Source organism: Herbidospora mongoliensis (genome assembly GCF_001570545.1).
Lineage (GTDB): Bacteria > Actinomycetota > Actinomycetes > Streptosporangiales > Streptosporangiaceae > Herbidospora > Herbidospora mongoliensis.
On the sequence record NZ_BBXD01000016.1, the window covers coordinates 337734 to 394235 of the forward strand.

The window sequence follows — 56502 nt, forward strand, 5'->3', positions numbered from 1 at the left end:
CGGTGATCGTGATCGAAGAGGTGGCGCGGGTCTGCGCGTCGACCTCGCTGATCCCGGCGGTGAACAAGCTCGGCACGGTCCCGCTGCTGCTCTCCGCCTCCTCAGAGCTCAAGGCGGCATACCTGCCCGCCGTGGCGCGGGGCGAGGGCATGTTCTCCTACGCCCTCTCCGAGGCCGAGGCGGGCTCCGACGCCGCCGCGATGCGCACCCGCGCGGTGGCCGACGGCGATTCCTACGTGCTCAACGGCACGAAGATGTGGATCACCAACGCCGGGGTGTCCGAGTTCTACACCGTCATGGCGGTGACCGACCCCTCGGCCGGCGCGCGCGGCATCTCCGCTTTCGTCGTGGAGAAGGCCGACAAGGGGGTGTCCTTCGGGCCGAAGGAGAGGAAGCTCGGCATCAGGGCCTCGCCGACCCGCACGGTGATCCTGGAGGACGTGCGCATCCCGGCGTCCCGGATGATCGGCGCGCCCGGCACCGGCTTCAAGACCGCCCTGGCGACCCTCGACCACACGCGGATCACCATCGCCGCGCAGGCGCTCGGGATCGCCCAGGGTGCGCTCGACTTCGCCGTCGGCTACGTCAAGGAGCGCAAGCAGTTCGGGAAGGCGATCGGCGACTTCCAGGGCGTCCAGTTCATGATCGCCGACATGGCGATGAAGCTGGAGGCGGCCCGGCAGCTGACCTACGCGGCGGCGGCCAAGTCGGAGCGGGCCATGCACGGCACCCCGGTGAAGGACCTGACCTTCTTCTCCTCCGCCGCCAAGACCGCTGCCTCCGACGCGGCGATGGAGATCACTACCGAGGCGGTGCAGCTGCTGGGCGGCTACGGCTACACGCGTGACTACCCGGTGGAGCGGATGATGCGCGACGCCAAGATCACCCAGATCTACGAGGGGACAAACCAGATCCAGCGGATGGTGATGGCTCGTCAGATCCTCAAGTAGTACCTGAACAGCGAAAACCCCGCCCAGGATGTCTCTGCGGCGGGGTTTCGCGGTTCGGCTCAGGGGGCTTAAACGATCACTGTTCCGTCCCTGTTCCGTGAGAGATGAGACGCGGGCGGAACAGCCGGTCGTCGATCGCTTTGCGCGCTCGGTCGTGGGAGCCGGGCATCAGGTGAGCGTAGACACGGAGGGTGAAGCCGGGGTTTGCGTGGCCGAGGTACTCGGCGAGTTCCTTGACGGAGACCGCGCCGACGAGCATCACGCTCGCGTAGTAGTGGCGGAGTTGGTGAAGGCCCTCTTTGCGTGATGTCGTGAAACGCGTCCGGCTGTTGGCGTCCTTTGCCGGCGCGGGGATGACACCCACAGCCACCAAGGCGGGTTTCCAGATCAGTTCGCTGTAGACCCGAGCTCTGATGAACCGGTCGTCGGTCCACTGGACGAGCAGATTGTGGGTCTGCACCTTGCCGTTGAGCTTCTCCCAGGGCGGAGAGCAGGTCAGCGGCGGGAAGGCCGCCACATGACGTCTGATCGCTTCGGCGGTCCATTCCGGCAGGGGAACGACGCGCTCACGGTCGTTCTTCGGCAAGGCGAAAATGTGTTCGCTGCCCAGCTTCTTGATCTGTCGCCGGACATGGAGCACGCCCGCCACCTTGCTGACGCTGAGATCGCCTTGGCGTATCGCATTGAGCACAGTCGACGGCATCGATTCATTGTCGACCCGAATATATACGCCGGTTTCTGGGAGGGAGCCGTTGAGGAATGCTTGTAGCGCGTCAATTTCTTCGTTTTCGCAGGTCCAGCGATGCTCTGGCTTATCTTCGAAGTTGTATCCGCCTCGCGTTTGGCGGGATGCGAATTGCTCAACGGTAAAGCTCAATTTTTTTAGTTCGCCAGTTTCCTTGTCGCCCCTCCCGATGATTTTGGCTGCTTTCCATGCCCGGGGGCATTTTTTGACTTCCAGGGTCTCGGAAAAGAGGAGATTCGGGTGGTCGATGTCGTTGTTGATGCGAACTCGGAAGGCTCTTTCGGCCTCCTCTTGATCCAAGCCGCAAGAGTATAGATGTGGTGTGCGTCAGCGTACAAATCGTTTTAAATTGCATAAACGGGTACCAGTCGGGTGTCGAGTAGATGGTTAGTTCGGCCGCCAGTGGCAGATCTGCTTGGAGGCGGGCCTCGCGCCTATGCGTTTGTAGAACCGTCGTGCCGCCATGTTGGCTTCGCCTACGGCGAGTGTGTGGAGCAGACTGCGAAGGTAACGGCTTCGCCGGGGGGCATCTCGGATAGTCGGTGTGGCGGCGCTCGCTCGGCAATAGGGCAGGCGGGGACGTCGCTCATCAGAACCTCTGATGGTGTGCGGGCGTGGGTCAAGTCAGGAAGGTGTGCGCCAGGCCGATGGCGGCGCCGACGGCGATGTACCAGGCGTTGTTGAGCTTGGTCTTCCATAGCAGCCCCAGGGTGACCAGTGCGATCGCGGCGGTCAGGGGATCGATGATGGCGGTCTGTCCGAGCTGGAAGGACACCCCGGCCATGAGGGCCAGCGCGGCGACGTTGAGGCCGTCCAGCAGAGCGGAGGTCCACGCACTGGAGCGGAGTTTGTCGGTGAGTTTGGTGAGCAACGCGACGAAGACGAAGGACGGCAGGAAGATCGCGACGGTGGCCAGGAATGCGCCCATGGGGCCCGCGACGACGTAGCCGATAAATGTGGCCGTGGTGAACACGGGGCCGGGGGTGACCTGGCCGCTGGACACGGCGTCGATGAGTTGTTGACTGGTGATCCAGCCGAGCCGGTCGACGAAGTCACCGCGCAGGAAGGCCAGCAGCACGTAGCCGCTGCCGTACAGGACGGATCCGATCTTCAGCGTGGTGAGGAATAGTTGGGTGAGCTGACCGCCGGTCGGATCAGGGAAGACCGGCGTGCCCATGCTGAGCAGAGGCAGCGCCACCAGCCCATGTGCGGCGTCTCGGCGTCGCTGCCGCACCATATGGGCTCCCGCTGACAGCAGCGCACCCGCGGCCAGCACGAGTAGTTCGTTGATCCCGAGCAGATAGGCCGAGAGAGCGGCGAGGCCCAGCACGGCGAGCCACCAGCTCTTGATCACCGTGCGAAGCAGACCGACGAGCGCGTGCGCGATGATCGCGATCACTGCTGGGACGATCCCGTACAAGATGCCCGCGACGGCGGGCGTCGCCTCGTAGGTGACATAAGCCCATGCCAGCACGGTGACGATCAGCGCTGCGGGGACGATGAAGCAGACACCGGCGGCCAGCAGGCCGCGCCAGCGGGCGCGGTCATAGCCCAGGTGGATGGCCAGCTCGGTGGAGTTGGGGCCGGGGATGAGATTGGTCGCGCCCATGAGGTCGACGAAACGCTCGTCGCTGACCCACCCGCGGCGGCGCACCAGTTCATCGCGCATCATCGCGGTGTGCGCGGCAGGACCGCCGAAGGCGATGGTGCCGAGCTTGAGGAACAGCAGCGCCACCTCCAGAGATGCACGCCAGGAAGTACCCGTCCTGCCCTCCTGGCGTGCATCTGGGTCTTCGGCTTGGGCACTGGTGAAGTGATCGTCTCCCATCGTCACCCCTCTGCTACTCAGCGCGCAGCTTGTCGGGAGGTATGCAAGATCTAAGACCGAAAGCCTGAACGTGGTTCATCACCTGGCACTGGGCTTCGCCTTTGGCCTTGGGCGCAGCTTCGCATCGTGCAGCTACCCGAATGTCATTGTGCCGCTTGCGTCCGCGAAGCTCCTCCAATGCGGTCCCGGCTGCAAGATCACGGGTAATGATCGCGCCCTTGCCGTCAAGGGCTCGTACGTTTACGGCCGCACTCGCAAGGTTGCCGTCCTCACAGCAGAGATCTGGACGATGGCGTAGCGCGATCCCGTGACTAGTCTTCGGGACGCCTCGCCAAGAGCCCCAAGGTGGGTGGCTTGCGCCCTACAGATCATCTACATTGACGAAAGTAAAAATAGATATATGCCGATCTGACAGTGAGGGATTCTGGGTGTTAGCCGACTCGTTCGGGCGAGTGGCGACCGACTTCCGTGTGTCGCTCACCGATCGCTGCAACCTTCGCTGCACCTACTGCATGCCCCCCGAGGGGCTCGAATGGCTCGCCACGCCGGAGCTCCTAACGGTTGAGGAGATCGTTCGGCTCGTGCGTATCGGAGTCGAGGTGCTGGGGATCCGTGAGGTGCGCTACACAGGCGGGGAACCGCTGCTCCGGCGCGAGCTCGTAGAGATCGTCAAGCGCACGTCCGCCTTCGGCGTTGAGATCTCGCTGACCACCAACGGCATCGGGCTTTCCCGCCTGGCCCAATCGCTGGCCGACGCTGGACTCGCCCGCGTCAACGTCTCCCTCGACACCTTGGATCGCGAGACATTCATCAAGCTCGCCCACCGCGACCGACTGGTCGATGTCCTAGACGGACTTTCCGCAGCTGCCCGAGCAGGGATAACGCCAATCAAGGTGAACTCCGTGCTCATGCGCGGGGTGAACGATCACGAGGCGGTGCCGTTGTTGCGGTACTGCCTGGACAGGAACTACGAGCTCCGCTTCATCGAACAGATGCCCCTCGATGCTCAGCACGGATGGACTCGCGAGGAGATGGTCACGGCGGACGAGACGCTCGCCCGTCTCGGTTCGGAGTTCTCCCTGTCGGAGTCCGACCCGCGAGATCGAGGCTCGGCGCCGGCGGAGCAGTTCCTCGTCGACGGAGGCCCGGCCAGCGTGGGCGTGATCGGGTCAGTTAGTCGGCCGTTCTGCGGCACCTGTGATCGCGTGCGGTTGACGGCCGACGGCCAGATCCGCAACTGCCTGTTCGCGATGGGGGAGACCGACCTTCGAAGCGCTCTCCGCGCCGGAGCCACCGACGCTGAGTTAGCTGATTTGTGGATCACGGCTGTACGCGGCAAACGGCCTGGCCACGGCATCGATGATCCGACGTTCCTTCAGCCTGCCCGCCCGATGTCCGCGATCGGCGGCTGATCTCTGTGGACGCGATCCGATTGCTCGCGATCCGGGACGTCCCGTTGTCCGTCGACGAGGTCTTCGCCTCCGTATCGGATCATGCGGCTTGGAGGAACCGCTCTGTTCGTGGGGACCGTCCGGAGTGAAGACGAAGGCAGGTCCGTGACGGAGTTGTCGTACTCGGCACATCCAACCGCTGAGGAACAACTGCGACGCGTGGCGGAGCAGGTCGCCGCCGACTTCTCGTTGATCGCTCTGTCGGCGGTCCACCGTGTCGGTGACTTGGCCCTTGGCGAGATCGCGGTGATCGTGGCGGTGGCGAGCGCGCATCGTCAGGAGGCGTTCGCCGCCTCCCGGCGGCTCATCGATGACCTGAAGCACGAGGTGCCTATCTGGAAGCACCAGCGATTCACCGACGGTGAAGTCGAGTGGGTAGGCACCTGCTGACGTCACGGCTCCAGCTGACGGGAGCGGTGCCTTTCAAGTGCGGGCGCCGATCGAGGGCTCCGACGTTCGATCAGGATGACGTCACGCCAGACCCCGCGGTGGCAGCCGACGCGTTCTCTCGTGCCCAGACGGCGGAAGCCGACCGACTCGTGAAGGGTCAGGCTGGCGGTGTTCTCTGGAAACACGCCTGACTGCACCGTCCAATATCCGAGATCTTCGCTGGCGGTGAGAAGCGTCCTCAGCAACGCCCTGCCGATGCCCAGTCCTTGACGTCCGGGATGCACGTAGACGCTGTGTTCCACGACGCCGGAGTACACCGGCCGGGATGACGTTGCGGAGACGGCGATCCAGCCGGTCACCTCGTCCGTCACGGCATCGGCGGCGACGTACCTCAGAACCGGCAGCCGGGAGGTGCTGAACTGCTCCCACGGCGGTGCGCTGGTCTCGAAGCTGGCGTTGCCGCTGTCCAGACCGGCCTGGTAGATGCTGAGGATCTGGCCAGAGTCGCGGTCCTGCATCGGGCGGATATGCATGCCGGCACCGATCCATGGCTTATGGGCAGTGGCCCGGCCCGGGGTGAACTCAAGGTCGATGAAGCCCGCCTTGTGGAGTTCATGCGCCGAAGGGATGTCGGTGGTTATCACGAGCTGGCCGCCAGGAGGCAAGGCGTGGAACGCGTCGTGGACGGCGGTCATGAGCAGCCAGATGTGTCAGGTGCCGGACGATTGCCCATCACAATGTCCGCCGCCATCGGGAAGCAGTTCAGCCAGCGCTCATTGATCCGATACAGGCGGGTGGTGCCTTGCGGTTCGACCACGACGAAACGTACTTCGGAGAGCAGCCTCAGATGGTGGGACACCGTCGGTTGCCCCACCCCCGATGCGGCTACGACCTCATTAACCGTCATGGGCCCATGGCGCCGGGCGAGGAGAGACACGATCTGAAGGCGCGTCGGATCAGACAGCACCTTGAACCAGGTCGCGTACTCCTCGGCCTCGGCTCGCGATAGTTGATCTGCGTTCTCTTCCATCGAACATCGACGATATTCGATTGAGTGGTGCTCTGAAAGGGTCAGTCGGCCGCGGGCAGAAGCTCTGCGATGAGCTTTTCGACGCGGGTACGGATCTCGTCGCGGATTTCTCGTACGGCTTCGATGCCCTTCCCGCTCGGGTCGTCGAGCGACCAGTCCTCGTAGCGTTTGCCGGGGAAGATGGGGCAGACGTCGCCGCAGCCCATGGTGATGACGGCGTCGGAGGCCTCCACGGAGTCGACCGTGAGGATCTTGGGCTGCTGGTTGGAGATGTCGATGCCGACCTCACGCATCGCCTCGACCGCGACGGAATTGATGCTGTCGGCGGGGGCTGATCCGGCCGACCTGACCTCGATCCGGTCACCGGCTAGGTAGGTCAGCCATCCGGCGGCCATCTGGGAACGTCCGGCGTTGTGTACACACACGAAAAGGACGCTGGGCATGTTCATGATCCTTGCTGATAGAAACGGCGGCGTGCCCACAGGGACACGTACACGAGGCCGACCAAAACGGGGACCTCGATCAGCGGGCCGACCACCCCGGCGAGGGCCTGGCCCGAGGTGACGCCGAAGACGCCGATGGCGACGGCGATGGCGAGTTCGAAGTTGTTGCCCGCGCCGGTGAAGGCGAGGGTGGCGGTTCTCTCGTACGGCAGGCCGATGCTCTTGCCGAGTGCGAAGCCTCCGGCCCAGACGATGGCGAAGTAGGCCAGCAGGGGCAGGGCGATCCGGGCCACGTCGCCGGGCTGCGAGGTGATCGTGGCGCCCTGGAGGGCGAACAGGATCACGATGGTGAACAGCAGGCCGTACAGGGCGATGGGACCGATCTTCGGCAGGAATCGTGACTCGTACCAGTCGCGGCCTCGGGCGCGCTCGCCGATCTTGCGGGTCAGGTATCCCGCCACGAGAGGGATTCCGAGGAAGATCAGGACGCTGCGGGCGATGTCCCAGGTAGAGACATCAAGCGCCGTTTGGGGCAGGCCGAGCCAGCCGGGGAGCACTTCGAGGTAGAACCAGCCGAGTCCGGCGAAGGCGATCACCTGGAAGATCGAGTTCAGGGCCACGAGCACGGCTGCGGCTTCTCGGTCGCCGCAGGCGAGATCGTTCCAGATCAGCACCATCGCGATGCAGCGGGCCAGGCCGACGATGATCAGGCCGGTGCGGTACTCCGGCAGGTCGGGCAGGAAGATCCAGGCCAGCGCGAACATGACGGCCGGGCCGGCGATCCAGTTGATGACCAGGGACGCGATGAGAAGCCGCCGGTCGCCGGTGACGGTGTCGAGGCGGTCGTAGCGCACCTTGGCCAGGACGGGATACATCATCAGAAGCAGACCCAGGGCGATCGGCAGGGAGACCTTGCCGATCTGGATCGCGTCGAGGGCGTCGTCCAGTCCGGGAACCAGACGGCCGAGGAGTAGCCCCAGGGCCATCGCGGCGATGATCCACACCGGAAGGAATCGGTCGAGTGTGGAAAGCCCGCCCATGGGCGGCACGGTGGTGGCGCTCGGCATGGACCGCTTTCGATTGGTGCTGGTCATGACGCGGTGGCGTGTACGCGGGTGAGCAGGGCGTAGAGAGCAGCGCCCTCGGGAGAGGCGCGGTAATAGACCCAGGCGCCGCGTACTTCCGAGGTCAGGAGACCCGCCTCGTCCATCACATTCAGATGGTGACTGACCGCGAGATCGCCCAGGTCGAGGGCCGCGGTGATGTCGCAGACGCAGGCTTCGCCCTCGGCGTGCGCCAGGACGAGGCTGAGCATGCGAAGCCGTAGCGGATCAGCAAGGACCTTGAGCCGCCGGGCCAGATGCTCGGCGGCCACGTTCGGTAGGGGCGGGCCCGGCGTGGAGTCGCCGCATCCGTCTGACGGAAGGATGAGGAGCTCTCGCCAACGTATAGACACACATCTATCTTTATAGACGTCTATCTATTTGTCCAGCGAGCCGCTCGTCACGGCAGGAGGCCTCGAAGGACGTCAAGGCGTTCTGGGACGATCGCGTACCAGGCCCACTTGCCCCGCTTGTCGCGGGTCAGAAAGCCGGCATCCACGAGAACCTTCAGGTGGTGACTGATCGTCGGCTGGGTCAGATCGAGCGCCTCCGTTAAGCCGCACACGCAGGCCTCGCTGGACGGACTGCCGCTGATCATGCTCAGAAGTTGGAGCCGCGTGGGGTCGGCGACGGCCTTGAGCGCGGTCGCCAGCGTCTCGGCCTCCTTGCGGGACAAGGGTTCCCCGACGGTCATCGACACGCAGTCGTCCGCGATGGATTGATTCCCGTCTATCAGTTCCATGAGGCCAGTGTAGGTAGCTGTACCGGGGCCGGAGGATGTCGTTATATTGCATAGACGCTCATCTATGTGAGGTAGGAACGATGGAAATCCACGACCCCGCTCCGGTGCTGGGACGCATCTCCGCCCGGCTGGTGCCACTCTTCCTCGGTGTCTTCTCGGCTGAAACCGTCCAGCGCTTCGTCATCGAGTCCCATCGAGCTCTTGCCGAGACGGCCCGCGTGCGCGATCACCTTCCCAACCTGGCTGAGAAGCTGGCCGAGGAGCGTCTGACCGCGCTCGCCCAAGCCGACGGCCTCATCGCGAAGCAGGTCTACGAGATCCTGTTCGTCTGCACGCGCAACGCCGGCCGATCGCAGCTCGCCGCCGCGCTGATGGACCACTACGCGGCAGGTCGGGTTCATGTACGGACGGCGGGGACCCGGCCCGCCTCTGAGATTGAACCGGCGGTTGAAATCGTGCTCGCCGAGCGTGGGCTTGAGATCGCCCGGGAGTTCCCCAAGCCGCTGACGGATGAGGTCGTACGGGCGGCTGACGTGGTGGTGTCGATGGGGTGCGGGGATGCCTGCCCGGTCTACCCAGGGCGGCGCTACCTGGAATGGACCCTGCCGGAGATCAGAGAGACGACCATCGCCGTGGTCATGGACCTGATGGTCCGTGACCTCCTGGACGAACTAGTGCCGTCGCCAGCCTGATTGTCCTATTCATATTTCGTCGGGACTCTCCCATAGCCTTTTCTCAGGAGTCGTGGTGGCTCCGATGTATGAGAAAAGGCTTCTTGATGATCTATAGCAGTCGTCGCCTTGAGACGATTTTCGGGGCTCCGCTCGATCAGGTGACGTATCAGCAGATCGCTGACCTGGTGGGAAAGGCTGATGCGCGAGAGGCGGAGGATCTCGACTACAAACGGGACTATGCCTCGGGAGACAAAGAGGAGAAGGGCACCGAAGACATCGCGGTCGATGTTGCGGCCTTCGCGAACCACATTGGCGGTTTGATCGTCGTCGGCATGGCCGAGGTGGGCGAGGTGCCCAGCGCGCCACAGGACGTGTCGCTGTCCGGATGGGAAGCGCGGATCATGAAAGCGGTGGCTTCCCGCGTGCATCCTCTTCCGCGTGTCGAATGTCGCGGGGTTGCCAATCCCGATGCGCCCGACAACGGGTTCATGCTGATCTCGGTGCCTCTGAGCTCGATGGCCCCGCATGCCGTTTCTACTCCCTCCAAGCGGGAGGCGGGTCTCCGCTGGCCGCGGCGACATGGGACCGGGAAAATCTGGCTGAGCGAATCCGAAATCGCCGCCGCCTATCGCAAGCGCCTCATGAGTCCTTATGACCAGGAGGCGCGGGTCCGGCAATTGGAGAAGAACGCCGCCAAGGTGGCCGCAGCGGGGGTGACGAAGAAGCAGTTCCCGCTTCCGCTGCTCATCGTGTCGTTGGCTCCTGACCAGCCGGGCGATCTTCTACTCGATAACCGCACCCTGAGTGACTTCGGTAGGAGCGCGAAGCAAGACATCGTCATGATCGGTGGCAACACCACGACCTTTGAGGGCCACTATCTGGTACACCGATGTCTGGTGGCCGATACCGGTGTCGGCACGACGCGTACCTTACGCGTTCAGCTGTACACCGACGGAGCTGCGACCTTTTCCATGAACCTCGGCGGTATCCGAGAGGCGGCCGACCAGTTGAACATCGCCGTTCAGGACGGCGAGGTCGTAGCCGGGGTTACGAGTGCGCTGCGCTACATGGCGAGACACGCGCGCGACCGAGTGGGTGTCCACGGAGGTGTCACGGCCAGAGTCGCACTGCTTGCCGATGTGCATCTCTACCCGGAGATCTTCGCGACAAAGAGGCAGTTCAGCCAGTGGCCCTTCAGCATCCCAGACGCCGCGCGTCACGCTCTCACTTTGTATAGCGCCATGCACTGGGTCCAACTGATTTTGGTGAGCAAGCAGAGCATGTCGTTTGGATACGGAGAGGCGTATCTGATGCTCGACGAACTGGCTGACGACGGTCAACCACTAGCTCGTGCATCAGCACGGCTGGTCAACGATCTTTTTCAGACCTATGGTCTCGCCGAGAACCACCAGATTCGGCAAGACGGGTCACTCGATCCGGCCGCTTGGGGGCGGGATTGGGACACGATCGGAAAGTGGGCGCGCGAGAGCGGAGTTCCGGTCTTGGGCGAGTCTTAAGCCTTGCCCGCCGAATCCGCCAGCGGTGTGAAGATCGCCCCTAGCCGGGCCACCGTCTCGGGGATCACGCGGTAGTACACCCACGTCCCACGCCGTTCGCCGTCGATGAGGCCAGCGGTTCGCAGGACCTTCAGGTGGTGGGAGATCGTGGGGGCGGTGAGGTCGAAGGCGTCGGTCAGGTCACAGACGCACGCCTCGCCACCCTCGTGGGAGCCGATCATCGACAGCAGGCGCAGGCGAACCGGATCGGCCACAGCCTTGAGCAGTGAAGCCAGAACGACGGCGTCCTGCTCCGACAGGGGCCCACGGGTGAGCGGCGGACAACACTCGATCGTCACGGCGGTCATGGCGGCTCCCTGCTTAGATGTCGTTCGAAATTATAGTCGCGCGTACCCGAAGAGTGAGAAAGCCGCGATTCCGCACAGTACCGACACCACGACCAGGATGACGGTGTAGCCCGCCGCCTCAGCTCCGGCGAAGGCGGCCAGCGGAGCGACGGCCTTGGCCGCGACGGAGAAGAAGGCCAGTCGTCCCGAGAGTGTCGCGTAACCGGTGGTGCCGTATCGCTCGGCGAGCAGGTGAGGCCGGGTGATCGTGCCTACACCGAATCCGATGCCGAACAGCAGCACGCACCCGATGGCTCCGGCGGCGGTGTGGCCGACCACGGGCAGCAGCACTGCCCCCACTGCCTGCACGGCGAAAACGACGCCCGCGATCGGCGCTGCCGCCCAGCGTCGCCGTAGGCCCGTAGTCACCACTCGGCCGGTGACGGACAGCACCCCGAGGAGGCCGGCCACGGTAGCGGCGAACAGCGGTTGGTGACCGAGGTGGATCAGGTAGGTGACGAGCAGGACGCTGATCATGGCGACCGCGCCGCCATTCGCGGTGAAGGCAACGACGAGCAGCCAGAAAGGACGGTGTCGTACGGCCTCGCGGGTGGTCGCGGCTCGTTCGGCCGGTCGATCCTCGTTGAGGCGTCCACGGCGGAGGACCAGCGCATGTAGGGGGACGGCGGTCAGGCCGTACAGGACGGCCAGGATGATCAAGGCTGACCGCCAGTCGAAGGACGACACGAGCAGGCCGGTGAGCGGGAGGAAGATCGAGGAGGCGAAACCGGCCACGATCGTGACGGCCAGGAGCGCGTTCGCGCGGGCCGGCCCCTCGAACCAGCCGACGATAATGGCGAAGGCCGGTTCGTACAAGACCATCGCGGAGGCGACTCCGAGCACGATGAAAACGGCGTAGAGCTGGGGCAGGTTGCTCACCTGGGACCAGGCCAACAGCGTGAGAGCGCCCAGGGCCGAACCTATTGTCATCAGCCCTCGTCCACCGTGGACGTCGAGGACCCGGCCGACGAGCGGGGCGCACAGCGCTCCCGTCAGAACGGAGGCGGTGAGGGCACCGGCAACCTGTGGAGTCGTGACGTCCAGGTCTTGGGCCATGGGGCCGAGCAGGACGGAGAAGGCGTAGTAGAGCGCGCCGTAGCCGATGGTCTGAGTGATCGACAACGCGGCGACGATCATCCAGCCACGGCGTAGAGACAGGCCGCCGTCCGTTTCGAGAACGGCGGCCGTGCGTTCGTCACTCATGACCGGGTGCACCCGATGAGGGCTCGACCCGCCGGAGTGGTTCGCCATGTTCCCTGCGATGCCTCGGTCACGAAGTGCTGGGCGTGGAGCCGCCATGCGAGGGTTCCGGCCATCCGGGAGATCGCCCGTGGGTAGCCCGGGTTGGTGCTACCGGGTCTGGCCTCGATGAGGCCTGCGGCCAGCTCGGTCGTGGACATGGGTTCCGCCCGACAGATCAGGCGTAGGGCCTCGCGCTGCGGTTCGGTCGGGTGTCCTTCGGACATGGTCTGCTCCTCAGCCGCAACAGCCGCCGCCGTCGGAAGGGATGGTGGCGAGCACGAGCGGGGTGCCGAGCAGGCCGCCGCTCACGCCGGTGGTCAGGCCGACGCGCTGTTCCTGGGTGTCGGCGAGGTTGGAGGAACAGACTCCCGTTTCGGGAAGGTCGAGCTGGACCGAGTGCGCCGCCTCCCAGTCTCCGGCGATGGCGGCCACCACCGAGCGCACCTGCTCGTAACCGGTGGCCATCAGGAACGTGGGAGCCCGACCGTAGCTCTTGACGCCGACCGCGTAGTAGCCCGGTTCGGGGTGGGTGAGCTCGTCGACGCCATGAGCCGGGACGGTGCCGCAGGAGTGGGCGTTGGGGTCGATCAGCGGCGCGAGGGCGCGGGTGCTCCCGAGGATGGGGTCCAGGTCGAGGCGCAGCTCTTCGGCGATTGAGTGATCGGGCCGGTAGCCGGTGGCACTGATGATGCGTTCGGCCACGACGGACTGTTCGTTGCCCAGCGGGTCGCGGCTGATGACCTCCACGCCGTCGGTGTGGGCGTTGACCCGGTGGGTGAAGAACCCGGTCACCAGCTGGATGCGGCCTGAGGTGACCAGGGTGTGAACACGGGTGCCGAGGGCGCCCCGGGCGGGCAGCGCGTCGGCCTCGCCTCCGCCGTAGGTGCGGCTGGCGTTTCCGGCCCGAATGGCCCATGTGATCGGGGTGTCCTTGAGCTGGGCCAAGGCCAGGAGAGTGGTCGCGGCCGAGTGACCTGCGCCGACGACCAGGGTGTGGCGGCCCTCGTAGTGGTCGCGGTCGACGCCGAGGACGTCGGGGAGGGCGTGGTCGATCAGCTCGGTCACGGTCTCCTCACCGAAGGCGCGCAGGCCGCTCGCGCCCAGGACGTTCGGGCTGGTGTAGGTCCCCGATGCGTCGATGACCGCACGGGCCCGGATCTCCCGGCCGTCCGTCAGACGCAGGACGAAGGGGGCCGACTCTCGGCCGCTGGTACGGACCTTGTCGTAGCCGAGTCTGCTGATCGCGCTGACCTCGGCGTCCACCTGGATCCGGTCGCCGAAGAGCTTGCTCAGTGGGGCGAGGTAGTCATCGACGATCTCCGCGCCGGTCGGGAGCCAGTCGCTGTCAGGAGCTGTCCAGCCGTCCGCCTCCAGCAGACGCCGAGCGGCGCTGTCGATGTTGTAGCGCCACGGGCTGAAGACCCGAACATGGCCCCACTTCGCCACTGAGGCGCCGACCTTCGAGCCGCTCTCCAGGACGACGAAGTCGACCCCGCGTTCGGCGAGGTGTGCGGCGGCGGCAAGCCCGACGGGGCCGGCGCCGATAACGGCCACGGGGAGGCTGTTGTGGTCTGTGTCGAGCGGGGCCTGGCTCATGATGCCCACCTTGTTTAGAAGACTGTCTAATCAGTATCAGCTTCGCCCTTGATTAGAAGTCTGTCAAGTTAGACGCTCATCTATTCTGTAAGACGGTGTGGCGAGACCGGGGACAGCCCGAAGATCCTCAAGAGCGGGCCGATCTCTTAGGGGCAGGCCGACCTACCCCTGGCACCAAGATGCCGGGCAGGTTGCTGCCGTGACGATCGCTTTCGCCTGGTGAATCCGACATGAGATCAATGCGGTGACCCCTCAGTGATCCCTAGTGGAGTTCAGGCTGCGGAAAGCGCCTGACTCGTCTGAACGCTGAATATCCCGCGTTAGGAGCTTCCGCCGATGGATCAGGAAACCCGTGCCCAGGAAAGCGACGGCATCACGCGGCGCGGATTGCTGCGTGGTGCGATGGTCGCCGGTGCCGCTGTGGGCGGTGTTGCAGGACTCGTCCCACCGGCGGCTCAGGCGGCGTTCGCGGCCGCTCCTCCAACGGACCTGACCATTGGGTCTTCCATGCCGGACTTCACGGTCGGTTCGGCCGCGCTCACCCCCGACCGGGTGGTCAACGGCGCCTGCCAGTTCTGCAACAGCAATTGCCGGATCAAGGTCGCCACGAAACTGGGGAGGGTCCTGGAGATCCGCGGGGAGGAGAAGGACCCGGTTCAGGAGGGCAACCTGTGCGTCAAAGCCCCGATGATGACCGAGCTGCTCTACAACCCGCTGCGCCTGACCACTCCGCTTCGCCGGGCCTCCGGCCGGAAGGGCGACCCGAAGAGCCGGTTCGAACCTGTTTCCTGGGATGACGCGCTGGACACGATCGCGCGCCGCTGGCTGGCCCTGCGCGACGCGGGTGACGCCAAAGCCATCGCGAACCGGACCAGCGGGCGGCTGCCCCGAGGCACTGGCTCACTGGCCGGCCGGGTGTTCGCTCTTCTAGGAAGCCCCAACGACACCGACGTCGGTCCGGTGTGCAACGACGCCGGAGGCAACGCCCTGGCCACCACGTTCGGGCTGGGCAACTTCACCAACGGGTATGGCATCGACGGTGCGACCGGCAAAGAGGACTTGGGGGCGTCGAAGTTCTTCCTCTTCTTCGGCACCAACCAGGCCGAGACCCACCCGGTGACCTTCGCGCACTTACTCCGCGAACGGAAACGCACGGGAGCGCGTCTGGTGGTGGTGGATCCTCGGAGCACGCCGACCTCCGAATTCGCCGACAGTTGGGTGGCTCCGAAGCCACACACCGACTTCGCGCTCGTCCTCGGCATGCTGCACCACATCATCACGACGGACCGCCACGACAAGGCCTTCGTCCAGAAGTGGGTGCTCGGCTTCGAAGAGCTCCGCGCGCACCTGGTGCAGAAGGGCTACACGCCGGAATGGGCGGCCGGTATCACCGGTGTCCCGGCGAACACGATCCGCCAGCTGGCCGTCGACTACGCCACGGCGCGACCGGCCGCGCTCTTCTGCAACGCGGGGATCTCGCACCAGCTCGGTGCGTTCGACACGTATCGAACGCTGACCATGCTGGCAGCTGTGACCGGCAACATCGGGGTGCCGGGCGGCGGGTGCAACTTCATGCACAACACCTGGCCCGGGGGCCTGAACCTGCCGCCCCTGAAGGTGACTCCGCCGGAACGCGGCCCGGCGCTGCCCGTGGGACCGGACACCTTCGCCGAGTCGATCCTCACCGGCAAGCCGTACCGACTCAAAGCGGTGATGACCGAGGGAAATCCGCTGGTCAGCTCGGCTAACACCAGCCGGGTACGGGAGGCGTTCTCGAAGCTCGACTTCTACGTCTACACCGGCCTGTTCATGGAAGAGGCCGCCTACTACGCCGACATCATCCTGCCCGTCTGCAGCGGCCTGGAGTTCGAAGGCGTCTATATGCGCCGCGACGACCGGGCTATCCGCTGGCAGGAAGCAGCTGTCGAACGAGTCGGTCAGGTGCGCTCTGACACGGAGATCTGGATCGACCTCGCCTACGCGCTCGCGCGCAACGACAAGCGGCGTCCCAGCTCCTTCTGGACGGATGCCTTCTCGAAGACGTGGCGTGACTACGGCAAGCTGTGGGACACCTTCGTCGCGAACACACCTGGCATGGGCGGCATGACCCGAGAGCGGCTCAAGGCTCGGGCGGAACCGTTGAGGTGGCCGTGCCCGACCCCGGACCACCCGGGAGTGAGCACGCTCTACCTGGATCACCCCAGCTGGTATCAGGCGGCCGAATCACTGGGACATCGAGGGAAGCGGTTCCTCACCGCGAGCGGAAAGATCGAGATTTATACGCCTGACCTGGAACAACGCCTGGCTCCGAGCGGTCATCACGCGCTGCCGTCGTTCTACACCCACCCCGAGGTCACCGGCGCGCACCCCACCATCGCCTACGACGATCGCTACATCACCAACCCGATCAATCCCCATGCGCTCACCCATCCGGTGCGGCTGGGCGTCCCCGGTTCCAGCGCCGTGCACCGCAGATTCCCGTTGATGGGGATGACCGGACGGCCGAGTGTGGTCCACTTCGCGTCGGTGACGCACTGGACGTCAACTGGCAAGCGGCTCAACGGTGTGCGGTTGGTGCAGATCCACCCCGCCACCGCTCGAGGCCTGGGCATCGCAGACGGGGACGAGGTCGTCGTCGAGAGCCCGCGCGGGTCCGTGACCGCCACCGCTCTGCTGGACGAGGGCATCCGCACCGACACCATCTACCTGCCCAACACCTTCGGCCCCGCCCAGCAGGTCGGCGATCTCTACGACGACCCGCGCTACGAGGCGGCGAACACCCTCATCGACGATCATCTGTACGACAACCTCTCCGGCCAGCAGGCGTACAAGTGCTTCGCCTGCCGGGTGAGCAAGGCGTAGCGGCCGAAGAGCCCCGTCAGACGACGGCGTTCACGCGAACGCCGGTGACACGAGCAGTCGCGTAGGGCCGTACGTCGAGGTCCTCGCGGCTGCTGTACATCTCCAAGCGCAGGTCTGGTCCTCGCTGCGGCCGGCCGTCGGCGTCCACCGGGTAGGCGAGTATGAAGGACGGGTCGGTGAGGGCGCGTAAGGCGACGATCTTGTCGGCCTGTTCTGAGGGCGCGGACTTGTCCACTTCGTGTGAGGGCAGCGCGTCGAAGCCGAGTCGGCTCTTGAAGCTGAACAGCCCTGGTTGACCGAGGTGGCCGTACAGGTTCGGGTCGCTGCCCAGGCTCACCCAGGACTGGCCTCGGCAGCGCGCCTCCTCGATCAGCCGCATGTACAACAGGCGGGACACCTCGCTCCCGCGATGCGCGGGTGCCGCCGTCGCGAAACGCGCTCGCACCTCGTCGGCGTCGGGGGACCACAGCGTGATGCACGCGGCGGCGAGTTCCTCGCCATCCCACGCGCAGACGGCGAAGTACCTGTCACCGGAGGACAGGATGTGATCTCGATGACGGGTGGCCACGGGCCATCCGTAACGCATGGCGGCGACCTGGCGCTCGTACATGGGGATGAAGACGTCCAGCAGTTGAGGGGTGACGGGCCGGACGTCGAAGCGCAGACCGGCGGCCTCACCTCGACGCCTGGCGGCGGACACGTTCTGCCGGTCCCGGCGGGCCAGGCGGGCGAGGAACTCCTCTTCGCTCGCCAGCGCGGCCGCCCGCCAGGTGAGAACCTGCGGTTTCGGGAGGAAACCGCAGGCGGCCAGGGCCAGCCAGTCGTCAGGAGAGGGCTTCTGCACCCTGACCACGTCTACCTCGTGAACCAGGCTTTTCCAGGCCCCGCCGAGCGCCTCGTCGACGTCGACGAGGGCCATCGGAACACCGAGAACGATCTTTTTGATCATCGGGCCGCCACGTCTTCCGGCACGTTGAGCAGCCTGCACAACGAGCTCAGCATCTGCGGCTGCACGCGGTAATACACCCACGTGCCACGCCTTTCGGCGTCGATGAGGTCAGCAGCCTTAAGCGCCTTCAGATGGTAGGAGATCGTCGGCGATGACAGATCGAAGTCCTCGGACATGTCGCAGACGCACACCTCGCCGTTGGGATGAGAGGCGATCACCGACAGCAGGCGCAGCCGTACCGGATCCCCGAGCGCCTTGAAAACCTGGGCGAAGACCTTCGCCTCCGCGACGGCCAATGGTTCCCGCGCCAAGGGGTTCATCTCTCGCTCCCGGCGCTCTCCTGGAAGCGGCGCAGGCGGAGGCTGTTGCTGAGGACGAACACGCTGGAGGCCGCCATCGCGGCACCGGCGATCATCGGGTTCAGCAGGCCGACGATGGCCAGCGGCAGTGCGGCGAGGTTGTAGGCGAAGGCCCAGAACAGATTGCCTTTGATCGTCGACAGGGTGCGGCGGGACAGTTGTACGGCGTCGGCCACGGCTCGCAGGTCGGCGCGAACCAAGGTGATGTCGCTGGCTTCGATGGCCGCGTCCGTTCCGGTGCCCATGGCGATACCCAGGTCCGCCTGGGCCAGGGCGGCGGCATCGTTCACTCCGTCGCCGACCATCGCGACGACGTGACCGTCCTGCTGGAGCCGTTTGATCACGTCGACCTTGCCGCTCGGCAGTACGCCTGATTCGACGTCGGTGATGCCGACCTGCGCGGCGATCGCCTGGGCGGCTCGATCGTTGTCACCGGTGAGCAGCACAGGCGCCAGGCCCAGCGCGCGCATCCGGGCGACACCATCGGCGCTGGTCGGCTTGACGGTGTCGGCGACGGCGATGACTCCGCGGATCTGCCCGCTCCAGCCGATGGTGACCGCAGTCAGCCCACGACTCTCGGCATCGGCGAAGGCCCGTTCAAGATCGGGTGGCACGGGCAATTCGGCGCGGCCGACGGTGACGTGCACGCCCTCAACCTCGCCACGCACGCCCAAGCCTGCGGTTCCCTCGAAGGCGGTGACCGCAGGGAGCACCCCTAACTTGTCACGGGCGGCAGCGACGATCGCCTTGGCGATGGGGTGCTCGGAGGCGTTCTCCAGCGCTCCCGCGCGGCGGAGCACATCGTCGGTGTTCTCCGTTTCACCGGCGATGACGTCGGTGACCTGCATGACTCCGGTGGTCACCGTTCCCGTCTTGTCCAGGACGATCGTGTCGATGCGGCGCGTCGACTCCAGGACCTCCGGCCCGCGGATGAGGATGCCCATTTGAGCGCCGCGCCCGGTGCCGACCAGCAACGCGGTCGGCGTGGCCAGCCCCAGCGCGCATGGGCACGCGACCACCAGCACGGACACTGCGGCCGTCAGAGCTCCAGCGGCGTCAAGGCTGTTGCCGAGCCAGAAACCGAACGCGGCGACCGCGATCCCCACCACGATGGGCACGAAGACGGCGGCGACCCGATCGGCGAGCCGCTGCACGGGGGCCTTGCCGGCCTGCGCCTCGGTGACCAGCCGGCTCATCTGCGCGAGCTGAGTGTCGGCTCCGACCTTGGTGGCCCGCACGATCAACCGCCCGCTGGCGTTGACCGTGGCTCCCACGACCTTGTCTTCGGGGCCCACCTCGACTGGGACGCTCTCGCCAGTGAGCATGGAGGCGTCCACCGCCGAAGTGCCGTCCACGACGACGCCATCGGTGGCGACCTTCTCTCCCGGACGCACGATGAACAGGTCGCCGACGGCCAGCTGCCCGATGGGAATGCGGACCTCGCGGCCGTTCCGTTGGATCGCAACGTCCTTGGCACCGAGTTCAAGCAGGGCGCGCAGAGCGGCACCGGCCCGGCGCTTGGAGCGGTGTTCCAGGTAGCGCCCCGTGAGGATGAACACGGTGAGACTGGCGGCGACCTCAAGGTAGATGTGGTGCAGTCCTTCGCCGGCGACCGGCCGCATCACGAACGGCATCTGCATACCGGTCAGACCCGCGTAGCCGAAGAACAACGCGTACACCGACCACCCGAAGGACGCGATCACGCCGAGCGAGATCAACGTGTCCATCGTGGCGGAGCCATGGCGCAGGTTCTTCCAGGCCGCGACGTGGAACGGCCAGGCGCCCCAGGTGGCCACCGGGGCGGCCAGGGTGAGCGACAGCCATTGCCAGTAGGTGAACTGAAGCGGAGTGATCATCGCCATGGCGATGATCGGAACGGTCAATGTCGTCGTGATCAGCAGTCGCTGCCGGAGCATGGCGAGTCGCTGGTCCTCCGGCACGTCCGCCTGGACGACGGGCTCATCGGGTTCATCGACAACCGGCAGGGAAGCGGTGTAACCCAGCCCCTCTACCACCGCGATCAGGTCCTCCACCGAGACGGTGGCGTCGTGCTCGACGTGGGCCTCTTCGACGGCGAGGTTGACCTCGGCCCGTACGCCTTCGATGCGGTTGAGCTTGCGTTCGATGCGGGCCGAGCAGGAGCCGCAGGTCATGCCACCGATTAACAGCGTGACCTCGGATCGCGTGGCGAGCGCCGAAGGTGTTGCGGACATTGGTTCCTCTCCTCTCCCCGGGCTAGAACTCCACCGGAGGCACGTTGGCGCCCAAGACGTAGGCGACGGTGAACACCGCAGCCAGCAACAACAAGAACCCGGCGACCTTGAGGCTGCTTCTCACGACAGCACTCCGGCGTAGCGGTATCCGCTCTCTTCGACGGCGGCCTGGATGACCTCCGGCGAGAGCGGCGAGTCCGAGCTGATCTGGACCCGCCCGGCCTTCGGATCGATTTCGAGAATCTGGGCTTCGGGGATGGCCGTGTCGAGGGCGCTGCGCACGCGCTTCGCGCAGCCGCCGCAGGTCATGCCTTCCACCGAGTACGTGGTGACAACGCTCATGGCTGGTGTCCCTTCGATCATTGAGAGGAAATCGCGTATCCTGGCCAGCGCCCGTCGCAGCAGGTCAGGTGCGGCGACGAAGGACATCCGGACGTGGTCAGGGCACCCGAAGTCCGCTCCCGGGACGACAGCGACCTGCGTCTCCCGCAGAAGTCGTTCCGCGAAGTCGGCGGCGCTGGCGATACCTGGCCGATAGGTGCCCGACACGTCGGCGAAGACGAAGAAGGCACCACGGGGTTCGACCGCCAGACTGATGCCTGCCAAGTCGGCCAACCCCTCGCAGAGGATGTCCCGGCGTTCGGCCAGGGCCGATCGGCGGCGGAGCAGTTCGGCGACAGGTTCGTCGCGGAGCACAGCGAGAGCCGCGTGCTGGGAGATCGACGATGCGGCCGACGTCGTGTGCCCTTGCAGGGCGGACATCGCCGAGATCAACGGACGGGGGCCGGCGGCGAAGCCGACCCGCCATCCGGTCATTGCGAACGTCTTGGACAGGCCACCGATCGTGACCGTCCTCGCTCGGATGTCTTCCCCGAGCGAGGCGACGCTCGTGAACTCGGCACCGTCGTAGACGAGATCGCCGTAGATCTCATCGCTGACGATGACGAGTCCGGCCTCAACCGCCACCTCTGCCAAGGCCGTCAGTTCCGCCCGGTCATAGACGACACCGGTCGGATTGGACGGACTATTGATCAGCAACACCTTCGTGCGCGGTGTGATCCGCGCCCGTACCTCGTCGGCCGTCATCTTGAACTTGGCCTCGATGACGACCGGCTTCCCGCCCGCGAGCTCGATCATGGGCGGGAAGCTGACCCAATACGGCGACTGGAGGATGACCTCGTCGCCTGGATCCAGCAGGACGGCGAAGGTGTTGGCGAGCGCCTGCTTGGCGCCGCTGGTGATGATGATCTCTTCGCTGGTGTACGGGGCGTTCCATGCGTGAGTGAGGCGCGCGGCGACCGCCTGCCTGAGCGGGGCGATTCCCGCCACCGGGGTGTAACGCGTGAACCCCTGGCGGATCGCTCCGACTCCGCCTTCGCACGCCTCGGGCGGAGTCGGGAAGTCGACCTCACCGCCGGTGAGGTTGATGACGTCGACGCCGTCCTCGGCCAGTTGCTTGGCTTGGGCGTCCAGGGCCGCCGTGGTCGACGGGGTCAGTCGTGCCGCGCGATGGCTCAGCATGGGTTCCCCTACCTGGCTCGGATGTTGAACAGCACTGCGGCCGGGGGGCCGGAGCTGTGGCTCACCTGAACGTTGAGAACCCAGTAACCGGGCATGCCCAGGATGAGCTTGGATTCGTATGCCTCGCCCTTGAGGGTGGCCGTCTGCTGGCCGCCGTCCATGTTCATGCTCGGCATGCCGTAGTTGATCTTGACGGCGGCGTCCTTGATCGCGGCTCCGGTCGAGTCCTTGATCGTGAATTGAGCCGTCGTGGCGGTGCCGCCCTTGGCGGGGCAGGGCCGCACTGAGATCTGGACCGTGAGGCCGGCGTTCTGTTGCTGGTTGAGGCAGTCCGCAGATGAGGCGACGTCCTGGGCCGCGCTCTGGCCACAGCCAGCCAGAGCGCCGATCACCAGAATGGTTGCCGCCGCTGTCCGGGCGAGGCTCTTCTTCATCGCTCACCTCCGGGTGGTGCGGTCAGTTGCAGCACGAGCTCTTCGCCGTGGGGACCGGAACGGTCTCGGCGGCGGTGTCTGCGGCGGGCTTGGGCCCGCAGCAGGAACTCTTGGCGGCCGGGGCCATCTCGCTGGTCACAGCGGCTTCGGCTGTCGGCTTCGGGCCACAGCACGAGCTCTTGGCCTTCGGCTGGGCGACGGGCGGAGCGTCGTTCTGAGCGGCGGACCAGAACAGCTGACCGAGGTTGTCGTCAATGACGGACATGATTCAGTTCCTTCCAACGGGGTGTCTGGTTTGGACTTTGCAGAGTTCCGCGAGCCGGCTGTCGCTGGTGAGCAGTTCCACCGGCGTGCCGGACTCGGTCACACGGCCGTCTTCGAGGACGAAGACGCGGTCGAGGTCTTCGACGAGGGTGAGCCAGTGCGCCACGACGATCGCGGTGCGCCCTTCCAGGAGCCTCCGGATCGCCGCCAGCACCACGAGTTGGCGGGCGGGATCGACGCTGGAGACGGCCTCGTCGAGGATGATGACTCGGGGGTCGGCGAGCATGGCCCGGGTGAGAGCGACGAGTTGCCTCTCCCCGGTCGACAGGCGGGCTCCACGCTCTCCCACCCGCGTCTGGTAGCCGTCGCGGAGGCCCGCGAGGACCTCGTCGGCGCCCACCGCGCGGGCCGCCTGGACGATCTCGTCCTCGGTGGCCTCCGGCCGGCCGAACCTGATGTTCTCCGCGACGGTCCCGTCGAAGAGCAGAGCTTCCTGGGTGACCAGCAGGACCTGATCGCGTACGGAGGTCTTGGTGACTTCCGACAGGTCGTGTCCGTCGAGGCGGATCGTCCCGGAGGTGGGCGTGTAGAAGCGGACCAGTAGTTGCATGAGCGTGGTCTTGCCTGCGCCGCTGGCGCCGACCACTCCGATGTGCTCGCCGGGTTGGGCCTCCAGCGAGACGTCGTGCAGTACTTCCACGCCGTCCGCGTAGGCGAAGTCGACGTTCTCCACCTGCAGGTGGCCGCGGACCTGTCCCAGGTCGTACCCGGTGTCGTCCTCTTCCGGCAGGTCGAGGACTTCCAGGATCCGCTGTGCGGACACGGCCATGTCAGAGGACTGTCCGAGCAGGTTGGCGACATCCCGTACCGGGTTGAGCATCCGCTTGGAGAACAGCGCGAACGCGGCCAGAGTGCCGGCGGCCAAGGCAGCGCCTTGGGCCATGCCCATGGAGGCCATCATCGTGTCGGTGCCCAGCAGCATCCAGGTCATCGGCATCATGCCGGCCGCCAGGTCGAAGAAGAATCCCGAGCCGAGCGCGTGACCGTTGATGATCTGCAGGCCGCCGAAGAAGATCAGCAACGCGAGCGCGATGTGGACGGTGAATCCTAGGTAGGAAGTCAGCCACAGGCGCTTGGTGGAGAGCCTGTTGTGCACCGTGGTGTAACCGGCGGAGCGGCCTTCGAGGTCGGCCATGAGGTCGTCCTCGCGGCCGAAGGCGCGTACGTCGTCCAGGCCGTCGATGCGCTGGTTCAGATAGCCCACCATGGTGTCCCAGGCGTCGCGCTGTCGCTGGGTGTCGGTCTTGAGGTGGCGGGTCCAGCGCAGGGCGATGAAGACCATGATCGGGATGACGATGAGCGTCGGGAGTGCCACGCCGGGGCTGAGTGCCAGCAGGAACACGGCGAAGGCGATGAACCAGACGGCGCTCTGAACGAGTTCCATCCCGGTCTTCGTGATGTAGCCGCGGAAGCGTTCTGCCTCGAACAGCACCCGGGTGACCCAGGTGCCGCTGGCCTGGGAGACGTGACGGGAGAGTTGCACGTTGTGCAGCCGGGCCACGAGATCGTTCCGCAGGGTGACGGTGACCCGCTCGTTCACGCGGATCATGGCGACGTTGTAGGTGATCCGGATGATGTTGTCCAGCACCGCCAGGATCACCAGGTTGATCGCCGTGCTTGCGACGGCTTCCATGTTGCCGGTCACGACGTGCCCGACGCCGAGCATCACGGCGTACATCTGGGCGATCGTCATGATCGAGCTGAGAATCGTGACCAGTGTCGCCAGCGCGATCCACCCGGCGTGCGGACGCAAGTAGGGCAGGAAACGGCGTAGCGCCCGGCGTAAGGTGCGGTTGATCTCAGCCTGATCCATCGGCGGGGTGGAGGTGGCGAGCTCAGACATGAGCCTGACCCCCTTCGGGACGGCCTGCGGGCGCCAGCGATCGGACTGCCGACGTGTCCTCGGCGGGTAGGGAGGCGGTCTCCACCAGGGCACCGTCATTCAGCGTGATGACGCGGTCGACGTGGCGGCTGACGGCCAGTTGTTGTGTGGCGATGATGAGCGTTCTGCCACGCCGTACTCGGAAGATGGTGTCGAGCAGTTCCGCCTCGGTCTCGGCGTCGAGGTTGGCGGTGGGGTTGTCCAGAAGCAGGACGGCGGGATCCACCAGAAGGACACGGGCCAGCCCGACCCGTTGTCTTTCCCCAGCCGAAAGGTCGGCCGCGTTGGCGGCGAGTTCCCTGGTGAGAGAGAAGCGGCCCAGTCCCGCTGCTTCTGCGGCATCGGCCACCTCTTCCGCAGTGGCGTCAGGACGGGCGAAGCGGATGTTGTCCGCCATCGTCCCCTCGAAGATCCATTGCCGTTGCGGCAGGCTGACGACCTGGTGCCGGACGGATCGCAGGTCGTACTCGCGGACGTCGACACCGTCATAAGAGACGGTGCCGGCCTGGGTGTCGCGCAGCCGGGCCAGTGCGTGCAGCAGGGTCGTCTTGCCGCTGCCGGTCGGGCCGATCAGGGCGACGGACTCGCCTGCGGCCACGGCCAGGCTCACGTCATCGATCACACGCCGTTCGCCGATCTCGACGACGACGCCGTCTGCGGTGAGCGCGCCGGTGGGCGATGGCATGGGGCGACTGCCGGACACCTCGGTGATGGCGGGGCGGGCGTCGATGATTCGGAGCAACCGTTGTGCGATGACCACCGAGCGGAAGATCCCGTTGGCATGCATGGTGACCATGTGCATGCTCATCTGGACCATCATGACCAGCGCGGTCAGGGCGACCAGGCTTCCCACGGTGATCTGGCCGTCTAGGACGGCGTTGCCGCCGAGCCAGAGTGCGATGGGGGTGGGGAGCGCCCCGACCACATTGAGGATGGCCTCCCACCGGCTGTATGTGGTCTTCATGACCCCGCGGCGGGCGGAGAGTTCTTCGTTGATCTTGTTGAGGCGACCGGAGGCGTCGTCCTCACGGCCGAAGGCCTTGACCACGCCGATGTTGGTCAGGGATTCCCCGACGCCTGACAGCAGGTTGGTGAACTGGCCTTTGACCTCGACGAACATGCGCTGCAGACGGCCTTGGACGATCAGGTTGCCGAGGACGACCACGATGAGCGGAAGTGACGCGAGCAGTGTGGTCCGCACGTCGATGAGGAGCGCCACCAGGTACATGACGGCAGTCACGATGATCTGGTTGGCCAGCTCCAGGATGCCGCCGTTGGTGAGACCGCGAACGAACACCGCGTCCGACACCAGGCGGGTCAGGGCCCGCCCGCCGGACGCTTCGGCGGTGTCGGCCGGTCCCAGGTGCAGGAGCTTGCGGAACAGATCGTGCCGCAGGTCGTTGACGGCCTTGCTGGCGACCGTGAAGCGAAGTTGTTTGCCGAGGTGGAGCAGGCCGGCCGAGAGGGCGCCGATGCCCAGGACGCCCAGCGCGACGGCGAGCAGCAGACCGGGGTTACCGCCCAGTACGCCGGCGTCGATCGCCACTCGGATGACCAGCGGGATGGCGATAGTGCTCAGCAGGCCCAGCAGCATCGTGACCGTGGCCACGGCCATCGCACCGCGATAGCGGAGCGGATAACCGTAGATGAAGCGCAACGCGTGGAGTGACTCTTTCACGTCCCTGTTCCCTTCCGACCGGCCGCCGGGGTGCGGCGCGGTCCGTGCCCGTCAGGACACGGACCGCGCCTGATAGCCCTTCGGCGGCTGTGGCCTAGTCGCAGCACGCACAGGCGCAGGCGCATTCGGCGCCGTCTTCGGCGGCGTCCTCGATGCCGCTGGTCTCGCAGCAGCCGGAGCCGATCATGTCTTCCGCCATGTCTCTCTCCTTCCTTGATTTGATAATTACAAGATTATCGAATCAGATCACCTGGAAACGGTCAATGGGTCTGTCAGCAGCAGGATGTGTGAGGTTTCGCGACCTCACTCGCGGCGTCCTGCGCCGGTTCGACCCGCAGGTCGAGCTGGTCGAGAATTCGCTGGTGGTCGCGAAGGACCGCCTCGCGGCTGTCGCCGGCAAGCACAATGCGCCCGAACGTGCCGCCTCGGGGATGGTTGAGTTCGAGCACGGCTTCGCCCGGTTGTACGTCGACCTCCACCAAGGGCGGAGTCAGCGTCTCCAGCCCTTCGATGGCCCGGAGCGCCTCGGGCCGATAGAACAGGCGGCCGGGTTCGTCGAAGACGATGCTGCTGTAGAGCCCCACGCTCGCCTGGGGGATGTCCGGCTCGGGCTGGCGACCCAGAGCTGCTTCAACGGCCACGAGTGTCGGTTCGTAACCGCTGGTCGCGGCGATGAGCGCGACGCCTTGCCCACCGGACAGACGTGGATTGATCTCGACGACCTTGGGGCCGCCTTCCACGAGCATGAACTGCAGCAGTGCCACCCAGTCGTCGAGCCCGACGGCGGCCAGCGCCTGCTCGGTGCGTTCGCTGAGTAAGGTCAGATCCTCGTCGGCGAGAACGCTGGGGAACCAGCCGCCCAACTTCACGAACTTGGGCGGGGGCCCGACCTCGGCTTCGAAGACGTAGAGAATCTTGGTTTTGCCGCCCGTTCGACTCGCGAGCACGCCGATCTCCGGGCCGATCAGGTATTCCTCCACCAGGGCGCTGGCCCGGCCGCCGTCCAGGATGCCGGCGACTGCGGCGGTGACCTCTTCGACCATGGTGCAGTGCATGAGCCCAGCCGCGCTGGTGGCGTCGAGGGGCTTCACGATGACGGGCAGCCCGATATCTTTGGCCGCCAGCGCGGCCTCCTCGGAACTGTGCACGACCTGGTGACGAGTGACCGGCAGCCCAGCTTTGGCGAGGCATCGGTGGGTGGCGGCCTTGTCGTTGCAGTTGCGCGCGGCCTCGGTAGTGATCCCGGTGCGGAGGCCCAGACTTTCGCGCAGCAGCCCGGCCAGCGGCACCAGGCGATCCACTTGGGTGACCACGGTCGTGAAGGGCCGGACGGCGTGAACGCGGCTGACCTGGGCTATTACCGCGTCCCAGTCGTCGAAGTCGACCTCAATGGGAATGTCGGCGATGGCGAGCAGGTCGAACGGCATGTCCTCGTCCGCGAAGCCCACCTCGTAGTCGGTCCGTTCCTTGAGCATCGTGACGGTGCGTCTGCCGCCTAGTACGAGCACTCGTGTCGGATTGTCTGGCACGGGAGTCACTGTCCTTCTGATGGGTGGGGCTGGACGGACAGGCCGAGGGCGCCAGTCAGCCGCTCCAGGGAAAGGGGGTCGTCGTCATAGGAGATGATTCGGCCGTACACACCGCCTTTAGGGCTGACGTGGTCGCCGGTGTTCACATCCATGGAGATCAAGGGAGCTGGGGCGGCCCTCTCTGTGAGAGCGCCGGGGTCATAGCTCACCGTTCCGGCCTGATCAAACGTCACGCATCGGTACCGGACATGTTCGGCCACCGGCGCCCGTCTGCTGAGCGGGATGCCGAGTGCCACGTCGAGCGCGGCCTGGACCATGTCCACCCCTGAGACCGCTTCGGTGACCTCGCACAGCCTTCCGCCGGGCGGCCGGGCAACGACGTTGATGAGCACCGGTCCCGCCGGTGTCAGCCGTACCTGCGTATGGGCGATTCCGTGATCGAACCCGAGCGCCCGGAGTGCGGTGATGACGAGGCGGCGAAGTTCGCTCTCCTGCGACTCGTCCAGACCGGGGGGGAAGTCGTAACCGAGTTCCACCAGGCGCCCATCCGTTGCGGTGCGCTGGGAGAAGACACTGATCAGCTCGGTAACCGAATCACGGGTGACAGTCTGGATCGCGTACTCAGGGCCGTCGACGTACTCCTCGACAAGCAAACGCGGATCCGTGTCGTCGTGAAGGGCGGTGACCGCGTCTTTGACCTGGCGTTGATCGCGGCACAGCAGGGTGCCCGCACCGGCCGCTCCGGTCACCTTCTTGACGAGCACCGGGTAGCCGAGTCGCCGGGCGGCGGCCTGTGCCTCGCCTGATTCTGAGACAACGACGTGCGCGGGAACGTTGATGGCTGCCGCTCGCAGGGTCAGGCGCATGCGGAGTTTGTCGTTGCAGTTCATGACCGCTGCCAGACTCAGTCCTCGCACTCCGAGGCGGGCGGCGAGATAGGCGGCGAGCGGAAGGCTGAGGTCGTAGACACCGATCACGGCATCGATGGGCTGCTGAAGGTGCAGCCGCCGCAGCACTGACTCCGCCGCCGGCCAGTCGTCGAGATCGAGGTCCACGGGCACATCCGCGACGAAGGCCAAGTCCAGAGGTATGGGGTCGTCGAAAAGGATTGTGCGCACTCCGGCTTCCACCATGACGTCCACGACTCGGCGGCCGGACACGCTCGCCACGGTCGGCCGGTGGTCGATGTCCTCGTCCCAGCCCGGCATCAGCAGCACCTGCTCGACGCGCCGAGTCCGTGCGGAGAAGCGTGGCTGCGAGCCTCCAGCCGTCGGCACCAAGCGTGCAGCAGGGCGGTATCGCGCCGGTCGTCCGACTTGAGAGCCAGATAGAGCGGGGTGCCGACCGCCCCGTAGCGAGCCTTGACAGCGGCGTTGCCTCGGCCGAGGTTGAGCACTCTGGTGTCAGTGGTGAGCGCGGCGTCGATGGTGTGAGCCAACATGGCGTGGTACGGCTCGAAGGCGGGATAGCGCCCGGTCCGCAGCCCAGCGATCCACATGGACCATTCACCTGCGAACTCCCACCCGGCGAACGTCGCTACGATCTCGCCGTCTTCGCCGGTGGCGACCGTGGCCCGCGCGTACGGGCGCAGGTGGCGGGAGACCGCGCGCAGGAACGGCTCGGGCAATACGTCGGTGGGAGTGTTGTATTCGCGGAGCAATTCGTGGGTGAGCCTTACCAAGATATCCGTGTCGAGGTCGGTCTCGGCGATCGTCAGCCCCCGGCCGCCCAGACGCTGCTCGCGGTAGAGCTTGCTGCGACGACGGCTGGGCATGGCGGCCCAGTAGCCCGCCGGGGCGGCGTTCGCGGTGTCCAGCCGATAGGCGGTCGCCACATGCGCGCCGGCGTAACCGGCACCGAGTAGCCGCCCCGCGAATCCATCGGCGGGGACGTTGGCGACTCCCCACGCCCAGGCGCCGAGCGAACGCGCCGCTTGTTCGAGGCCGGCCACCAGCGCTTGGGCCGCGGCCTGATGGCCAGGCAGGGCCAAGGGACCGCCGTGCAGCCCGGCGAGACTGTGCGCGAGTAGCAGGGGTCCACGCTCCCGCAGGTCTTCGGCTTGGCCTAAGGCGAGGGCGTAGTCCAGCCGCGGGCACTGACGGACCAGGTAAGCAGGACAGATGCCCACCAGCCGTTCGCCCTCGTACGCGAGCAGGTGAGCGGCCTCGAACTCGCCCGGGGGTGCCTCCTCGAAGGCGGTGAGCCATTCCCAAGTATGGAAGATCGTTCCGGCTGCCCGGTGCACCACGTCGTTCCAGTCCGTGGCCTTCAGGTCTGCGGCGCTGCGGACGAGCTCCACCCGGTATGGACCTGCGATCAGCTCGTGGCCTGCGAGACTCGTCTGACCGGACATCGTCACCTCAGCAGCAAGACTTGTATTCACGGCTGTCAGCCACCTCCCATGTGAGGTCCTCCAGCTCGGTCACCTGCAGATCGAGCGCCTCCCGGATACCGCGCACGCCGTCTCGGGTCTCGGCCGCCGAGTCGCCGAAGACCACGATCCGTCCGTACACCCCGCCCTCGGGATGAGCGGCTGCCTGAACGGGTTCACCGGGTGCGATCTCGAGCTCGACTATGGGAGGCAACACGCCGGAGAAGGGCGCCACGTCGATGCCGGTCCGGTAGGTCACGGCTCCGGGCTGCTCGAAGACGATGCTGCTGTAGAGGGCATAGGTCGCCTTCGGCCGGCCGGAGGTGACCGGTAGGCCGAGGGCGAGCTGGGAGGCCGCCCGAGTCATGTCGATTCCGCTGATCGCCTCTGTCATCTCGACCAGGCGCCCACCTGGACGGCGTGCGTTGACCTCGACCACGCGGAAGCCGTCGGGACCGTGTCTCACCTGGGTATGGCTGATCCAGTCGGTCACGCCGAGTGCCTGAAGGGCCGCGACGGTGATCTCCCGCAACGAGAGCTCGCCGGACTGGTCGAGCCCGCTCGGGTGTTCATAGCCGAGTTCGACGAACACGGGCGGGTCGGTCATGTGCTGCCGGAGGATGCTCAGCACCTGCGTACGCCCCTGGCGGGTGAGGGTCTGCACGGCGTACTCCGGGCCGTCGATGTATTCCTCGACCAGCACCCCCGTCCGCGTTCCCGAGCCGGACTCCGAAAGGATCACGGTCGCGGCCTCTCGGACCTCCTTAACCGTGAGGCACCTCCGGACCCCGAATGCTCCGGCCTCGTCACGTGGTTTCACTACGACGGGAAGGCCGATCTCGGCGGCGATCTGGGCCGCGTCCTCCGCGTTGGCAGCAAGGCCGAAGCCCGGCACAGGGACGCCGTGTTCACGCAGGCGGTTACGGGTCAGCCATTTGTCGTGGCAGTTCCATGCCGTCTCGACACTCAGGCCTCGGGGTGCGTCCAGGAGGAGTTCAGCGAGGTGAGCCATCAACGGGATCCGTGGTTCGACGTGGGTCAGGACTGCTGCCGGCGGCTGCCCGCCGAGCTGGTTCTTGACCAGCTCGAAGACGGCGTCCCAGTCGTCGACGTCTACGTCGAAGGGCAGGTCCGCCCAGGTCATGCAGGAGAAGGGGACTCGTCGGTCCAGATAGAGGATGCGATAGCCCAGATCATGCAAGAGGCTGAACTCGCGCTGGGCCCGGCCGCCGATGAGGACGACGATGCCCGCCGAGGTCGTGCCGCCGCCGGTCATCGGCGCTCCGTTCTGTTCGCGTTTCGTCTGGGCGGGCGTCAGCAGCAGGTGTTGGCCTTGGCGGGAGCCGCGGCCGGTGCCTGGGCGGGGCGCTGAGCCGCATCCAACTTCAGCACCTCGACGATGCCGGCGACCTGACCGATCTCCTCGTTGCCCAGGCCAAGCTGCTTGGCAGTGGCCAGGAAGGAACGGACGGTCTCCTCACGGCCCAGGAGCAGCGCGGAGGCCAGCGCCACCGCGGCTTTCGTCTTGGGGTCGAGCGCTCCGCCGTTGAAGACGGCGTTGAAGAACGTCTGGTAGCTGTCGGAGAAGCTGGTGTGGCTCTCTTTGACGTCGGGGGCCAGTTGGATGAGCTGGGTCGCGATGCTCGGTGCCGCTGTCGCCATCGATACTCCTCGTTTCTGGTCTGCCGAATGCAGCCGTAAGCCGTGCGGGGTCGTCTGGTCAGATTTCGCAGCAGGCGCTGCCGGAGTCTTCGACCTCCACAAGCTGCAGCCCGGCAACAGGGGGTTCGGGCACGACGGCTTGCTGGCAGCAGCTCGATTCCGGGCTTTCGATGACCTCGACGTCGAGGTCCTGGCGCGTCTCCATATCGATCTCCTCGCTTGATTTCACGATTACCTAATTAAAGAAACATCAAATCACGGTTAGTGTCAATGGGCCGTCGGCAAGTGCCGACGGCCCGTTCGTCAGGCGAGAACCAGATAGGCGAGGGCGGCGACACCCGCGCCCACCGGCGGCGTCAGAATCCAGGCGATCAGCAGATCGCGGACGGTCTTCTTGTTCAGCCGCGACAGGTCGTTGGCCGCGATGCCGGAGATGGCGCCTGCGGACACCTGCGTGGTGGACATGGGCAGACCCAGGGTGGCGCCCAGCCCGACCAGGCTCGCCGTCGTGAGGTTGGCGGTGAATCCCTCCACGTGGGGGATCTTGATCACGGAGTAGGCGAGCCGGTCGGCGATCCGGGATCCGGCGACGAGTCCGCCCAAGGCCATGGCGACGGTGACGGACAGCAGCATGCCGGTCGTCGTCATCCCGCCCACCATCGCGAAGGAACCGATCGCCACGATCTTGGGAGCATCGTTGAGTCCACGGGCGAAGCTGGCCAGGCCACTGGTCCCCCAGTGGACGATGCCGATGGCCTTCTGCGCGGTCGTCGGTTCGACCACGGTCTCGGTCAGGGTCATCGTCGACCCTGATTCGACTACCGTTGTGCTCTTCCTTGCGGCCGACCGGGCGACGAGCCTGCGGGTGATGACTCCGAGCACGGCCGAGATCGCATACGCCACGAGGATGCTGAGCAGCAGCGGTAGCACGACCTTGCTCAGCAGCCCGTTCCATTGCACGGCCGAGCTGGCGAACAGGCTGCCGGCACCGAGCAGCGACCCGACCAAGGCGTGCGTGGTCGAGACCGGCAGCTTCAGGACGGTGGCCAGCACCACCCACGACACGGTGCCGATCAGCACGGCGGCGGCGAAAGCGGGGGTCGGCGTGGTGGCCACGATGCCCTTGGAGAACAGCGCGGTCATCTTGGACGCCAGGGTCAGCGAGACCAGACAGCCCACTGCGGTGGTGATCGTGCCCCACAGAATGGCCGTTCGGATTCTGGTGACGCCCGCCCCCGCGAGGGTCGCGACGCCCTTCGGGACGTCGTTCGCGCCATTGGCCGCGGCGAGTGCCACGACGAGTATCAGTACGAGGATTTCCATTGGGCAGCGGCCTCCAGAGGGGGGTTACCGAGAGAAGCGGTAGCCGCGTGCCGGGTTGCGGCGGCGACGAACGCCTCGATGAGGGGGTGGATCGAGGTGGGAGTCGAGGAGAGCTCAGGCTGGAAGAGGGTGCCGATGAAGAAGGGGTGGTCATCCACCTCGATGGCGCGCGGAGCCTTCTCGGCGTCCCAGCCGCTGATCACCAGGGAGCTCTGCTCGATGAGCTCCACGTAGTCGGGATTGAGCCCGTACTTGCAGTGGAACGTCTCGGTCGTCTGATCGGCGTGGGCGAAGACGGAGGCGAGCCGGCTGCCGTCGCCGAGGTAGAGCGAAGCCTGCTCTCCCACCAGTGAGCAGCACAGCGCGGTGATCAGCGGGGTACCGGCACCGGGGTCGTACTGGACGTCGTCGGCATCGACCAAGTCCAGGACGTTGCGGGCGTACTCGATCAAGGCGTGCTGGAATCCGCCGCACGTACCCAGGTAGGGGATGCCGTTCTCGCGAGCCACCCGGATCGCCAGCAGCACGTTGTCCTTGGAGGCATACGGCGAGCCGGGGATCACCCAGATACCCGCGTATCCATCGAGAGTTTCCGGCCCGGCGATGTCGGAGGTGGGGATCCAGTCGATGTCCGCGGGCAGATGCGGGATGAGATCGTGAAGGCGGGCGTGGGCGGGGACCGTTGTCTTGCGGTCACCGACCAGAGCGATCCGGGGACGCTCGGTCATGGGGCGTTCTCCTCATGGCTGCTGGTGAAGGACCCGATCCAGACATGGGCGCCGGGGTTCAGCCGAAAGATCGTGCCGGGCTCGGTGGCGGTGGCCCCATGGACGAACAGAAGCGGCCGATGGCGCAGGTGGTGAGCGGGGGTGAATGACCGCTCGTCGAGGCTGTCGTTGTAGACGCACAGCAGTTGCTCGGCCCCGTCGGTGCTGGTCCGAAGGAGGGCTTTCAGGCCCGAACCGACGTTCACCGATTCGACGGTCGAGTCCGGAGAGAACGTGGCGCGGGTTCGCGGATTGGCGACGACGCCGCTCTCCTCCGCCTGGTGGTTCACGAGATCGAGCAGAGCGGAGTCGACCGCTTGGGCCGGCGGCTGGTCGAAGATCGGCCGGCCCGTCATCACCTCGCCGGGCGGATGACCGAGGAGCGCCAGCACGGTCGGGGCGACGTCGGCCAGCGTGCCATCGCCGCGCAGGTCGGGCGCCCAGGACGGGTGGAGGAGGACCAGCGGCACGGGGTTGGTGGTGTGGCCTCCGTACGGACGCGGCCTGCCGTCGGGTCCGGCACGGAGCATCTGTTCCGCGTTGCCGTGGTCGCCGACCAGGAGCACCCAGCGTTCAGTCTCCCGGGCAACCTGGCAGATGCGCGCGACCGCATCGTCGGTGTGCTCGGCCGCCCGGACGGTGGCCGCGCTATCACCGGTGTGTCCGACGACGTCGATGTTGGCCAGGTTGGCGACGACCAGATGCACATCCGCGCGCCGGGCGGCGTCTGTCACCGCGGCCGTCACTGCGGCCAGGTTCATCTGCGGCCGAGCTCGATAGTCGGGAGCGGTATCGGCGACGATGCGGACGTGCTCCTCTACGTCACGTGCCCGCGAGTCGCGGCCGTTGATGTAGTAGGTGACGTGCTCGAACTTCTCCCGTTCGGCGACGCGGACCGAACGCAGACCATGGCGTTCCAGTTCGTCGGCCAGCCCGTCTGAAGCGTCCGCGCGATCCACCAGAGGCGGGATCTCGGCTGCCGTGTCATAGCGAGCCAGGCTGAGCACCGTGACGTCGCGCGACGTCAGGTGGCTCACCAACTGGTCGGCGAGCTGCTGGATGCGGTCGCTGCGGAAGTTGGTGAACAGCACCGCGTCGCCCTGGCGCACCGCGCCGAGCGGGTTGCCATCCGGGTCGGCGACGACGCTGGGTGGGGTCCATTCGTCGCTGACCCCGCCGTCGGCGAGCGCATCTCGTGCTTGCTGAACGAGTTTGCCGGTGCCGTCGGCGATCGCCGTCATGGCGGCGCGGGTGAGTTCGAGATCTCCGCTCTTGTCCAAGGCGTAGCCACGGCCGACGACAGTGGCTACGCGACCGATTCCCGCCTCAGCCGCGAACTTCTCGACCCGATCGAGGTACGCGGCAGCGGTCCCGTCGGCGACGTCACGGCCGTCGGTGATGGCGTGGATCCACACGGCGGGCACGAGATGGGCGTCGGCGATGGTCAGCAGTTCGCGGAGGTGGTCGACATGGGCGTGGATCTGGCCATCGGAGCACAGGCCGATCAGGTGCAGGGCGCCCCCGGAGGAAGCGAGCCGCGCACCGACCTCGCTCAACAGCGGGTGTGCGGCCAGTGCTCCGGAGTCGATGGCCTGCTGCACGAGGACGCTGTCGTAGGGGAGTGGCCGGCCTGCGCCGATGACCATGTGCCCGATCTCGGAGTTGCCCACCGTGCCTGGAAGCAGGCCCACTGCTTCTCCGGACGCTCCCACCAGAGTCGCGGCCGGGGAGGAGGTCAACTCGTCGAGGAATGGCGTGACGGCGCTGGTGAGCGCGTTGCCTTCGGCCTGCGGCGCATGCCCCCAGCCGTCCAGCACCAGGAGGATGCCGTTCATCGCGTCGACACGCCGTCGGGGAACAGCGCGTCCAAGGTCTCCCAGAACGTCGGGAAGGACTTGGCGACGCAGCCGGGGTCGCGGATGACCACGCCTTCGGTCCGCAGGCCCGCGATGGCGAAGGACATCGCGATCCGGTGGTCGTCGTAGGTGTCGATCACCGCGCCGGACGGCGTTCCGCCGGTGATGGTCATCGCGTCCGGGTGTTCCTCGACGGTGATGCCCATCTTGCGCAGCTCGGTGGTGACCGCCGCGATCCGGTCGCACTCCTTGACCCGAAGGCTGGCGATGTTGCTGATGTGCGTCGTCCCCTGGGCGAAGGCGGCGACGATGGCGAGAGTGGGGACCACGTCGGGCATGCTCTCCATGTCCACTTCGACGCCGTGCAGGTCTCCGCCGCGCAGGGTGATCGCGTTGTCGTCGTAGGACGCGGTGCAGCCCATGCTCACCAGCACCTCGACCAGCCCGACGTCGCCCTGGTGGGAGTCGCGGCCGATGCCCGGGATGGTGACTCGCCCGCCGAGTACCGCGGCGGCCGCCAGCGGATACGACATGCCGGAGGCGTCGGGCTCCACGGTGACCGGCCCCCCACGGAACCGCTGGCCGGAGGGAACCACGAAACGGGTGTATCCGTCGCGCTCGATCCGGACGCCCATCTCGGCGAGCGCGGCGATGGTCATCTCGACGTACGGCTTGGAGATGAGGTCGTCGACGACGGTGATCTCCACATCGCTTTCGGCCAGCACCGAGTTGATCAGCAGGCTGGAGGTGAACTGGCTGCTCACCGCGCCGCTGATTCGGGTGGTGCCCCCTCGGAAGGAACCTCCGGTGACTCTGATCGGCGGTGAGCCGTTGGCACGGACGCTGACCGCCTCGACACCGAGGGCGGGGAGTGCGGCCAGCAGGTCACCCATCGGGCGTTCCTGCATCCGCGCATTGCCGGTGATCGTCGTGACCCCGTCGGCATGGCCGGCCATCGAGATCAGGAACCGAAGGGGAGTGCCCGCCCCTCCCATGAAGATGTCCTCGGTGGGGGCCGTCATCGGCGCACCGGTGGGGGTGACCTGGATGTTCGCCTTCGCCTCGTCGATCTCGACCCGTACGTGGCCGAACTTCTCGACCCCCCGGGACAGGTAGATCGTGTCGTCGGAGATGAGCGCGTTCTCCAGCGTCGTCTCCTGCCCGGACAGCGCCGCGATGGCCAAGTAGCGGTTGGTGTAGCTCTTGGAGCCGAGGACCTTCACATCGGCGTCCATGGTCGGCAGCGTTCGCATCGTCAATTCGGCGGCTTTACGACGTGGGTCGGACGTCATGGTCGTACTCCTTCGAGGAATGCCGGAAGTCCTGAACAGGAAAACGAACGGGATTGCGGTACGAAGCTTGCTTGGCGTCGTTCAAAGTTCGTTCACAGACGGTCGATTAATTATCGAGACGTGAAATCCGTCTTTCGCTGGAGAACCGTTTGCCCCTAACGTGTGCCGCTTCAATGAGTGATCGCAGCGAAAATTTCCTCCGAGGTGTGTACGGTTCCACTCGCTCTACTGTCGTATTTGCAGACGACTCGGAAAAGTAGTCAAGCCCGGCAGTAAGTTGCCGGGCATCTTGGTGCCAGTCGAAGTGTCTGTCTCCACCCGTTCTCATACGGCCAGCTCATCTACCACGTCGTATGGTGGACAGTCCGTCAGGTCCGGGGCCGTTCCGGAGGTGAGGACGCACCCGTGATCTCTAGCAAGTGACCTCGGCGGGACACTTGTCTTCCTTGACAAGAAGGATCGAGGTGGCTCCGACCCATTCCGTTCATCAAACGTTCAATAAGATTGGTGACTCAACGTCATCTCGCAGATTCATTTTGCGAGTGTGCGAGATTTGTTTGGCTGAGAACGCCAGTTCAGCGCCATCAGCGGATGGGTGTACCAGGTGTCAGGCCGGGGGAGGCGTGGGCTCGCGGCTGGCACAAATAGGCGTAGACATCTTGAAGTAAGCTGCTATTTAATGATCCCCGTCACCAATGGGGCTCGGGGGTGTTATGTGCTTCGGGAATTAGGGTTGGATGATCACGCCGACGCCATCTACCGTGCAATTTTGACGCAGAAGGATGGCGAGATCGGGAAGATCGCCGAGCGGCTGGAGATGTCCGAGAGCTACGTTCGGGCCACCATCGACAGGCTGGTGGACATGTCGTTGCTGCGCCGATCCTCGGGGACCCTTCAGCCGGCCAGTCCGAGCGTGGCCTTCCACTCGATGCTTCAGCATCAACGGGCGGACCTGCTACGCCGCCAGGAGGCGTTCTTCGCTGCGGAGCGCGCCGTAAATCGCCTGGTCAGCGAGTACAGCGAGATATGCGGGACCGGCAACCGGAGCGAATGCGACTGCCTGGAGAGCATCGAGGCCGTTCGAGCGCGCATCGAGACGCTGGCCCACGGGACGACGTCGGAGTGTCAGTCGCTGATGCCTGGAGGGGCTCAATCCGCGGCGAGTCTGGAAGCCAGCAGGCCGCTGGACGAGTTGCTTCTACAACGCGGCGCCTCGGTTCGTACCTTGTATCTGGACAGCGCTTGGAACGACACGCCGACCCACGCATATGCCCGCTGGCTCACGGATCTCGGTGGCGAGGTGCGGTCGGCCCCCACGCTGCCGCTGAGAATCGTGATCTTCGACAAGAAGATCGCATTGGTTCCCCTCGATCCTCAGGACAGCAGCAAGGGCGCCGTTGAGGTATGCGGCGAAGGCCTGATCGCGGCGCTTGTGGCGTTGTTCGAGCAGATCTGGATCGTGGCCACTCCCTACGGCGCCGGCCATCGGCGATGTGAGGAGAAGCCCACGCCGCAAGAGCTGGAGCTTCTGCGGCTGCTGGCCCTGGGGCTGACCGACGAGGCCGCGAGCAAGAAGCTCGGCATCGGCTTGCGCACCCATCGTCGGATGGTCGCCGATCTGATGGATCGGCTCAATGCGCGCAGTCGATTCGAGGCCGGGGTCAAGGCCCTTCAGCGGGGTTGGGTCGCGGACTGACACACGACGGAGAGGAAGGAGCCACTCCCATGAACACTCTTACACGCAGGCGTTGTCGCCTGTGTAGAAGACTGTCAATGTAAGCAGGTGGCGAAACAGGTGAGTTCGCGGGCCGAGATCTGCTGCATGCCGCTCGCGGCGGAGCCAATCGGTGTCGACCAGGCGGGCGAGGTGGCGATCGCCTTCAAGGCGCTGTCGGATCCCGTTCGGGTGCGCCTGCTGTCGCTGATCGCTTCCCACCCTGGAGGAGAGGCCTACGTCAACAACCTCATCGCGGCCTTCGACCTGACCGGTCCGACCATCTCTCACCACCTCAGAGTCTTGCGCGAGGCAGGCCTCATCGGATGCCAACGGCGTGGGACCTGGGTCTACTACTGGGTGGTCCCCACGATGTTGGAGCGGCTGAGCGAGGTTCTTTCGATTCCGGCCGGCAGTCGCGCGACTGACTAGGTTGTCGGCATCGCCAGATCCGATGAGGCGAGCAGCAGGGACAGGCGGTGAATGCGCTCACGTACGGGGCGGTAGTACACCCAGGTGCCGCGCCGGTCGTGGTCGACGAGCCCGGCCTCGCGTAGATGCTTGAGATGGTAGGAGATCGTCGGCGCGGCAACGTCGAACAGGCCGGTCAAGTCGCAGACGCACACTTCCCCATCGGGGTGGGCGGCGATCAACGACAGCAGGCGGAGCCGGATGGGGTCGCCCAGCGCCTTGAACATCTTGGCCATGTCGACCGCATTCGCAGCGTCGAGCGGCACAACCTCCAGGGGTGTGCAGCATCCCTGAGCGGCGGTCGTACCTGCCGCATCCTGCTCCAACGCCGTGTTAGCCATACTTTATTTTGACATCTGTCTAACTATGAGGCAAGGCCGTTGACGGTCCACTAATTCGATGATCGTATAAATACAAGTTTCTCGAATCAGAACGTCCGAGAAGGGATTCAGCGATGACGGCCGAGGCATACGTCGACCTGCACGCCAAGATCTACGACGAATTCTGGAGCTTCTACCCCACGCGGATCGCGCGCTCGCTGCTGCGCCTGCCTTCCACTCTCATTCCTGACTCCGAGCAAAGTGTTCTGGATGTCGGCTGTGGCACCGGAATCGTCGCCGCGCATTTCCTGCGGGCCGGATACCGGGTCGCTGGCCTCGACATTTCGAAGGCGATGCTCGATCGCGCGCAGGAGCGATTCAAGAGCGTCCAGGACAAGGTCACTCTCATCCACGGCGACGCCACAGACTTCACGCTGCCCAGGCGGGTCCCCTTCGCCTTCTCCACCTACGACATCCCCAACCACCTCCGGAACCTGGACCAGGTCGCCGCCTACCTGAGGTCGGTTTACGACGCCGTGGAGCCGGGCGGGCTCTTCGCCTTCGACCTGACGACGGCACGGGGCCTGGAGGCGATCAACCGCATCTGGATCAAGGATGAGCAGTCAGCGATGTTCCTGTTCCGTGGAGCGATGAACCAGGAGGAGGGATTCGGGTTCTTCCGCATCTCCGGGGTGGTGCGAGCGGAGGACGGCCGCTACGACCGGTTCGAGTCCACGATCGTCAACACCGCCCATTCGGTCACTGCGGTCGCCGATCTCGTCGCGGCGGCGGGGTGGGTCGACTGTGTGATCGGCACACCCGATCACCCGTTGACCCCCGTTGAACAGCCCGAAGATGAGGAGCGCGTCCTGTTCGTAGCCAGGAAGCCTCCCGTGTCATAGGACCTTGCATTGACAGGCGTCTAAGCAATCGGCAGTCTGGAATTGCTTAGACGAACTTCAAAACAGTCGTATGCGTGATGACGAGTCAGGTGCAAGGAGGCGATCATGACTGAGCGATCCATGCATGAGGCGACTGGCGGAACGGCGCCGGTAGTGGTGATCGGAGCTGGCCCCGTGGGGCTGGCAGCCGCCGCGCATCTATACGAGCGAGGGCTGGATTTCCTGGTCATCGAAGCCGGAACTCAGACCGGCGCGTCAGTTGCCCAGTGGGGGCATGTCCGGCTCTTCAGCCCTTGGCGCTACAACATCGACGCCGCCGCCCGACGCCACCTTGAAGACGCCGGGTGGAGCGCGCCGGATCAGGACTGGCTGCCTACCGGGTCCGAACTCATCGAGGAATACCTCACGCCACTGGCAAAGCTGTTCGGCGACCGGATCCGCTTGGGCGAAACGGTGACCGCGATCAGTCGTCTCGGTTTCGACCGCGTCCGTACCAGCGGACGAGATGAGGCGCCCTTCGTCCTCCGCCTGTCGAGCGGGGAGGAAATTCGGGCCGCAGCGATCATCGACGCATCAGGCACCTACCGGACGCCCGGCCCGCTGGGTGCCTTCGGCCTGGCCGCCTACGGTGAGGCCGAGGCAGCTCCCTTCGTCGATCATGCCCTTCCCGACGTGCTCGGAGTCGACCGCGAGACCTACGAGGGCCGGCACACATTGGTCGTGGGCGCCGGTCATTCCGCGGCCACCACGCTGCTCGCTCTGGCGGAGTTGGCGGAGACACGGGTCACGTGGGCGATTCGCGCGGCAGACGCCAGCCGCACCTACGGCGGCGGTGAAGCCGACGCTCTACCTGCTCGCGGTGCGCTGGGCACCCACCTGCGCGCGCACGTGGAGGCCGGGAGGATCGCTCTGGCCACGGGATTCTTCACCCAAGCTGTGACCACCTCAGGCGATCAAGCCACGGTCGTCAGCCGCGACCCGGCCGGGCAGGAGCAGTTGATCACCGCCGATCGGATCGTCGTGGCCACCGGCTACCGCCCTGACCACTCGATCGCCTCCGAACTGCGCCTCGACAACGACCCGATCCTCGGGTCGACCCGCGCGCTGGCTCCGCTGATCGACCCGAATGAGCACTCGTGCGGCACCGTGCCCGCTCACGGAGTGGACGAACTGTCCCATCCCGAGCCCGGCTATTACACGGTTGGGGTGAAGAGTTACGGGCGCGCGCCGACGTTCCTGCTGGCCACCGGGTACGAGCAGGTTCGCTCGGTGGTGGCCGCACTGGCCGGCGACTGGGAAGCCGCCCGGGACGTCCAGCTCGACCTGCCCGAGACCGGAGTCTGCTCGGCCAACCTGGTCAGTGCCCAGGAGCAGCGGGTCGAGGAGGCCAAGCCTGAAAGTGGTTGCTGCGGCTGATCTCGGCCTGTGTGACCTGCGGCTTCACAACGCTCACGGCGACGGTAGCGCTGACTCGTGAATCACGTCCCCTGGGCACGAAGCGCTGCTCATCTTGTCGAGCAGGACGTCGTGCTCATCGCGGAAATCCGCATGAGCGGTCTTGAGGTGGGTGCCCTTCAACGCGGATTCCAATGAGAGTCGCAACTCCCACGCGCTCGTGAGGCTGCTGAAGGAGAGGACGGAATCCACTCCGTCGGCCGTCACCGGTCCTCCGTGCGTGATCGAGTCTCTGATCCGCGCGAGTCGATCGGCCAGGCAGATCCACTGAAATTCAAGCTGGCTGCGCCACGTCTGGAAGGCGTGCGGGCTCGTCAAGCGCTTGTTCAGAGTGCGCAGGCGGCGTCTGACGTGGTGACGGTCGGGATAGAGATCGGTCAGCTCGGCCAGCGCCTTGCGCGTGGATCCGGGTCTCACCCGGATCCATCCAAGGCGACTCTTGTCCAATACCGCACGAGCGATGACCCGGCGCTTCTCGCATGCTTCTTGAGTCAGGCCGCCCCTGCTGCATCCGATGGCATAGGTGACCGTGTCGATGAGGTCCTGATGGACGGACCTCACGATCCAGGCGGGCTTGATGTAGGCCGAGAGGTGATCCTTCCACTTGGTGTCCCCCACTCGGGTAGCAGCGGATTCGATCACCCGTACGTTCGCGATCACCTGTGCGAGCGATGATTGGTCTCCGGCGGCCTGCCACCAGTGCAAGAGATCCAGTGACTCCGCAAGGCGCTCGTCGTCGAACGAAGGAGCGCTGCCGATCTCCTGCCAGAAAGCCCGCATCTCCGTGAAGATCGCGGACTGGCGTGGGTGATCCAAAGGATGGCTGATCGCGCTGGCGTCAAAGTCGATGTGCTCCTCGGCGGTGTACGACTCGCTGATGTCCGCGTACCCCGTCGCGAGCCGCCAATAATCAACCCCCAGGCCAGTGCGGAAGCGTCCCATCGCTACCAGACCGTCGACCCGCCCGCGCGCCACTGCGACCGGATCAGCGTAGATGCCCGGGGAGAGGAACACTCGGACGAGCACGACACCCCGCTTGTGCGGCATGTCGGCGACGCATTCGCCGTCTCTGTCGCTCCAACCCTGCCCATACGAGCTGCACTTCGCTGAGGCGGCGTCGGTATCCTTGGGCACGGCCTCGCTGGCGAAGAAGGAAATTTCACCGAGAGAGGCGAAGAGGACGGGCATGCTGGCCTTCTCGTAGACCAGCCATACTGCGTGCCAGCTTGAGTCCGGTGGGAGCGCGAGGAACCGTTCGCACAACACGTTTCTCTGAGCCGGTGTCAGCCCTGCCCGGCGTTCCGGTTCCTCGGCCTCCACTTCGGCGGACGATGCGGAGGGGTCAAGAAGGGTGTTCAGCACGGCCACGCCCCAGGCGTCGTCGGCGAGGACCGCTGACAGACGGGACAGGAATTGGCTGCCCCAGTCGATGTTGTGGCCGTTGCGTCGCGCGATGTCGAGGAACAGATCCCGCGATACGGCGATCACATCAGGCGAGGATTGTCGGCCGCTGACCTTGGTCCAAAGATCACGCCAGGCCGCTTGCAGCACGTCGTGCTGCCCGAGCCTGCGGATGAGGCTCCGAGCGGCGGTTTTCGCTGCTTCTCTGTCGCCTGACCAATTCCGCCTGAGCGGACGCAGGGCGACATCGACATCCCTCAGCTCGGCATGCAGCGAAGTGGCCACCTCGCTGCACACTCCGTTTTGCGTCGCCCATTCGAAATCACGGAGCACCGACTCGAACGCAGCTGTGTGCAGAGCGTCAAAGGTGCGCCGGTCGTTCAACCAGGCCATGAGCTCCGCAGCGGCCTCATCCAGGCCGAGCGTGGCAGGATCCGACCACCGGGTTGTCGGTTTCCGCAACGCCATACGTAACTCATGCGCGGAGTCAGGCGGACGGTCGACGGTCTCCATGCTCATGGGGCGCATCCTCCTCAGATGCCGAAGCCGTACGCCGCATGGACCGATGAAGTGCAGGGTGAGGAGCGGCGCCTCGAGGTCTTTGACCTGGACCGGACGGGAAAGCGACAGTAGTCCCTTATTTCCGCCCATGGGCGCTAATTCGAGATCCCTCTAACTTGACATCCCTCTAATCACGATGAAGACTTGGCTTGATTTGATCTCTATCAAATCTAGCCGGATCCGGCCAGCGGCAACCGCCGCTACGCCGATTAGAAGGAGGACGCCATGACCAGCGGCGCTACCGGTGGATTCATCGGGAATCTTGAAGACGCCTTCGCTCCTCCGGCCGCCGGGGGATGCTGCGGGAGCCCCGCGGCCACTGACGAGGCCCCGGCTGAGGTGAACGCCGACGCGGTGTCCTGCTGCGGCAGCGCGCCCGCCGCGAAAGAGGCCGCGGACACGGGGTGTTGTGGCAAGGCTCCGGCCACGACGTCGACACCGGCGTCCGGCTGCTGCGGATGACCTCCCCTCCCACTCGGTCGGAGCCACCGTCGCCTCGGGGGCCAGCCGTGGAGCCTGATCTTTCGGCTGTTCTCCAACGAGTCGACGTGCAGCGGATGCGAGCCACCGTGGCCGAATTGGCTGCGGACCGCTTCCAGGGCCGCCGAGTGGGAACCCCGGGAGGCCAGGCCGCCGGCACCTGGCTTGCCGATCGTCTCCGAGAACTCGGCCCTGATGTGAGGCTCGAGCCGTTCCACGTCAAGGATGTCCGCGAGCTCTATCGCACGCCTGTACTCCGGTGGATCGACGGCCACGGTACCCACGACTGCGAACATCGCCGCGATTTCGTCGAGCATCTGGCCTCGGCTGACCTTCCCGACCCTCGCTCAGCTCCGTTGGCCAATGCGACGGCGACTGATCTTCATGGCCGGTGGGTTCTGGCCCCGGCCGATGAATGGGTGCAGACCACCCAGCGAGCCGAACTGGAAGGTGCAGCCGGTGTGCTGATGGCACGCGGCACTGACGCCGACGGTTGGATGCCGAAAATGATCGCCGGTCCGCCTCGGCGATCTGTCCCGGTCATCGCTGTCCGCACTGATCTACATCAGCAGCTCGCCGACGCTGTCGAATCGGGCGAGGTGACGGTGACGGCATCGATGCCGCTGCGAGCCGTCAGCGCGGAGGCGGCCAACGTCCATGCCCACCTTCCGATCGGCGAGGGCGGCCCACGAGTGCTTCTCACCGCCCACTATGACGGCGTCGGCGATGATCCCGAACGTCGCCTTCCCGGGGCGGCAGACAACGCTTCAGGCGTTGCGGCGGTGCTGGAGGCCGCCTTCATCCTGAATAAGTGCCTGACCGCGCCGGTGGATCTGGCAGTGTCCTTCCTGGACGCCGAAGAAGCCGGGGCTTGGGGCTCCGCTCACCACGTGACGGACCTGCCGACCGGCATCCAGGTAATCAACCTGGATGGTGCAGCCCAGCTTTATCAGGCTGCCGCCGTTGAGGCCGGGGGCCCTGCTCATCACTTGCTGGCTGTTCTTGATCAAGCCGGGCGTCGCACCGGGGTGCCCTTGCGGGCTGGAGCCATGGCATCCGACAACCGCCGGTACGCCGCAGCCGGGCACGCCGCGATCGGGATCGGCATGGGGATGCCTGGCTATCAGACTCCTGCGGAGACTCCGGATCGCGTCGAATCCGACACGCTGACAGCAGCAGCTCGCCTGCTTATCGCTGCCGTATGGCTCTTGGCGCACCCAACGGCGACTGTTCCAGCGGTCGGCTAGCACTGAATCCGGATGATTACCGCGACCTTCGCTAGTTCCCTTCCGATTGACGATCAGGCCGTCCAGCGAACGCATTCGTATGCCTCGGCCGCAGCGGCGCCGCACTGCGTACCTCGAAGAACGGCCAGGCTGCGAAGCGTTTCGTCGGAGCGGGTGTGGGGGTGTTCACGCCGCTGACTGGCGTACAGGTCCATGGCCGTGAGCTTCGCGCTCAGGTGCTGGGGTGCTAGCTCGATGAAGAAGGTGGGCGGCGAGCACGGTGTGAGTCGCCATTGGTCGGCGGCTTGTTCATAGGCGAGGACAAGCGTGGGGTGGGGGCGTTTACGCCGATCACTTGGGCGTAGGGCGGTGATGGCCGCTTCCGCGACGGCTTGGTGATCCTGGTTGTAGCTGGTCGGGTGAGGGAAAGCGATCAGCGTCGGCTTCAGAGTGGCCAGGGAGATCGGGGTGGCGTTCTCGATCACGGTGGTCAGTGTCCGCCGTGGTAACTGGTCGAGGGTGAGTTGGGCGACCTCAGGTAGGGCCACGTGCCAAGACGTGATGCCGAGGTGAGCGGCCACCTTGCCGATCTCCTCGAGGTTCTCCGCCCTCGTGGAGAAGCCGGCCTTTGGATGGGAGACGTGCGCTCCGATGGTCACGTACAGGACGTGCACCTGGCCGCCAGCCTCCGAGATGCGGGAGATGAGGCCGCCGCAGCCGATCACCTCGTCGTCGGGGTGTGGGGCGAGGATGAGCGCCCGCTGGTCACTCCAGTTGATCGTCATGCCTCGCCCCTGCTTGGTGTCGGCTATGGGGTGGCCCGGTCGGGCCGTCCGTCTCGCACCCAGGCGTAGACGCGGTTGATGCCTTCATCGATCGGCGTTGCCGAGAACCAGCCGAGGTCGTTTCTGGCGGCGGTGGCGTCGAGGGCGCTGCGCTGGAGTTCGCCGGGTCGGGCCGGTGCGAAGACCGGTTCGACTTCGCGCCCTGCGGCCTGGCCGATGTGCTTGATCAGGTCGAGGACGCTGGTCTCCCGGCCGGTGCCGATGTTCCAGGTGCCGCCCTGCTCTGCGGTGCCGGCCGCCAGGAACGCGGTGACGACGTCGCCGACATAGACGTAGTCGCGGGTCTGGGTACCGTCGCCGAAGATGGTCGGCTCGTGTCCTTCGTGGGCGCGTCCCGAGAAGATCGAGACGACGCCGGCCTCACCAGAAGGGTCTTGGCGGGGGCCGTAGACGTTGCCCAGACGCAGTGCGATGTGCCGGGTTCCGTGGAGGCGGTTGAACAGGGCCAGGTACTGCTCGGCGCAGTATTTGGCCGTCCCGTAGGGCGCTTCAGGTGCGGGTGGCACCTGTTCGTCCGAGGGGATGGGGGCCTCCATGCCGTACAGGGCCCCGCCGGTGCTGGCGAACACCAGGCGGGCGTTCACTGTTCGGGCGGCTTCGAGCAGGGTGATGGTGCCGCCGATGTTGACGGCGGCGTCGTGGGCGGGGTCAGCGACCGAGGCCCGGACATCGATTTGGGCGGCCAGATGGAAGATGACCTCGGGCCGGACCTCCTCGATGACGGCGCTGACCGCCCAGGTGTCGGTGACGTCGACCTGCCGCAGGTCGATGTCTTCCGGCAGGCGGGCGCGGCGTCCGCTGCTGAGGGTGTCGAGCACGGTGACGGTGGCGCCTTGGGCGATGAGGGCGTCGGTCAGATGGGAGCCGATGAAGCCGGCTCCGCCGGTGACGAGTGCGCGCATGGCGGCGAGCCTAGGTCTGATCATCAGGGGACATCCGGTTGATCGTTGAAGACGTCGATGTCGGCGGCACAGCGGAAACCGATGGCCCAGGTGCTGTAGGTGGGGTCGCAGGCGATGCGTTCGGTGGTGCGGACCTGCCAGCGCAGATTCATCCAGCCGCCGCCGCGCAGGACGCCGTAACGACCTTGGGCCATGCGGAGGATCGGGTCGCACTGAACCTTGGCGTCGTACAACTGGTAGGTGCCGGCGACCCACTCGGCGACGTTGCCCGCCATGTCGGCGACACCGAAGGGCGAGTCACCGCCCGGGGAGAACGTGCCGACCGGCGTGGTCGACGCACGATGGCCCGTTCGTTGAGCCCACCAGGCGTGCCAGTCCTTGAGGTCGTTCGCCTGCTCGCCGACACAGTTGACCATGGCGGGGTCGAAGTCGTTGCCCCAGGGCCACTGCTGCCAGCGGGAGCCGTGCGCGGCGTACTCCCATTCGGCTTCGGTGGGCAGGCGTTTCCCTGCCCAGGCGCAGTAGGCCGCAGCGTCGGCGCGGGCGATGTGCACGACCGGGTGATGGTCGTGACCCGTCAGGTCGCTTCCGAGTCCGGCAGGGGCCGACCAGCAGGCGCCGGGGCGTTCCTCCCAGAACCGTTCGCCGTACACCAGGCCGAACCCGCGCCGCTCGGCCTCGGTCTGGTAGCCGCTGGCCTGGACGAACAGGCTGAAGGCGGCGTTGGTGACCGGGTGACGGTCGAGCAGAAAGGGCTCTATCGAGACCAGATGCCGGGGCGTTTCGTCGGCGAACCACGTCCGTGGGTAGGACTGAACCTTTTCGATCTGGTTCAGGTGTGCGCTGGGGGAGCCGATCGGCACCTTGCAGGCGGGGAGGGCGATCATGTTCGTGCTGGTCATGATCAGCCCCCTGCCAGCGCGGGCAACACGATGATTTCCTTGTCGGCTGGCAATCGGGTGTCCAGGCCGTCCAGTTCGCGGATGTCGTCTCCGTCCACGAAGACGTTCACCCAACTCGTCAGCCGGTCCGGTTCGGCCAGAACCCGTTGCCGTAACGGGGGATAGGTGTCGGCCAGCCAGGTGACGGCTTCGCCGACGGTTTCCGCGGCGCACGTCAGCCTCACGTCTCCGATCCCGGCGGCGGTGCGCCACGCCGACGGGATGACGATGGCGGTCACGGCCTCAGGCCGCCTGTCCGGTTCGGGCCCACGCGACGGTGCGCTCGATGCCCGTCCGCAGGGGCGTCGTCGGCGCCCAGCTCAGCAGCTTGCGTGCTCTGGTGAGGTCGGGACAACGCACCGAAGAGTCCTGCGCGCGGCCCGGGACGACCTCCACCGCGCCGGACCCGGCCACCTCCACTACCAGTTCGGCCAAGTCGCGGATGGTGGTCTCCTCGTCCGAGCCCACGTTCACCGGGCCGGTTTCGGTGGAGTCGAGCATGGCGATCAGGCCGGTGACGAAGTCGTCGACGTAGCAGAGCGATCGGGTCTGGGTGCCGCCGCCGTGCAACGTCAGTGTGTTCCCGGCGAGGGCCTGGCGGATGAAGGTGGGCACGACGCGCCGGTCGTCGGCGTACATGCCGGGGCCGTAGACGTTGAACGGCCGGATGATGCCGACGCTGAGATCGTGCTGGCGCCGGTAGGCGAAGGTGGCGGCCTCGGCGAAGCGTTTGCCCTCGTCGTAGCAGCCGAGCGGGGCGGTGGGGTCGACGTTGCCGCGATAGTCCTCGTGCTGCGGGTGCACCAGCGGGTCGCCGTAGATCTCGGAGGAGGACAGGCAGAGGAATCGGGTGCCGTGCTCGGCGGCCACGTTCAGGGCGTTGAGCGTGCCGATCGAACCGGCGCGCAGGGTGTCGATCGGGCGGCGCGTGACGACCTCCGGGCCGACGGGGATGGCCATGTGCACCACCGCATCAACCGGGCCGGAGTCGATCGGCTCGGTGACGTCCTGCTTCATCAGCGTGAAGCGGTCGTTGTCCAGCAGTTCGTCCAGGGCGGGGAGGTGCCCGGCGGACAGGTCGTCGAGGGCGGTGACGTGATCACCGCGTTCCAGCAGCGCTGTGCACAGGTGGGTGCCGATGAAGCCGGCACCACCGGTGACGAGGACGTGTCGTGGGCTCATGGGTTCCTCTCGGTACGGGGCGAGTTCGTACAGGTGAGGGGAGGTGGCGGCGTCGCACGGTGATCGGTCCGTGGGACGCCGCCGGAGGGTGAGGGCAATGGCCATCCCTCACTCCTCGTGTACGGCCAAGCTGTCCCCTCCTCAGTCAGCGAGGCCGTACGTCGGACGACGCGATACGCCGCACCCGTATCGCACCGCCCGGGTCAGTGGGGCGGGAGGACGCCGGAGCGGATGAGGGTCATCTCCGCTTCGAGGACGGCCCGGCGCAGCTCCTTGGGCGTTGCTGCGGTGACGACGAGGGGCTTGTCGACCGGCCATTGGGCCATGGCGCAGAACTCGCGCTGCCAGGTCAGCCAGATCACGAGCCAGCCGGAATGTTCGCGGTTGAGTTCGTCGGCGAACTGATGCCCGGTGTGGTGGTCGATGCGGCGGTCTCGACGGGTGGAGCGGGATGAGCCCGGGTGATGGTTACCTTTGGGCCGCCGGAAACGCTCGATGGCTTTCCGAAGCAGCATCACGAGGGATGCTCCTCGCCGGCCCGTTCGGCGATCTGCTCCTGCCGGTTGATCGCCCTGGCCAGAGCGGCGAGGTCGTCGGCGTCGATGGTGTCGGTAGCGCCTGCGTCCTGCGCTTCCTCGTCGAAGCCTTCCTTCCGCCAAGCCCACAAGCGGCCGACGTCACTGGTCAGATATCTCCACGTGTCGGGGACCTGGGGCGTGGGGCTGGGCATGGCGCGGACCTCCGGTGCGCGGGAGGGAGAGGTGGAGGGACGTCGTGTCCCCGAGGTGAGGGGACGGCTCGGTGGCCGGTGGGGTGTCGGCCGCGTACGGGAGGTGACCGTGTTCCGGGGACGGTCGACGCGACGACGCTGAGCGGGCACCAGCGCGGGGGTCTCGTCCGAGGGCGTGACAGCCGTGGGGGCGGTCGGCCGGGGAAGCGGCTGCGGTCCGGCCGCGCGACGGGCGGCGAGACGCTCGGCCGCCTGGTCGGAACTCGGCGGGACGTATTCGTGGTCTTGCTGGCGAGAGCATGCGTGCGCGTACGGGGCATGGCCGCAGGTGCCACATCCCAGGGGCATAGGCATCGATTGACCGAAGCAGACGCAGTTCTCTGACTGCGCGGTGCCTCGTTCGAGGGTCGCACTAGGGTTGGCCACGGGTCAGGGCTCCATCCTGATCAAGGGCTCGTCCGGTCGTTCGCAGCGCCGGGCGGGCCCGTTTTTTGGGCGTTGAGATGTTCAGTTTTGTGCGGGAGACATTACGGAGAGTGACTATCGAAGGCATGCGTCTAAGCAGTCGAATTCGTCAACGTCGTCGGCTGTTCAGGGAGGGCGCGCGAGGTTGGGGGTTACACGGCTGTGCCGGACATGAGTCTTCGCCACAGGACGTCGGCTTCTTTGCGGCTGGTCGGAGAACTCTCAAGCGGTACGGCGCTGACGCGATCGTTCTGGTCCGTGCGCCGGATCAGGTAGCTGCCGCCGGTCATGAGCTTCTCGTAGACGATCGGCCAGCATTCGCAGGTCCAGGCGATCACATGGGGTCTGCGGGCGAACCGCTCCGCCGACTGTGCGGGTTGCCAGTGCACCCGTTCAGGCTTGGCGCAGAGAACCGGCTGGGGTGAGTGATGGTCACACGTGGACTGATCGCGCTGCCCATTCATGGCCCTTCCTCATGCTTGGCGGGACCTGTCGTCGCTCGTCAATGGCCGAGCTGAGATGGGGGGACTAATGTTCGACGGGTCGGAAATGCCTTCCTGGTCGAGGGATCGCTCCAGCGCTGGTCGCGTCGAGTGAACCCGCTCTCTTCGGGGGTGCGCCTCATGAGCTGACTGTCGTTTGCGTCAGCCTGGGTGGCGACTCAAGCGTTTCATGGGGCGATTGTCTTGGGACTATAGTCGGACCTCGCCACCCTGCTGTCAATTATCCCAAGACAATTTCGGTGGAAGATAGGGTTGTGTGATGGCTGTGCACTCGCGATACCTGGACCTCGCCGCGCAGATCCGAGCGCGGATCGAGGCCGGTGAGTGGGAACCCGGAGCCAAGCTCCCTCGCCTGGACGACTTCGCATCGGAGTACGGCGCCAACAGGGACACCGTCGGCCGGGCGATCGGTGTGCTGGAATCCGAAGGTTTCGTCTGGGCCGTGCAGGGCCGGGGGATCATCGTCCGGCACGGCATGATGCGGTTGCGCAGACCGCGAGGGAACCTTGTGAAGCGAAATGTCGCCGCCGACGGCCCCGGCTACTCCTTCCCTTCGGCCTCGGGCCAGGAAGTCTGGAAGCACCATGTTCCGGCCACCGCATCCGTTGAGCCGCTGACCGATCCGAGGATCGCGAGGCTGCTGGGCGTTCCGGCGGGCAGCTCGGTGATGCGCAGGTTTCGGGTGACCGGGCCGGAGTCCGAGCCGCCGTTCCAGATCAGCGTCTCTTGGATTCATCCGCGCGGGGTCGAGGACGTCCCGGAGATGAGCGCTTCGCCGGCCAGCCCGGGTGAGTGGCTGTATCGGCTGGAGCAGGCCGGCCACTGGCCCATCACGTGGATGGAGATTCACCGGGCTCGAATGCCGACGAAGGATGAGGCGACCCTGCTGGAGATCCCCACCAGCCTGCCCGTGCTGGAGATCGTACGCGTCGGGACCTCGGGAGGAGACGGCAAGCCCATCGAGGTGACCGAGTACATCGTGGCCAGTGACCGTGTGGAGACCGTGCACGTTCTCCATCGCGATGAGTCGGCCCAGAGCCCGTGGCCGGAGGCGGGCGAGCGATGAGCCTCACCGTCACAGCCGCCGCCCGCACTCACGTCGGACTGGTCCGGCGCCGCAACGAAGACGCCTTCTACTGCGGCCGATCCCTGTTCGCCGTCGCCGACGGGCTCGGCGGCCATATAGCCGGTGACGTCGCGAGCAACACGGTCATCGACGCCTTGCGGTCGTACGACGAAGAGACCGTAGCTGCGGATCTGCTCTCTGTTCTAGGGCGGATGGTTTTCGCGGCGAATCAGTCACTGCTCGAGAAGGTCGAAGCTGAGCCTGAGTCTGCGGGAATGGGAACCACGCTGGTGGCGATGCTGTTGACCGGGTCGACGGCGGCGCTGGCGAACATCGGCGACTCCCGCGCCTACCTCTTTCGGGACGGCGACACCGCCGACGGCAAGCCCGAGATGATCCCGATCACCGAGGATCACATCTACGGCAACTTGGTCTCCGACGCTGGCGACGTGCCTAACCTTCCGCCAAAGATGTCCCGTTTTCTCGATGGCCGAACTGATGGCCGTTCCCCGGATCTGAACGTCCGCGAGACGCAGGCCGGTGACCGTTTTCTCCTGTGTTCGGATGGACTGAGCGCCGTGGTTCCTCCGGATCTCATGCGCGAGGCTTTGCGCTCATCGACTGACCCGGGCGACGCAGCTGACCACCTTGTATCGCTGGCCATCGATCATGGTGGTCCTGACAACATCACTGTGATTGTCGTTGATGTGCACGGGGGCTGACCGGCTGCCGCCAGCGATTGTGCTGCGGGCCACAGCGACTGTGCAGTGCGGGTGTTCTACGGCGCCGCTCTCTACAGGCAGGGCTCCGAGAAGGGGTAGGGCGAACCGTTTTCGTTCCCTAGCGCTGGGTCGTTCCGGTCTCCACAAGAACATTCGCCTCGCCGGCGGACAGGCTCCGGAATGGGAGGGGGCCGTTGCGGCCGCTCAGGTCGTAGATGGTTCCGTCCAGAGGCGTGGTCACTCCATCACCTGACTCCAAAGGGGCTCACACGGAACCTGTGGGGGTGTCCAGCCCGACCCTACGGGCAATGGGCTGGACACCCTTGTAGCGCTGAGAGACCGCTCGTTCACCTCCACGGGCGTGGAGAGCGGAAGCTGCTGTCGCAGTGGCGGTCGCCGTACCACGGTTCACCTCCACGTGGGGGTGAACCGGGCGTGTAGGTGTCGCTCCGCAAGGCCCGGAACTGGTCCCACGCCCGTGGCGGTCTCCGATTGGCTCCATTGCCTAGCAATCGGGTGACCTGGTGCAGCACGTTGTCCTTGATCGGCGCCGTAAGCCGCATATCCCCGACGTCCGGAAGTGGACACGTAGATCACTTCTCGTGATCGCATGATCGCGGCAACATGTCTTCTCGTGATGCGAAGGGCGGTAGATGAGGAACTGATCCGCATATGCGCGGACGAGCAATCGTTCAGTCGGGGCAGGGTCTATTTCGCCGAAGGACGAGTCATCGACCCGTCGTTCACCGATCGGTCCGCCACCGCCGTCGTCGACGGCTCCTCCGATTACCGGGTGCGGTTAGACCTGACGCACAACTGGATACTTGGCTCCTGCTCATGCCGCCAAAGCGCCTTCTGTAAGCACTGTGTGGCGGTGGCACTCGCCTGGAGAGCTCAGGCTGACTGTGTGTTGTTGCCTGAACGCCCTGCGCCGACCGACGACGAGCGGCTGCGTGCCCATCTGGTTTCACGGGATCACGACTGGCTCGCCGCAGAGCTGCTGCGAGCAGCTGAAGACGACCCATTGCTTCGCGCACGGCTTGAGGTCGCCGCCGGGGCGGCGGAGGAAGACGTCCTGGACCTGGCCGAATTCCATCAGGCCCTGACCCTCTCCACATTCATGCTCGATGAATATCCGGATGAACCGGAGGAGGCGGAGGAGTGGGAGGAGGCGATGAAGGAGATTCTCGAGGAGGTGACCAGGATGGCCGAGGCCGGGTTCAACGTTTCTGCGATCCGGCTGACGGAATTCACCATCGACCTGCTCATCGAACACGATGAACGGTACCGGGTGACCAGTGCTTTGCGCCTGGCTCAGCGTGTGCATGAAGCAGCTTGCGTCGATGGTCATCCCGACCCGCAGGCGCTTGCTGACCGTCTCGTGAGCCAGACGTTGGCGGCCCGGCTGTTCGACAAGGCGTTGCCCGCTTACGCCCGGGCGCTGGGGGTGACCGGGCTGGCCAAGTACCGAGAGCTGGTCGAGGATGCTCGGGCAGGTCTGGATCAGACGCATGACCCGGAGTTACGTGCAGCGATCACGTCGATGATGGAGCGGTTGGCCGAATACGAGGCCGGGCCTGACCGCCTGATCGAATCACTGGCCGATGCTGAGCCGTCAAGGCGCCAGATCCAGCGCATCGCGGAAATGCTGGCATCCGAGAGTCGGACCGATGAGGCTCTGAGGTGGATCGACCGCGGTCTGGCCAGCCTGGACCCCGAGAACACAGACAAATTCGGTGACCGGTCTTTCATGGTTGAGCTGCGGGTTCTGGCCGCCAAAACGCTTGTGGCTGCCGGGAAGCGTCGGCGGGCCGTGGAGTTCTTCTGGCCGGCGTTTCTTGCTCGCCCCCTACCGGAAATGTTCCGCCTGCTCGCTGAGACCGCAGGCGATCATTGGCCGCGCTGGCGGGAGACGGCGCTGATCCGATTGCGCGAACATCTCGCGAGATCCACGGAAGACAACGGTTTCGACATGCTCGTCGACATCCTGCTGTCCGAGCAGGACATTGAGGGGGCATGGCAGGCGGTGCGGGGAGGCGGCGTGAGCCTGCATCGTCGACTGGAGGTGGTCATGGTGAGCGGGACGCGATACCCGGTCGAGGCCTACCCAGTACTGGTCGAAGCCGCCCAGTGCGCCATTGCGGGAGAGGAGCCCCGTCACTATAAGCGTGCCGCCCGCCTGTTGACCGAAGCCCAGCTGCTGGCCCGCGCCTGCGGGCATGCTGAGACTTTCGCGCACGTTATGGCCGAGCTGAGAGCCGAACACGAAGGTAAATTCGGGCTCCCCGTTGAACTCGACAAAGCCCATCTGCCTTGATCCTTACGGCGGGCGTCGGGTGAAGGCCAGGGCCTTACGAGCCGCATTCGCTAGGCGGTGAGAACGAGGACGGCGCTGGCCAGATAGAAGCAGCCGACGATGGCGACGGCGACACCCGCTACCACCGGGGTCTACGCGGATACGGGACACGAAGCAGGCGCAGGCGCCCGCGAACAGGCCGACTACTGGCGCCGCTCCGGCACCCGCCTGCTGCTAGTCGTGCACGTCGTCCCGGCCGCACTAGTCCTTAGTCCTCGCGGGCGGGACGACGCTGCTGGCGTTGTTCACCGCCAACCCGGAGGTCGTCGCACTCGCCTGGCAGGTCGTGCCGCTGGCCCTGCTGAGCCTGCTCCCGATGGTGCCCGCGATGGCGGACGGCAGTTTCCTGCCCGCCCACGGCGACACCCGCTCGGTGATGATCGCGAACGTTGCCGGGACTACCTGGTGCTCATCCCGCTGTCCTGGGCGCTCGGCCTGACCTTCGGGCTCGGGCTGCAGGGCATCTACCTGGCCTAAATCGCCTTCACCGTCGTCTTGGCCGTCCTGCTGAGGTTGCGTGCCCGCAGGATGGCCGCTGACGGAAGCCGTATCGGTGCCTAAGGCTGCTGGACCTGGTTCACCTGCTGATACGCGAGCGTTTCGAGTGCGTCTACGAGCATATCGATTGGCTGAGTCCGGACGGTATGCGGAGGCGTCTGAGCTGCTCGCTGATGAAGACCTTCTGGTGCGTGCCGCAGCGGCTGAGCAGTTGCTGTCGCCCGCCTCCGGACGACCGGCTCTTCCTCGAAGAGGCGCTAGTGCGCCCCGCTGCGCAATGGCTCTGCATTTGGTGTGATGTCGTGATTACCCGGCAACCGGTACGTGTCCTCGCAGCCACGGAAAACCAAGCCCTAGGCTCGGCGAATCGGTGATCGCCGTCAGCGAGCGCACCGGGCCGTGACGCTAGGCAGAGCCGCCGCGCGCAGCCCGGTCCGACCTTCTCGGATGCCGATGGCAGCCCGCCAGCCTTCGGTTCGGCAGCCGGCCAGGGTGGTTGCACTATTGGTTGCAGTCCGCCTTTGGCCAGGGATGTCCGCACTTGACCGAAGGAACCTGTGAACAGGTCAGACGGCTGCGCGCGGACATTCTAGGACACGCCCTAGAGATCAATCTTGGAGCTCGTAATGCGTAGGTCTGAGTT

Annotated in this window: 55 protein-coding genes and 2 pseudogenes (1 of these 57 cut by a window edge); 16 read left to right on the forward strand and 41 right to left on the reverse strand. The window is 65.9% G+C overall.

What is annotated here, in order from left to right; translation table 11 throughout:
• Positions 1–950: the 3' portion of an acyl-CoA dehydrogenase family protein gene (locus AW272_RS24325; protein ID WP_083958612.1), read on the forward strand. Its footprint begins 214 nt before the window's first position; the window shows 950 of its 1164 coding nt (coding positions 215–1164); the start codon falls outside the window, past its left edge; its stop codon occupies positions 948–950.
• Between the two features lie 76 nt (positions 951–1026).
• Here AW272_RS24325 and AW272_RS45215 read toward each other — a convergent pair whose 3' ends face one another.
• Complete coding sequence (locus tag AW272_RS45215) at positions 1027–1995, reverse strand: site-specific integrase (protein WP_157518739.1); 969 nt, start codon at positions 1993–1995, stop codon at positions 1027–1029.
• A 319-nt stretch (positions 1996–2314) separates the two neighbouring features.
• Positions 2315–3430: a chromate efflux transporter gene (gene chrA, locus AW272_RS24335; protein ID WP_245657696.1), complete on the reverse strand. Its 1116-nt coding sequence runs from the start codon at positions 3428–3430 to the stop codon at positions 2315–2317.
• Positions 3431–3951: 521 nt separating this feature from the next.
• Between chrA and moaA the strand changes: the two genes are divergently transcribed.
• Positions 3952–4935: a GTP 3',8-cyclase MoaA gene (gene moaA, locus AW272_RS24340; protein ID WP_066369403.1), complete on the forward strand. Its 984-nt coding sequence runs from the start codon at positions 3952–3954 to the stop codon at positions 4933–4935.
• Positions 4936–4940: 5 nt separating this feature from the next.
• Positions 4941–5364, forward strand: a pseudogene (locus tag AW272_RS24345) (molybdenum cofactor biosynthesis protein MoaE).
• A 2-nt stretch (positions 5365–5366) separates the two neighbouring features.
• Here AW272_RS24345 and AW272_RS24350 read toward each other — a convergent pair.
• The 6 genes from AW272_RS24350 to AW272_RS24370 all read right to left on the reverse strand — a co-directional run bounded on the left by AW272_RS24350 (position 5367) and on the right by AW272_RS24370 (position 8682).
• The gene (locus AW272_RS24350) at positions 5367–6059 is read right to left on the reverse strand and encodes a GNAT family N-acetyltransferase (protein ID WP_245657697.1); all 693 of its coding nucleotides are present in this window, start codon (positions 6057–6059) and stop codon (positions 5367–5369) included.
• Positions 6056–6394 (reverse strand): ArsR/SmtB family transcription factor, encoded by a 339-nt coding sequence (locus tag AW272_RS40950; protein WP_083958614.1) that lies wholly within the window; start codon positions 6392–6394, stop codon positions 6056–6058. Before AW272_RS40950 ends, AW272_RS24350 begins: the two co-directional genes overlap by 4 nt.
• 41 nt (positions 6395–6435) lie before the next feature.
• Positions 6436–6837 (reverse strand): arsenate reductase ArsC, encoded by a 402-nt coding sequence (locus AW272_RS24355; protein ID WP_245657698.1) that lies wholly within the window; start codon positions 6835–6837, stop codon positions 6436–6438.
• 2 nt (positions 6838–6839) lie between these two features.
• A complete protein-coding gene (gene arsB, locus AW272_RS24360) occupies positions 6840–7904 on the reverse strand; it encodes an ACR3 family arsenite efflux transporter (protein ID WP_066369407.1) in 1065 nt (354 codons plus the stop codon).
• Positions 7905–7927: 23 nt separating this feature from the next.
• Positions 7928–8212, reverse strand: a complete 285-nt coding sequence (locus AW272_RS24365) for an ArsR/SmtB family transcription factor (protein ID WP_245657699.1) — start codon at positions 8210–8212, stop codon at positions 7928–7930.
• Positions 8213–8340: 128 nt separating this feature from the next.
• Positions 8341–8682 carry an ArsR/SmtB family transcription factor gene (locus tag AW272_RS24370; protein ID WP_066369410.1) on the reverse strand — a complete coding sequence of 114 codons (342 nt, stop codon included), beginning with the start codon at positions 8680–8682 and terminating at the stop codon, positions 8341–8343.
• Between the two features lie 104 nt (positions 8683–8786).
• On the opposite strand from AW272_RS24370, the gene AW272_RS24375 reads away from it, so the two are divergent.
• A complete protein-coding gene (locus AW272_RS24375) occupies positions 8787–9374 on the forward strand; it encodes an arsenate-mycothiol transferase ArsC (protein WP_245657700.1) in 588 nt (195 codons plus the stop codon).
• Between the two features lie 68 nt (positions 9375–9442).
• Positions 9443–10873, forward strand: coding sequence for an AlbA family DNA-binding domain-containing protein (locus tag AW272_RS24380; protein ID WP_157518740.1), 1431 nt, complete (start codon positions 9443–9445; stop codon positions 10871–10873).
• Here the strand turns inward: AW272_RS24380 and AW272_RS24385 are convergent.
• The 4 genes from AW272_RS24385 to AW272_RS24395 are packed head-to-tail and all read right to left on the reverse strand — an operon-like array spanning position 10870 to position 14097.
• Positions 10870–11220 carry an ArsR/SmtB family transcription factor gene (locus tag AW272_RS24385; protein ID WP_066369416.1) on the reverse strand — a complete coding sequence of 117 codons (351 nt, stop codon included), beginning with the start codon at positions 11218–11220 and terminating at the stop codon, positions 10870–10872. The two genes, AW272_RS24380 and AW272_RS24385, sit on opposite strands and share 4 nt — an antisense overlap.
• Positions 11221–11250: 30 nt before the next feature.
• Positions 11251–12462: an MFS transporter gene (locus AW272_RS24390; protein ID WP_066369585.1), complete on the reverse strand. Its 1212-nt coding sequence runs from the start codon at positions 12460–12462 to the stop codon at positions 11251–11253.
• Complete coding sequence (locus tag AW272_RS42320; RefSeq protein ID WP_157518741.1) at positions 12459–12725, reverse strand: hypothetical protein; 267 nt, start codon at positions 12723–12725, stop codon at positions 12459–12461. Before AW272_RS42320 ends, AW272_RS24390 begins: the two co-directional genes overlap by 4 nt.
• Before the next feature lie 10 nt (positions 12726–12735).
• Positions 12736–14097, reverse strand: coding sequence for an FAD-dependent oxidoreductase (locus tag AW272_RS24395; protein ID WP_066369418.1), 1362 nt, complete (start codon positions 14095–14097; stop codon positions 12736–12738).
• A 507-nt stretch (positions 14098–14604) separates the two neighbouring features.
• Between AW272_RS24395 and AW272_RS24400 the strand changes: the two genes are divergently transcribed.
• Complete coding sequence (locus tag AW272_RS24400; protein ID WP_218011032.1) at positions 14605–16959, forward strand: molybdopterin-containing oxidoreductase family protein; 2355 nt, start codon at positions 14605–14607, stop codon at positions 16957–16959.
• Positions 16960–16975: 16 nt separating this feature from the next.
• Here AW272_RS24400 and AW272_RS24405 read toward each other — a convergent pair whose 3' ends face one another.
• From AW272_RS24405 to aroA, 18 genes are all read right to left on the reverse strand, one after another.
• Positions 16976–17908 (reverse strand): GNAT family N-acetyltransferase, encoded by a 933-nt coding sequence (locus tag AW272_RS24405; RefSeq protein ID WP_066369423.1) that lies wholly within the window; start codon positions 17906–17908, stop codon positions 16976–16978.
• The gene (locus AW272_RS24410) at positions 17905–18228 is read right to left on the reverse strand and encodes an ArsR/SmtB family transcription factor (RefSeq protein WP_066369425.1); all 324 of its coding nucleotides are present in this window, start codon (positions 18226–18228) and stop codon (positions 17905–17907) included. The genes AW272_RS24405 and AW272_RS24410 overlap by 4 nt, the downstream gene beginning before the upstream one ends.
• Positions 18225–20480: a heavy metal translocating P-type ATPase gene (locus tag AW272_RS24415; protein WP_066369426.1), complete on the reverse strand. Its 2256-nt coding sequence runs from the start codon at positions 20478–20480 to the stop codon at positions 18225–18227. Before AW272_RS24415 ends, AW272_RS24410 begins: the two co-directional genes overlap by 4 nt.
• Before the next feature lie 120 nt (positions 20481–20600).
• Complete coding sequence (locus tag AW272_RS24420) at positions 20601–22001, reverse strand: aminotransferase class I/II-fold pyridoxal phosphate-dependent enzyme (protein WP_066369428.1); 1401 nt, start codon at positions 21999–22001, stop codon at positions 20601–20603.
• 8 nt (positions 22002–22009) lie between these two features.
• Positions 22010–22435, reverse strand: coding sequence for a FixH family protein (locus AW272_RS24425; protein ID WP_066369431.1), 426 nt, complete (start codon positions 22433–22435; stop codon positions 22010–22012).
• Positions 22436–22457: 22 nt separating this feature from the next.
• Positions 22458–22700 carry a hypothetical protein gene (locus tag AW272_RS24430; RefSeq protein WP_218011033.1) on the reverse strand — a complete coding sequence of 81 codons (243 nt, stop codon included), beginning with the start codon at positions 22698–22700 and terminating at the stop codon, positions 22458–22460.
• Positions 22701–22703: 3 nt separating this feature from the next.
• On the reverse strand, positions 22704–24602 hold the full coding sequence (locus tag AW272_RS24435; RefSeq protein WP_066369432.1) for an ABC transporter ATP-binding protein: 1899 nt from the start codon (positions 24600–24602) through the stop codon (positions 22704–22706).
• Complete coding sequence (locus AW272_RS24440; RefSeq protein ID WP_066369433.1) at positions 24595–26319, reverse strand: ABC transporter ATP-binding protein; 1725 nt, start codon at positions 26317–26319, stop codon at positions 24595–24597. The genes AW272_RS24435 and AW272_RS24440 overlap by 8 nt, the downstream gene beginning before the upstream one ends.
• 272 nt (positions 26320–26591) lie before the next feature.
• Positions 26592–27746 (reverse strand): ATP-grasp domain-containing protein, encoded by a 1155-nt coding sequence (locus AW272_RS24445; protein WP_218011034.1) that lies wholly within the window; start codon positions 27744–27746, stop codon positions 26592–26594.
• A gap of 107 nt (positions 27747–27853) precedes the next feature.
• A complete protein-coding gene (locus tag AW272_RS24450; protein ID WP_066369595.1) occupies positions 27854–29056 on the reverse strand; it encodes an ATP-grasp domain-containing protein in 1203 nt (400 codons plus the stop codon).
• Positions 29056–30201: a GNAT family N-acetyltransferase gene (locus AW272_RS24455; RefSeq protein ID WP_066369603.1), complete on the reverse strand. Its 1146-nt coding sequence runs from the start codon at positions 30199–30201 to the stop codon at positions 29056–29058. The genes AW272_RS24450 and AW272_RS24455 overlap by 1 nt, the downstream gene beginning before the upstream one ends.
• A gap of 7 nt (positions 30202–30208) precedes the next feature.
• Positions 30209–31495, reverse strand: coding sequence for an ATP-grasp domain-containing protein (locus AW272_RS24460; RefSeq protein ID WP_066369435.1), 1287 nt, complete (start codon positions 31493–31495; stop codon positions 30209–30211).
• 38 nt (positions 31496–31533) lie between these two features.
• Positions 31534–31881, reverse strand: coding sequence for a carboxymuconolactone decarboxylase family protein (locus AW272_RS24465; protein WP_066369438.1), 348 nt, complete (start codon positions 31879–31881; stop codon positions 31534–31536).
• Between the two features lie 58 nt (positions 31882–31939).
• Positions 31940–32086 carry a hypothetical protein gene (locus AW272_RS42325; RefSeq protein WP_157518742.1) on the reverse strand — a complete coding sequence of 49 codons (147 nt, stop codon included), beginning with the start codon at positions 32084–32086 and terminating at the stop codon, positions 31940–31942.
• 98 nt (positions 32087–32184) lie between these two features.
• On the reverse strand, positions 32185–33204 hold the full coding sequence (locus AW272_RS24470) for an inorganic phosphate transporter (protein ID WP_066369443.1): 1020 nt from the start codon (positions 33202–33204) through the stop codon (positions 32185–32187).
• The gene (locus tag AW272_RS24475; protein WP_066369446.1) at positions 33186–33932 is read right to left on the reverse strand and encodes a CTP synthase C-terminal region-related (seleno)protein; all 747 of its coding nucleotides are present in this window, start codon (positions 33930–33932) and stop codon (positions 33186–33188) included. The genes AW272_RS24470 and AW272_RS24475 overlap by 19 nt, the downstream gene beginning before the upstream one ends.
• Positions 33929–35806 carry a 2,3-bisphosphoglycerate-independent phosphoglycerate mutase gene (gene gpmI / locus AW272_RS24480; RefSeq protein ID WP_066369448.1) on the reverse strand — a complete coding sequence of 626 codons (1878 nt, stop codon included), beginning with the start codon at positions 35804–35806 and terminating at the stop codon, positions 33929–33931. The genes AW272_RS24475 and gpmI overlap by 4 nt, the downstream gene beginning before the upstream one ends.
• Positions 35803–37119 carry a 3-phosphoshikimate 1-carboxyvinyltransferase gene (gene aroA, locus AW272_RS24485; RefSeq protein WP_066369455.1) on the reverse strand — a complete coding sequence of 439 codons (1317 nt, stop codon included), beginning with the start codon at positions 37117–37119 and terminating at the stop codon, positions 35803–35805. The genes gpmI and aroA overlap by 4 nt, the downstream gene beginning before the upstream one ends.
• A 679-nt stretch (positions 37120–37798) precedes the next feature.
• Between aroA and AW272_RS24490 the strand changes: the two genes are divergently transcribed.
• Together AW272_RS24490 and AW272_RS24495 are read left to right on the forward strand one after the other, a co-directional pair.
• The gene (locus AW272_RS24490) at positions 37799–38815 is read left to right on the forward strand and encodes a TrmB family transcriptional regulator (RefSeq protein WP_218011036.1); all 1017 of its coding nucleotides are present in this window, start codon (positions 37799–37801) and stop codon (positions 38813–38815) included.
• Positions 38816–38902: 87 nt separating this feature from the next.
• On the forward strand, positions 38903–39265 hold the full coding sequence (locus AW272_RS24495; protein WP_066369460.1) for an ArsR/SmtB family transcription factor: 363 nt from the start codon (positions 38903–38905) through the stop codon (positions 39263–39265).
• Here AW272_RS24495 and AW272_RS24500 read toward each other — a convergent pair.
• Positions 39262–39540: an ArsR/SmtB family transcription factor gene (locus AW272_RS24500; RefSeq protein ID WP_369408762.1), complete on the reverse strand. Its 279-nt coding sequence runs from the start codon at positions 39538–39540 to the stop codon at positions 39262–39264. The two genes, AW272_RS24495 and AW272_RS24500, sit on opposite strands and share 4 nt — an antisense overlap.
• Positions 39541–39758: 218 nt before the next feature.
• Here AW272_RS24500 and AW272_RS24505 point away from each other — a divergent pair, with 218 nt between their 5' ends.
• Together AW272_RS24505 and AW272_RS24510 are read left to right on the forward strand one after the other, a co-directional pair.
• Positions 39759–40526 (forward strand): class I SAM-dependent DNA methyltransferase, encoded by a 768-nt coding sequence (locus AW272_RS24505; RefSeq protein WP_066369463.1) that lies wholly within the window; start codon positions 39759–39761, stop codon positions 40524–40526.
• Between the two features lie 105 nt (positions 40527–40631).
• Complete coding sequence (locus AW272_RS24510) at positions 40632–41942, forward strand: FAD-dependent oxidoreductase (RefSeq protein ID WP_245657701.1); 1311 nt, start codon at positions 40632–40634, stop codon at positions 41940–41942.
• 33 nt (positions 41943–41975) lie between these two features.
• Here the strand turns inward: AW272_RS24510 and AW272_RS24515 are convergent, their stop codons facing one another.
• The gene (locus AW272_RS24515) at positions 41976–43901 is read right to left on the reverse strand and encodes a hypothetical protein (protein WP_066369465.1); all 1926 of its coding nucleotides are present in this window, start codon (positions 43899–43901) and stop codon (positions 41976–41978) included.
• Positions 43902–44168: 267 nt separating this feature from the next.
• Between AW272_RS24515 and AW272_RS44425 the strand changes: the two genes are divergently transcribed.
• Positions 44169–44405 carry a hypothetical protein gene (locus AW272_RS44425; RefSeq protein WP_083958617.1) on the forward strand — a complete coding sequence of 79 codons (237 nt, stop codon included), beginning with the start codon at positions 44169–44171 and terminating at the stop codon, positions 44403–44405.
• Positions 44406–44452: 47 nt separating this feature from the next.
• Positions 44453–45670, forward strand: a complete 1218-nt coding sequence (locus AW272_RS24520) for a M28 family metallopeptidase (protein ID WP_245657702.1) — start codon at positions 44453–44455, stop codon at positions 45668–45670.
• A 53-nt stretch (positions 45671–45723) separates the two neighbouring features.
• Here AW272_RS24520 and AW272_RS24525 read toward each other — a convergent pair whose 3' ends face one another.
• From AW272_RS24525 to AW272_RS24560, 8 genes are all read right to left on the reverse strand, one after another.
• Positions 45724–46434 carry a PIG-L deacetylase family protein gene (locus tag AW272_RS24525; RefSeq protein WP_066369472.1) on the reverse strand — a complete coding sequence of 237 codons (711 nt, stop codon included), beginning with the start codon at positions 46432–46434 and terminating at the stop codon, positions 45724–45726.
• 23 nt (positions 46435–46457) lie between these two features.
• Complete coding sequence (locus tag AW272_RS24530) at positions 46458–47396, reverse strand: NAD-dependent epimerase/dehydratase family protein (protein WP_066369474.1); 939 nt, start codon at positions 47394–47396, stop codon at positions 46458–46460.
• A 23-nt stretch (positions 47397–47419) separates the two neighbouring features.
• Positions 47420–48298: a formylglycine-generating enzyme family protein gene (locus AW272_RS24535; protein WP_218011037.1), complete on the reverse strand. Its 879-nt coding sequence runs from the start codon at positions 48296–48298 to the stop codon at positions 47420–47422.
• Positions 48299–48300: 2 nt separating this feature from the next.
• On the reverse strand, positions 48301–48576 hold the full coding sequence (locus AW272_RS24540) for a MoaD/ThiS family protein (protein WP_066369475.1): 276 nt from the start codon (positions 48574–48576) through the stop codon (positions 48301–48303).
• Between the two features lie 4 nt (positions 48577–48580).
• Positions 48581–49519 carry an NAD-dependent epimerase/dehydratase family protein gene (locus AW272_RS24545; protein WP_066369477.1) on the reverse strand — a complete coding sequence of 313 codons (939 nt, stop codon included), beginning with the start codon at positions 49517–49519 and terminating at the stop codon, positions 48581–48583.
• Between the two features lie 203 nt (positions 49520–49722).
• Positions 49723–50034 carry a hypothetical protein gene (locus AW272_RS24550; RefSeq protein WP_157518743.1) on the reverse strand — a complete coding sequence of 104 codons (312 nt, stop codon included), beginning with the start codon at positions 50032–50034 and terminating at the stop codon, positions 49723–49725.
• The gene (locus tag AW272_RS24555) at positions 50034–50249 is read right to left on the reverse strand and encodes a hypothetical protein (RefSeq protein WP_066369483.1); all 216 of its coding nucleotides are present in this window, start codon (positions 50247–50249) and stop codon (positions 50034–50036) included. Before AW272_RS24555 ends, AW272_RS24550 begins: the two co-directional genes overlap by 1 nt.
• 617 nt (positions 50250–50866) lie before the next feature.
• Positions 50867–51103, reverse strand: a complete 237-nt coding sequence (locus tag AW272_RS24560) for a hypothetical protein (RefSeq protein WP_157518744.1) — start codon at positions 51101–51103, stop codon at positions 50867–50869.
• Between the two features lie 373 nt (positions 51104–51476).
• On the opposite strand from AW272_RS24560, the gene AW272_RS24565 reads away from it, so the two are divergent.
• Together AW272_RS24565 and AW272_RS24570 are read left to right on the forward strand one after the other, a co-directional pair.
• Positions 51477–52283, forward strand: coding sequence for a GntR family transcriptional regulator (locus tag AW272_RS24565; protein ID WP_083958618.1), 807 nt, complete (start codon positions 51477–51479; stop codon positions 52281–52283).
• A complete protein-coding gene (locus AW272_RS24570; RefSeq protein WP_066369611.1) occupies positions 52280–53005 on the forward strand; it encodes a PP2C family protein-serine/threonine phosphatase in 726 nt (241 codons plus the stop codon). The genes AW272_RS24565 and AW272_RS24570 overlap by 4 nt, the downstream gene beginning before the upstream one ends.
• Positions 53006–53123: 118 nt before the next feature.
• Here the strand turns inward: AW272_RS24570 and AW272_RS45670 are convergent, their stop codons facing one another.
• Positions 53124–53246: a hypothetical protein gene (locus tag AW272_RS45670; protein ID WP_275527312.1), complete on the reverse strand. Its 123-nt coding sequence runs from the start codon at positions 53244–53246 to the stop codon at positions 53124–53126.
• Between the two features lie 369 nt (positions 53247–53615).
• On the opposite strand from AW272_RS45670, the gene AW272_RS24575 reads away from it, so the two are divergent.
• Positions 53616–55322 (forward strand): SWIM zinc finger family protein, encoded by a 1707-nt coding sequence (locus AW272_RS24575; protein WP_066369488.1) that lies wholly within the window; start codon positions 53616–53618, stop codon positions 55320–55322.
• A 265-nt stretch (positions 55323–55587) separates the two neighbouring features.
• Positions 55588–55800: pseudogene (locus AW272_RS24580) on the forward strand (MATE family efflux transporter); the annotation flags it as partial.
• Positions 55801–56502: the final 702 nt, after the last annotated feature.

Bases quoted from the DNA above. Each gene is read 5' to 3' on its own strand.
- AW272_RS24350 (WP_245657697.1), bottom strand. From the start codon at position 6,059: ATGACCGCCGTCCACGACGCGTTCCACGCCTTGCCTCCTGGCGGCCAG.
- AW272_RS40950 (WP_083958614.1), bottom strand. From the start codon at position 6,394: ATGGAAGAGAACGCAGATCAACTATCGCGAGCCGAGGCCGAGGAGTAC.
- AW272_RS24355 (WP_245657698.1), bottom strand. From the start codon at position 6,837: ATGCCCAGCGTCCTTTTCGTGTGTGTACACAACGCCGGACGTTCCCAG.
- arsB (WP_066369407.1), bottom strand. From the start codon at position 7,904: ATGCCGAGCGCCACCACCGTGCCGCCCATGGGCGGGCTTTCCACACTC.
- AW272_RS24370 (WP_066369410.1), bottom strand. From the start codon at position 8,682: ATGGAACTGATAGACGGGAATCAATCCATCGCGGACGACTGCGTGTCG.
- AW272_RS24380 (WP_157518740.1), top strand. From the start codon at position 9,443: ATGAGAAAAGGCTTCTTGATGATCTATAGCAGTCGTCGCCTTGAGACG.
- AW272_RS24385 (WP_066369416.1), bottom strand. From the start codon at position 11,220: ATGACCGCCGTGACGATCGAGTGTTGTCCGCCGCTCACCCGTGGGCCC.
- AW272_RS24390 (WP_066369585.1), bottom strand. From the start codon at position 12,462: ATGAGTGACGAACGCACGGCCGCCGTTCTCGAAACGGACGGCGGCCTG.
- AW272_RS42320 (WP_157518741.1), bottom strand. From the start codon at position 12,725: ATGTCCGAAGGACACCCGACCGAACCGCAGCGCGAGGCCCTACGCCTG.
- AW272_RS24395 (WP_066369418.1), bottom strand. From the start codon at position 14,097: ATGAGCCAGGCCCCGCTCGACACAGACCACAACAGCCTCCCCGTGGCC.
- AW272_RS24400 (WP_218011032.1), top strand. From the start codon at position 14,605: ATGCCGGACTTCACGGTCGGTTCGGCCGCGCTCACCCCCGACCGGGTG.
- AW272_RS24405 (WP_066369423.1), bottom strand. From the start codon at position 17,908: ATGATCAAAAAGATCGTTCTCGGTGTTCCGATGGCCCTCGTCGACGTC.
- AW272_RS24410 (WP_066369425.1), bottom strand. From the start codon at position 18,228: ATGAACCCCTTGGCGCGGGAACCATTGGCCGTCGCGGAGGCGAAGGTC.
- AW272_RS24415 (WP_066369426.1), bottom strand. From the start codon at position 20,480: ATGTCCGCAACACCTTCGGCGCTCGCCACGCGATCCGAGGTCACGCTG.
- AW272_RS24420 (WP_066369428.1), bottom strand. From the start codon at position 22,001: ATGCTGAGCCATCGCGCGGCACGACTGACCCCGTCGACCACGGCGGCC.
- AW272_RS24425 (WP_066369431.1), bottom strand. From the start codon at position 22,435: ATGAAGAAGAGCCTCGCCCGGACAGCGGCGGCAACCATTCTGGTGATC.
- AW272_RS24430 (WP_218011033.1), bottom strand. From the start codon at position 22,700: ATGTCCGTCATTGACGACAACCTCGGTCAGCTGTTCTGGTCCGCCGCT.
- AW272_RS24435 (WP_066369432.1), bottom strand. From the start codon at position 24,602: ATGTCTGAGCTCGCCACCTCCACCCCGCCGATGGATCAGGCTGAGATC.
- AW272_RS24445 (WP_218011034.1), bottom strand. From the start codon at position 27,746: ATGCCGTTCGACCTGCTCGCCATCGCCGACATTCCCATTGAGGTCGAC.
- AW272_RS24450 (WP_066369595.1), bottom strand. From the start codon at position 29,056: ATGCCGGGCTGGGACGAGGACATCGACCACCGGCCGACCGTGGCGAGC.
- AW272_RS24455 (WP_066369603.1), bottom strand. From the start codon at position 30,201: ATGTCCGGTCAGACGAGTCTCGCAGGCCACGAGCTGATCGCAGGTCCA.
- AW272_RS24460 (WP_066369435.1), bottom strand. From the start codon at position 31,495: ATGACCGGCGGCGGCACGACCTCGGCGGGCATCGTCGTCCTCATCGGC.
- AW272_RS24465 (WP_066369438.1), bottom strand. From the start codon at position 31,881: ATGGCGACAGCGGCACCGAGCATCGCGACCCAGCTCATCCAACTGGCC.
- AW272_RS42325 (WP_157518742.1), bottom strand. From the start codon at position 32,086: ATGGAGACGCGCCAGGACCTCGACGTCGAGGTCATCGAAAGCCCGGAA.
- AW272_RS24470 (WP_066369443.1), bottom strand. From the start codon at position 33,204: ATGGAAATCCTCGTACTGATACTCGTCGTGGCACTCGCCGCGGCCAAT.
- AW272_RS24475 (WP_066369446.1), bottom strand. From the start codon at position 33,932: ATGACCGAGCGTCCCCGGATCGCTCTGGTCGGTGACCGCAAGACAACG.
- gpmI (WP_066369448.1), bottom strand. From the start codon at position 35,806: ATGAACGGCATCCTCCTGGTGCTGGACGGCTGGGGGCATGCGCCGCAG.
- aroA (WP_066369455.1), bottom strand. From the start codon at position 37,119: ATGACGTCCGACCCACGTCGTAAAGCCGCCGAATTGACGATGCGAACG.
- AW272_RS24490 (WP_218011036.1), top strand. From the start codon at position 37,799: ATGATCCCCGTCACCAATGGGGCTCGGGGGTGTTATGTGCTTCGGGAA.
- AW272_RS24500 (WP_369408762.1), bottom strand. From the start codon at position 39,540: ATGGCCAAGATGTTCAAGGCGCTGGGCGACCCCATCCGGCTCCGCCTG.
- AW272_RS24505 (WP_066369463.1), top strand. From the start codon at position 39,759: ATGACGGCCGAGGCATACGTCGACCTGCACGCCAAGATCTACGACGAA.
- AW272_RS24510 (WP_245657701.1), top strand. From the start codon at position 40,632: ATGACTGAGCGATCCATGCATGAGGCGACTGGCGGAACGGCGCCGGTA.
- AW272_RS24515 (WP_066369465.1), bottom strand. From the start codon at position 43,901: ATGAGCATGGAGACCGTCGACCGTCCGCCTGACTCCGCGCATGAGTTA.
- AW272_RS44425 (WP_083958617.1), top strand. From the start codon at position 44,169: ATGACCAGCGGCGCTACCGGTGGATTCATCGGGAATCTTGAAGACGCC.
- AW272_RS24525 (WP_066369472.1), bottom strand. From the start codon at position 46,434: ATGACGATCAACTGGAGTGACCAGCGGGCGCTCATCCTCGCCCCACAC.
- AW272_RS24530 (WP_066369474.1), bottom strand. From the start codon at position 47,396: ATGCGCGCACTCGTCACCGGCGGAGCCGGCTTCATCGGCTCCCATCTG.
- AW272_RS24535 (WP_218011037.1), bottom strand. From the start codon at position 48,298: ATGACCAGCACGAACATGATCGCCCTCCCCGCCTGCAAGGTGCCGATC.
- AW272_RS24545 (WP_066369477.1), bottom strand. From the start codon at position 49,519: ATGAGCCCACGACACGTCCTCGTCACCGGTGGTGCCGGCTTCATCGGC.
- AW272_RS24550 (WP_157518743.1), bottom strand. From the start codon at position 50,034: ATGCTGCTTCGGAAAGCCATCGAGCGTTTCCGGCGGCCCAAAGGTAAC.
- AW272_RS24555 (WP_066369483.1), bottom strand. From the start codon at position 50,249: ATGCCCAGCCCCACGCCCCAGGTCCCCGACACGTGGAGATATCTGACC.
- AW272_RS24565 (WP_083958618.1), top strand. From the start codon at position 51,477: ATGGCTGTGCACTCGCGATACCTGGACCTCGCCGCGCAGATCCGAGCG.
- AW272_RS24570 (WP_066369611.1), top strand. From the start codon at position 52,280: ATGAGCCTCACCGTCACAGCCGCCGCCCGCACTCACGTCGGACTGGTC.
- AW272_RS24575 (WP_066369488.1), top strand. From the start codon at position 53,616: ATGATCGCGGCAACATGTCTTCTCGTGATGCGAAGGGCGGTAGATGAG.